This window comes from Allocoprococcus similis (genome assembly GCF_054660775.1).
On record NZ_BAAHSG010000007.1, the window covers coordinates 173014 to 230684 of the forward strand.

The following is a 57671-nucleotide window of genomic DNA, read 5'->3' on the forward strand; positions in this document are numbered from 1 at the left end:
GAGACAGAGACATTTAAAAATGCAGACAACCTTCTTGCGTATATTGATTTTCGTGGAGAGGTGGCAACCGGAACACTGATCGAGAAGGCATGGGAGCTTGGAAAAAAGGTCTATGTGCCACGGGTAGCGGGAAAAGAGATGGAGTTTTATCGGATACATTCTTTTGGGGATCTGGAAAAGGGGGCTTATGGCATCCTGGAGCCGAAAAAAGAATGTCCTGTTTATGAAGCCGGAGAAGGACAGACTACACTGGCAATCCTGCCGGGAAGTGTTTTTGATAAAAAAAAGAACCGGGTCGGTTATGGCGGTGGATTTTATGATCGTTATTTTGAAAAACGGAAAGATATCTGCCGGATCGCAGTTGCTTATGAAATGCAGATCGTAGAAGAAATTGAGACCGAAGAATTTGATCTTCCGGCAGATTATGTTGCAACGGAAGAGAGGTTCTGGTAGCAATTCCGAAATTCCGAAAGTGTATCATAGAGAGCTTGGTTGAAAACAGAAATGGGAGCAAACATACAGGAACATTTGAAGAAAATCAATGGATAGTATGTTCGGCTCCCATTTTCAGATTCATATAGTAAGGCTTATTCAGGATAAACCAGCTGTTTTTCTGTAATATTTTCCAGAACCTCAGTCAGATATCTTTTTGCCATATAATTTGCCATCGGAAGGTTCATGTCCAGATAGTTTCCGCAGTCTTTTGCAGCAGCTCCCGGTACGTCCCCATTGAAGTCTGCGATAAAAGCAAACATTTCTTTCATCAGAGGAACGATATCTTTTGATTCATAATCACCTACAAGAAGAAGGTAGAAGCCGGTACGGCATCCCATTGGTCCAAAGTAAAGTGTTTTTGATGCGTAGTCCCTGTGGTTACGAAGGAAGGTTGCACCAAGATGTTCGATGGTGTGAACCTCTGCAGTATTCATAACCGGTTCTTCATTCGGATTGGTCATGCGGATATCAAAGGTTGTGATGACCTGTTCGCCGGCAAAATCCTTACGTGAGACGTAAAGTCCAGGAACAAGCTTCAAATGGTCTATTGTGAAACTGGTAATTTTCTCCATAATCAAGTATCTCCTTTTTTGTACTATGTTTATTATGAAATACCAGGGTCAAAAGGTCAGAAAGCCGTTGCAAGCTTGCTTGCAAGAGGTTTTTTGACCTCTTGACCCGCCAAAAACATGAGTAAGTAGCCATTTTTCAAAGAAAAATGAGCGGATTACGAATGTTTTTGAGGATTGCGAGAGTGCAAAGCACGTAGCAATCTGGTATCAAAGGGGTCAAAATACCTTTTGACCCCAACATTATTATAACTGTCATAAAGTTTAATAACAAGCCTTTTGGTGGAAGAAAGGTGAAAAATGTGCTATAATCGTTACTGTTAACTCCCGTGTCAATCGCTATGCTGACTGGCACGGAGGATGCGTGTGTTTTTTATGATAGCAGGAGGAAGCTAAGAGATGAAAATATATATGATCCGTCATGGAGAGACGGACTGGAATAAAAAAAGAAAATTACAGGGACAGGTGGATATTCCGCTGAATGAATTTGGAAAACTACTTGCAAAAGAAACGGCTCCGGCACTCGCAGATGTACCGTTTGCGGTCTGCTACACAAGCCCGCTGAAAAGGGCAGCAGAGACGGCACGGCTCGTCCTGGGGGACAGAGAGGTTCCGATTGTTCCGGATAAGCGGATCCAGGAGATGAGCTTTGGAGAGTTTGAGGGTCTTTGCTGCAGAGAAGAGGGATGGAATATTCCGGATCCTGGATTTCGCAACTTTTTTAATGCACCGGAAGTGTATCAGCCGCCAAAAGGAGGGGAATCCTTCGAAGAAGTGCGGTCACGTCTGAATAATTTTCTGGAAGAGCTTTATCAGAAAGAAGAGCTTCAGGATAAAAATGTACTTTTATCCACACATGGTGCAGCACTTTGCGGGATTCTGAGCCTGATGAAAGGTCTGCCGATTTCCGGGTACTGGCAGCAGGGGGTACATAAGAACTGTGCGGTATCAATCGCGGAAGTGAAAGATGGAAAAATACAAATTTTGCAGGAAAATGTGACTTATTATAAAGAGTCAGTGCAGGACTGGTAGAAAGTTATTTGATGTCCTAAAGGCTTTCTGATGAATTGCTTAACTAAGAAAAACTCCCATCCGGAGANNTCTCCGGATGGGAGTTTTTGATGTCAGATAAAATTCATCGGTATATTTAGGCAGATAAGAATCTATTTTTTAATCGCTTTACACGAATTCCGGACAACCAGCTTACACGGCAGTTTGATCTTAAGTGCAGGTCCCGGATGCTCCCTCAGGAGATGCTGCAGAATAGAAGCACCGTACATTCCCATATGATAAGCCGGCGCACTGACCGTTGTCAGCGGTGGAGCAGAAAACTGTGCCATATTGATATCATCAAAGCCTACGATGGAAATATCCTCCGGAACACGAATCCCGTGTTCGGTAAAGGCTTTGATCGCACCAAAAGCGATCGGATCACTTGCTGCAAAGATCGCCGTCGGCAGTTTGCCGCCGTTGATCAGATTGCATGCCATCTCATAACCAGAAGAAATCTGGAAGACACCCTCCTGGATATAAGGCTCATAAATCAGATCGTGTGCATCACAGTAATCAATAAAGACTTTTTTCCGGTAATCCGGATAGAGATGATTTTCGCCGATATATTCTTTTCCGGTAAAGAAACCGATTTCCCGATGCCCAATCCCGGTCAGATAATCCAGAGCCTCTGTAACTGCCTCACCGAAATCCGGAATGATCGTGGAAATCCGGTCATCGTTTACCGGCATATCCAGGAACAGGATGCACGAATTCATCTCATACAGATAAGAAATTTCCTCCTGGCTGAATTTGCCGATACAGATCAGACAGTCTACATCCTTCAGAACGTTCATGTAATTGATGTCGCTTTTGTAGGTGCGTACAATCTGGATATTGTGTGAGAGGCAGTAATCTTCAATTCCCTGACGGATCAGAAGATAATAATTATCCTCCAGTTCCTGCTGGGAAGAGAACCATTGAACGATCCCAAGGGTAAAAAGTGATTTGACAGAAGGACGTCCGCGCTTTACATAATGCAGCTCTCTTGCAGTATCCAGTACTTTCTGTCGGGTTTCCGGTGAAACATTGAGTGTCTCGTCATTATTCAGTATACGTGAAACTGCTGCGGCAGAAACACCGGCAGCAGAAGCAATATCTTTGATTGTTGCCATAAGCGGCCCCCTTGTTAAAAAATTTCTGATTCTTCTATTATAACAGAGGAGTAAAAAAATGGAAAGTGAAAGAATTATGTAGAACTGTACAAAAATTCACTAGTAAATTTATCGAAATATTTAGTAAATATATATTGCAAATTTACTAAATATATTTTATAATACAATTATCAAAGCAGAATCGAAAATGTATTTGGAGGAAATGAAGATGAAACAGCTTACAAAACTTATGGAAGAAATGAAACAGGGCGTGTACCGTGATACATTAAAAGATATTTATATTGATGAAAGTGTGATTGCACATCAGGAAGAACGCTATGTAAAAGCGATGGCAGAGTATCAGAAATTGTATGGGGACAGAGAAGTAGAAGTATACAGCGCACCGGGACGAAGTGAAGTTGGTGGAAATCATACAGATCATCAGCACGGAATGGTGCTTGCAACTTCTATTAATCTGGATGCGATCGCAATTGTAAATAAAAATGAAGATATGACCGTCCGTGTGGTATCTGAAGGATATGATATGATCGTTATCGATGCAAATGATGTAGAAAAGGTTGACAAAGAAGAAGGGACATCGATCGGACTGATCCGTGGCGTACTTGCAGGACTGAAAGAACGCGGATACAAGATTGGTGGATTCAATGCTTATGTGACAAGTGATGTGCTGATCGGAGCAGGACTTTCCTCATCTGCAGCATTTGAAACAATCATCGGAACCATCGTTTCCGGACTTTACAACGATATGCAGATCAGCATGGTAGAGATTGCACAGATTGGTCAGTATTCTGAAAATGTTTACTTTGGAAAGCCAAGTGGTCTGATGGACCAGACAGCCTGCGCGGTTGGTGGACTGATCCACATTGATTTCAAAGATCCAAAGGCTCCGGTTGTAGAAAAAGTAGATGTAGATTTTGAAAATCATGCATGCAGTCTGTGCATCGTAGATACCAAAGGTTCTCATCAGGATCTGACACCGGATTATGCACAGATTCCGGCGGATATGAAAGCTATTGCAACATATTTTGGAAAAGAAGTTCTCCGCGACGTAGATGAAAAAGAATTTTTCGCAGCGATCCCGGCACTCCGTGAGAAGCTTGGAGACCGTCCGGTGCTTCGGGCTATGCATTTCTTCGGTGATAATGCGAGAGTTGCAGCACAGGTTGCATCCCTTCGCGAAGGAAGATTTGAAGATTTCCTTAATATGATCAAAGCATCCGGAGATTCCTCTTTCAAATATCTTCAGAATGTATATACCAACCGTGACGTGCAGAACCAGGCAGTATCCATTGCCCTTGCAGTCAGCGAAAATGTACTTGGAAACCATGGAGTATGCCGTGTGCATGGAGGCGGATTTGCCGGAACCATTCAGGCATTTGTGAAGAATGATTTTGTAGAAGAGTACAGAAAAGCATTGGATGCAGTATTTGGAGAAGGTTCCTGCCACGTATTAAAGGTTCGTAAATATGGTGGAATGAAAGTAATCGCGTAAACGAAAATATGCTAGCTGTCAAGGTTAGACATAAATACAGATTTTAGTTTGCTATCTGCATAAATAGAGGATGCGGTGCTGAAAAATGTGCTGCATTGAAAATGGATGGATATAAGACGAGCAGAAAGATTTGGAGGAAGAAAAATGATCGATCAGGCAATTACAGAACTGGTACAGTATGGATTAGATACGGGGCTTGTAGCACCGGAAGATAAAATATTTGTTACCAATCAGATTTTAGAGGCACTTGGGCTGGAGTCTTACGAGGAGACACCAGGAAGCAGGGGTGCAGAGGAGCTGGAACAGATTCTGAAGGAGATTACAGATTATGCGGTGGAAAAAGGATTGATTAGTGATTCGATTGTGTACCGGGATCTGTTTGATACAAAAATCATGGGAAAACTGGTCCCGCTGCCGAGCATGGTAAGCCATAAATTCTATGAACTGTATCAGGAAGGACCGAAAAAAGCGACCGATTATTTTTATAAACTCAGTCAGGACAGCGACTATATCCGCAGATACCGGATTAAAAAGGATCAGAAATGGATCACAGAGACACCATATGGGGAAATGGAGATCACCATCAATCTGTCCAAACCGGAAAAAGATCCGAAAGCGATCGCGGCAGCAAAAAATGCCGCGCAGAGCGGTTATCCGAAATGCCAGCTGTGTAAGGAAAATGAAGGCTACGCCGGTCGCGTCAATCATCCGGCAAGACAGAATCACCGGATCATTCCAGTCAGGATTGATGGAAAAGACTGGGGATTCCAGTATTCACCGTATGTGTATTACAATGAACACTGCATCGTTTTCAACGGAGAGCATGTGCCGATGAAAATTGAGCGTGCAACCTTTGCAAAGCTGTTGGATTTTGTCAGCCAGTTTCCACACTATTTTGTTGGCTCCAATGCAGATCTTCCGATCGTAGGCGGATCAATTTTAAGCCATGATCATTTCCAGGGCGGAAATCATGAATTTGCAATGGCAAAAGCTCCGGTTATTAAAGAATATGTGATTCCGGGGTATGAAGATGTGCGCGCCGGAATGGTAAAATGGCCAATGTCTGTTATCCGTCTGCAGTGCAAAGAAAAAGAACGTCTGATCAGCGCGGCTGACCATATTTTGACGTGCTGGAGATCTTATACAGACGAAGCAGCATTTATCTTTGCTGAGACGGACGGAGAACCGCACAACACGATCACTCCGATCGCCAGGATCAGGGATGGGTATTTTGAACTGGATCTTGTTCTCAGAAACAATATTACGACAGAAGAACATCCGCTTGGCGTTTACCATCCTCATGCAAAATTACATCACATCAAGAAAGAGAATATTGGTCTGATCGAGGTAATGGGACTTGCAGTGCTGCCGTCAAGACTGAAAAGTGAGATGGAACAGCTTGCAGATGCAATCCTTGAAGGAAAGGATATCCGCAGCAATGAAGTGCTTGAAAAGCATGCAGACTGGGTAGAAGAATTCCTTCCAAAATATACAGACATTACGAAAGAAAATATCATGGACATTCTCCATGAGGAAATCGGACAGGTATTTAACCAGGTGCTGGAAGATGCCGGTGTTTATAAGCAGACAGAAGAAGGCAGGGCAGCATTTGAACGGTTTATTGGAAGCCTGTAATATAGAGAAAAAAAGAATATACAAGGATAAAAAAAGGACTAAAACTCGGGTGTCGGGCCGAACTTCAATTGTTCGGGGGAACTACCTGAGTTTTAGTCCTGATTTATTATACATTAGTCTAAATGTAATACCAAGATAAATATTTAGTCATCTTGTTCTTCTGTATTCAGATCCAGAATTGCCTGTCTCTTTGCAGCAGTTGCGTCAGACGCAAGGTATTCATCGTAAGTTGTGATCTTGTCGATCATCTTTCCACCCGGAAGAATTTCCATAATACGGTTTGCTGTCGTTTCAACGATCTGGTGGTCTCTTGAAGAGAACAGAAGTACGCCAGGGAACTTCTTCATTCCATTGTTGAGTGCAGTGATGGATTCCATATCCAGGTGGTCAGTAGGCTCGTCGAGGATCAGTACGTTGGCACCGGAGATCATCATCTTGGATAACAGACAGCGTACCTTTTCCCCACCGGAAAGAACTTTAACCTTCTTCACACCGTCGTCACCGGCGAAAAGCATTCTTCCAAGGAAGCCACGTACATAGGTAACATCCTTTTCTTCCGAATACTGAGTCAGCCATTCTACGATGGTATCGTCATTGTCAAATTCTTTTCCACTGTCCTTCGGGAAATATGCCTGTGTAGTGGTGATTCCCCATTTATAAGTACCTTCATCCGGCTCCATTTCTCCGATCAGGATCTGGAAGAGAACAGTTTTGGCAAATTCATTTCCACCGACAAATGCAACTTTGTCATCCCGGTTCAGCGTGAAGGAAAGATTGTCCAGAATCTTTTCCCCATTGATGGTTTTGGATAAGCCTTCGACCATCAGGACTTCATTACCGATCTCGCGGTTCGGTTTGAAATCAATGTAAGGGTATTTACGGCTGGATGGGCGGATCTCATCAAGCTGGATCTTTTCCAGGGCGCGCTTACGGGAAGTTGCCTGACGGGACTTGGACGCATTGGCACTGAATCGTGAAATAAAGTCCTGTAACTCCTTGATCTTTTCTTCTTTCTTCTTGTTGGCTTCTTTCATCTGACGGATCAGCAGCTGGCTGGATTCGTACCAGAAGTCGTAGTTACCGGCGTAGAGCTGGATCTTGCCGTAATCGATATCGGCGATCTGTGTGCAGACCTTATTCAGGAAATAACGGTCATGGGAAACAACAATAACGGTATTATCGAAGTTGATCAGGAATTCTTCCAGCCATGCGATCGCATCCAGATCCAGGTGGTTGGTAGGCTCATCCAGAAGAAGAATATCCGGATTACCGAAAAGTGCCTGTGCAAGAAGGACTTTGACCTTCTGTGCACCGGTCAGCTCGCTCATCATATTGTAGTGAAGTTCTGTCTCAATTCCAAGTCCGTTCAAAAGAGAAGCGGCATCAGATTCTGCTTCCCATCCGTTCAGGGTTGCAAATTCTGCTTCCAGTTCACTTGCCTTGATCCCATCCTCGTCTGTGAAATCTTCCTTGGCGTAGATTACTTCTTTTTCTTTCATGATCTCGTAAAGACGGGCATTTCCCATGATTACGGTATCAAGAACCGGATACTGGTCGTATTTGAAGTGGTCCTGCTGTAAGAAGGAAAGACGTTCGCCTGGTGTGAGGATAACTTCTCCGCTGGTCGGCTCAAGCTGTCCGGAAAGTATCTTAAGAAATGTAGATTTTCCGGCTCCGTTTGCTCCGATCAGACCGTAGCAGTTGCCCTCTGTAAATTTAATATTTACATCTTCAAACAAGGCTTTCTTCCCTACGCGGAGGGTGATATTACTTGTACTAATCATAAAAATTCTCCTTATTCAAATAGAATCATCGTTTCAATTTTTGCATTACGTTCACTATGGTAACATGACTGCACAATTTTCGCAAGAGAATAAGCATTAACATAAGGAAGAATTTGTGGTATACTTATAAATCATACACGAAATATACAGCATGGCAGGACGAAAGGAGCGAGTGTTTTGACAGAAGCAGGACTGGTACTGGAAGGCGGCGCAACAAGAGGCGTATTCACTTCCGGCGCACTGGATTATTTGATGGAAAAGGATCTGTATTTTTCTTATGTGGTCGGCGTATCGGCAGGTTCCTGTAATGCGGTCGATTATGTTTCAAAGCAGATCGGCAGGACAAGGGACTGTATGATCCACAGAGGAAAGGAATACAGCTATTATTACGGACTTAAAGATTTTGTAAAAGAAAGAAGTCTTCTGGATATGGATATGGTATTCAATAAATATCCGAATGAACTCTTTCCGTTTGATTTTGATACTTATTTTTCAAATGATATGACCTGTGAGATCGTGACAACCAATTGTCTTACGGGAAATGCCGAATATATGACCGAAGAGAGCGACAGAGACCGGCTGATGAAGATCTGCCGCGCCAGCAGCAGTATGCCACTTGTATGTCCGATCGTAAATGTAGACGGGATTCCGTATCTGGATGGTGGACTTGCCGATTCCATTCCGGTAAAGCATGTGCAGGAAAAGGGAATAAAAAAAATAGTCCTTATTTTGACGAGACCGGAGGGCTACCGCAAAAAACCGACTTCCAAAGCGGTCGGTAAGTTATACCGGAAGATGTACAGTAAATATCCGGAACTTGTCCGTACCTGTATCCGTAGACCAGCGATGTATAACCGGACAGAAGAGTATATAGAAAAGCTGGAAAAAGAAGGGAAGATCTTCGTCCTTCGCCCGGAAATGAAGCCGGTATCCAGACTGGAGAAAGATTATGATAAGCTGATGGCTTTCTACGATCATGGATATGAACTGATGAAAAGAGAGCTTTCGAGACTTGAGGCTTATCTGGAAAAATAAGGAGGTGTGCATATGCATCTGTACGAACATCAGATTGCGACAAACGCATCACAGCAAATGACAAAGGTAACAGGAATGGTAAGGGAAGACATCGAAAAAAGCGGTGTAAGAGAAGGGATTGCTGTGATCTTCTCACCACATACGACAGCCGGATTTACGATCAATGAAAATGCGGATCCGGATGTGGTACATGATATGTTGTGTGGTTTTGAAAAAGTATTTCCGACAGAACAGTTCTTCTACCAGCATGCAGAAGGAAATTCGCATGCACATATGAAGACGACGATGGTCGGACCGTCACAGACGCTGATCATCCATGATGGAGAGATCGTCTTTGGTATCTGGCAGGATCTGTATTTCTGCGAGTTTGACGGACCAAGAAACCGTACCTTTTATGTGAAGATCATCGAAGGATAGATCAACGGAGCTGTACATCTGTCAGGGTGAATGCATGCGAAGGACAGGCGGGAGCTGCTGATTCTACACCAGCAAGAGTCAGCGTAGTTCCGTCTGTCTTTTTTTCTTTTCCTGCAGTGAGAATGCTGCCGGCAAGAAGCTGTGGCATATGCCTGAGAAAACTATTTGCAGTCAGCTGAATCTGTATCAGTTGGCCTTTGCGGTTAATTTTGATCGTTTCTACAGTGCGCACTGTACTTTTTTTAGTACGTCCGTTTGAAAATGCGGCAAAGTCATGCGTACCGGTAAGAAGCTGCGCTGCCTGCCGCATGGCTTCCAGGTCAAGAGACTCGGTTACAACACAGGTGTACGGACGGGAAAATAATGCTATGGCAGGATCTGTGGCGATCCGGCAGGTATAGGTGCAGCTTTTTGCCGCGAGAGAAGCCACAAAACGTTCATCTGCGATTTCCAGTGAAGTGACTGCGATATCTGCCGGAAGAGCTGCGTTTAATTTCATTTTTAACAGTTCTGTATTGCCTGAAAAAGATTCTTTTTCTAATTGAAAACTTACAATCTGATGTGCTGCGTGAACACCCGGTTCTGTCTTTACGGCAGCAAAAAGCTGTGTGGACTGTCCGGTTACATCCCTGATCGCCAGTGTAAGCTTTGATTCGATGCTGGCGCTTTTTTTCTTTGTGGAAAAGCCCGGATAGCGGGTTCCGTCGTATTCTATGGTAAGTTTGATCGTTGTCATAAGCTCCTCCTGAAGTGCATTTCTGCCGTTCATTATAGCATTGATTGACGGGCAAGGCAATTTTTATCGCCTTCCGGTACCCGGTGGCTGTTTTCCTGCCTGTATTGCCCGGATCATCTGCACCATCTGGTCAATCTGTGCCTGCTCCTCTTTACTTTTCCCTTCTTTGATCACTGAAAGAATCAGCGAAATTTCATCAGGGGTAAACCGGATTCCCCGTTTATTCGCGCCGGTGATCAGCGACATCATCACCGGTACCAGCGCTTTCCCGTTCTTGCCACCGGCTTTCATCGCCGCTTTCCGGATCAGCTCCTGTTTCAGCGGATCCAGATTCGCAAGATCCGGATGCTCCATCCATTCGTTCATTTTCATCCATCCTTTCTGTCTGAAATCCACTCATCATATCCGGCATATCCTGGGCTGCCTGAAATCCACTCATCATATCCGGCATATCCCGGGCTGCCTGAAATCCATTCATCATATCTGCCATATTTGCAGGATCTCCAAAGTCCATCTCTTTCATCATTTCCATCATCTGCCATATTCCGGAAAAGGAATCGAACATTTCTCTTTTTTCAGGAGAAAGATAGGGTACAACTGCTTCAAACATGCTGCCCGGATCTTTCTCCTGCTTTCGCAGCCGCCCTCTGCGGTTATGATAATAAGGAGGTTGGAAACAGTAAAAGGCATTCATAAGTTCCGCAAGTTTCACATAAATGCCAGCTATACGCTGAACGTGATCGGGCAGATAGGGAAGAATGATTTTGACAAGCTGAAGAAAATCATTCGTGAGAGACTCGTCAAATGGCGTCATGACAAGGGGCGGTTTCTTTTCCATATGTCCTCCACGGTTCAGCGTTATAAATATATATGTAAAGAAGACGGAAAATATGAGATCCACATATAATAAAGCAAAGGAAGAAATAATGGAAGGATTTTGGTAAATGAGCAGCCGGATTATCATTGATGGAAATGCAATCTATGAAGTGGATGAAGAATGTTTGCGAAAGAAAAAGGAAAAGGAGCAGGAAGAGGCGCGCGAAAAGCAACAGGAGAAGCACAAAAATAAAACATAAGAAAGGCGGGGATATAATTTGCCCCGCCTTTGGTCTGTCTGAACGAATGGAGTCTGAGTTTCGTAACTAGCAGCCGCATCCGCCGTTGCCACAGCCGTTTCCACATCCGCATCCATTACCGCATCCAGTTCCGAATCCGTTTCCGAATCCACCACAGCAGCAGAGAAGAAGGATGATCCACAGGCAGCTGTCATTTCCGCAGCCACAGCCGTCGCCATTGCGTCCCCATCCGCCACAGCAGCAGAGGAGAAGAATGATCCATACGCAGGAAGACATTCCGCAACCACATCCACAGTTATCCATAGAATTTCCACATCCGCAGTTTGTTGCACTTAATTCACTCATATTTGATAGCCTCCAGTAAGGTTTCTTTACACTTCATCATATGTAAGGAGGCATGTCAGTGTTTCAAAAAAGTTCCGAAGAAATTGGCATCTGGTTTCAGAAAGAATATTCTAATAGAAAAAGGATATTTTTAAATATGAAAGATTTAAAACGGAAAATCCACTATTGGTGTTCGGATACAATGCAAAACAAAATCACCGGAAAGGGTGTCGTTTGTGCCGTTCTGGATACAGGGATTACACAGCACCCGGATCTTGCCGGTCGCATCGTGGGATGGAAGGACTGTGTACAGGGAAAGAAAACCATATATGATGACAACGGACACGGAACCCATGTGGCAGGGATTCTTGCCGGAAATGGAAAAAGCGGAAGAGGCCTGTACAGCGGAATGGCACCGGAGGCGCAGATCTTTGCAGTCAAGGTGCTGAATCAGAGGGGTGGTGGAAAAATCCGGGATGTGATAAACGGGATCCGGTACGTGCTGTTAAAACAAAAGGAAATGAAGATCCGGATCGTCAATATTTCGATTGGAACTCTTCCTCATAAGAAAGATCCGGAAGATGAATTGCTCCTGTTCTGGGTAGAACGGCTCTGGGATGCCGGCCTGGTGGTTGTGACGGCGGCAGGAAACAAAGGACCGAAGGAAGGGAGCATCACGATCCCGGGAAACAGTCGGAAGGTGATCACAGTTGGGGCGGATGAAGAAATGGGAAAGAAGTATTCCGGCTGCGGGCCGACCGGAGATTGTATCAAAAAACCGGATCTTACCGTGCCGGGAAACCGGATTTATTCCTGCAATTACCTGTATCCGGTGAGGAGTCCTTACGCCTATATTCCGAAAAGCGGGACTTCTATGGCAACTCCGGCGGTGTCTGGGGCAGCGGCTCTGGTTTTGCAGAAATACCCGGATATGTGTAATCTGGAACTTAAATACAGACTGTGGAATTCCTGTGAAAAGGGAAGGTATTATGACCAGAGACAGGGACATGGGAACCTGCATGTAGAAAAACTTCTCGAATGTCAAGAAAAAATACTTGACACCAATGAAAATCTGTTATATGATAGCACAGGTGATAAGTGATGGACGAGATTTTAAAGCAGACATTATTATATGATTTTTATGGTGAGCTTCTGACAAAACATCAGAAAGAGATTTATGAACAGGCAGTACTTGAAGATTATTCGCTCAGCGAGATCGCAAGAGATGCGGGGATCAGCAGACAGGGTGTTCATGATATGATCCGGCGCTGCAACAAGAGTCTGGAGGATTATGAAGCGAAGCTGCATCTGGTGGAGAAGTTTATGTCTGTGAAAGAAAAAGTCCATGAGATCGATCTGCTCCTTGAGAATTATGAAGAGCAGGACGAAAAAGAACTGATAAAGAAAGTGAAAAAGCTTTCGGGAGAGATCATAGAGGAGTTATAACATGGCATTTGACAGTTTGACAGAAAAACTTCAGAACGTATTCAAGAATTTAAGAAGCAAGGGGCGACTTACAGAAGATGATGTAAAAGCGGCTCTGCGTGAAGTTAAGATGGCTCTTCTGGAGGCAGATGTTAACTTCAAAGTTGTCAAAAATTTTGTAAAAAGTGTGCAGGAGCGTGCAGTCGGACAGGATGTGATGAGCGGACTGAATCCGGGACAGATGGTGATCAAGATCGTGAATGACGAACTGGTGAATCTGATGGGCTCTGAGACAACGGAGATTAAATTCCATCCGGGAAGCCAGAAGACGGTCATTATGATGATGGGTCTTCAGGGAGCAGGTAAGACAACAACCACAGCAAAGCTTGCAGGAAAGTTCAAACTGAAAGGTAAGAAGCCTCTTCTGGTAGCATGTGATGTCTACAGACCTGCAGCTATTAAACAGTTGCAGATCAACGGAGAGAAGCAGGGTGTGGAAGTGTTCTCCATGGGAGATAACCAGAAGCCGGCGAATATCGCTAAAGCAGCACTGGAGCATGCTGGAAAAAATGGCAACAATGTGATTATTCTGGATACTGCAGGACGTCTCCATATTGATGAAGAAATGATGGAAGAACTGCAGGAGATCAAGAACACGGTCGAGGTTCATCAGAGTATTCTCGTTGTCGATGCAATGACCGGTCAGGACGCCGTGAATGTTGCAGAGAACTTTAATGAGAAGATTGGTATAGATGGAGTAATCGTCACAAAGCTTGACGGCGATACCAGAGGTGGTGCGGCACTTTCAATCAAGGCAGTCACCGGATGCCCGATCCTTTATGTAGGTATGGGCGAGAAGTTATCAGATCTGGAGCAGTTTTATCCGGACCGTATGGCTTCCAGAATCCTCGGTATGGGGGATGTACTCAGCCTGATCGAGAAAGCCGGCGAAGAGATCGACGAAGAACAGGCACGTAAGATGACAGAAAAGCTCAAAAAGTCGCAGTTTGATTTTGAGGACTATCTGGAAAGTATGAAACAGATGCGCAAGATGGGCGGTCTTGGAAGTATTATGAATATGCTCCCCGGACTTGGCGGTATGGGTGGTCTTGGCAAAGGCAAGATGCCGGATATCGATGCAGATGATGCGGAACAGAAGATGGCAAGAGTCGAAGCAATCATCTATTCCATGACGATCAAGGAACGTCAGAATCCGGACATCATCACTCCGCAGAGAAAGCGAAGAATCGCAGCAGGAGCCGGGGTTGACATTTCAGAGGTCAACAAGATGATGAAGCAGTTCGAGCAGATGCGCAAGATGATGAAGTCCTTCCCGGGAATGATGGGCGGGAAAGGAAAAAAAGGCAAGTTCAGGATGCCTTTCTAAAGAAGATATATTCCGCAGATCATGCGTGATATATAGATAAACTATTATAAATACAAATTGTTTTATGGAGGAAAGTAAAATGGCAGTAAAAATCAGATTAAGAAGAATGGGACAGAAGAAAGCTCCTTTCTATAGAATCGTTGTTTCTGATTCTAGATCACCAAGAGACGGAAAATTCATCGAAGAAATCGGAACATACGATCCAACTCAGGATCCTAGCGTATTCAAAGTAGATGAAGAAGCAGCTAAGAAATGGTTAAACAACGGTGCTCAGCCTACAGAAGTAGTTGGAAAAATCTTTAAGGCAGCAGGTATTGAAAAATAGGTTGCTTCGCGGAGGTGCGAGTGATGAAAAATTTAGTAGAAGTAATTACGAAAGCACTTGTGGACAATCCTGAAGGCGTCGTGGTTACGGAAAAACAGGAAGGCAAGACTACCGTGATCGAAGTACATGTCGCAGATAATGATATGGGAAAGGTGATCGGTAAGCAAGGCCGAATTGCGAAAGCAATCCGTTCCGTTGTAAAGGCAGCCGCGGCCAAAGAAGACAAAAAAGTCGTGGTTGAAATTATGCAATAGCATAAAAATAAAACGCAGGTAAATTTATTTTTATCTGCGTTTTTTATCATGCCTTAGTATGCAAGAGAAGCTGCCAATGACAGATTCACTGTATCTGGGGGATGGAGAAAAAGTCGCTTCAAAAGACTAAAAACAGACTTTTTCGGTGTAAAGTTTATCTTATGCTAAGAAAGGACAAAGTATGCAACAAAATGATTACCTGCAAGTTGGTGTGATCACATCTACCCACGGAATTAAAGGCGAAGTTAAAGTATTTCCGACAACCGATGATCCAAACCGTTTCCGTGATCTGAAAGATGTGGTTCTTGATACAGGAAAAGAACAGATTCCCCTTGAAATTGAAGGTGTAAAATTTTTTAAACAGTATGTGATTCTGAAGTTCAAAGGGATCGATAACATAAATGATATTGAAAAATACAGAAAGATGCCACTTCTTGTATCTCGTGAGGATGCCGTGGAACTGGAAGAGGATGAGTACTACATGGCAGATATTATCGGTATGGATGTCTATACTGAGGACGGTGAAAAATTCGGTGTCCTGGAAGATATTATGGAAACCGGTGCGAATGATGTCTATGTGGTATTGACAGAGGCGCACGGTGAGGTACTTCTTCCGGCAATCCATGACTGTATTCTGGATGTAGATACCGAGAATAGAAAAATGACTGTTCATCTGATGGACGGACTGATTTAAGTGACAGAATAGTAGGAGAACAATATGAGATTTGATATCATGACGCTCTTTCCGGAGATGGTGATGAACGGTCTGGAAACCAGTATTATAGGAAGAGCTGTGAAGAATGAAATTCTTGAGATTGAAGCCTGGAATATCAGGGACTACGCATTTAACAAGCATAGCAGTGTGGATGATTATCCGTATGGCGGTGGCGCAGGAATGTTGATGCAGGCAGAGCCGGTTTACCAGACTTATCTTGCCATTCGGGAAAAAGCAGCCCTCCCGGAAGGAAAGAGACCGCGTGTGATTTATCTTTCCCCTCAGGGGAAGCCGTTTAACCAGAAGATGGCAGAAAATTTTGCGAAAGAAGATGAACTGGTGCTTTTGTGCGGACATTACGAAGGAATCGATGAACGTGTGCTGGAGGAGATCGTAACGGATTATGTGTCAGCCGGCGATTATGTATTGACAGGCGGTGAACTTCCGGCAATGATGATCGTGGATGCGGTATCCCGCCTGATCCCGGGGGTTCTGCATAATGATGTATCTGCCGAATTTGAGAGTTTTCAGGACAATCTCCTGGAATATCCGCAGTATTCCAGACCGGAGATCTGGCACGACAGGCAGGTTCCGCCGATCCTTTTATCCGGCCATCATGCCAATGTAGAGAAATGGCGCAGAGAGCAGTCAGTGATCCGTACTGCAAAATGGCGTCCGGATCTTCTGGAAGGCGCAGAGCTTACCATGAAAGAAAGAGAACTTGCAGAAGAGATTATAGAAAATCGAGAAAAAGACTTGAAAAATGAAGAATAATGTGTTAATATATAGCACGTTGTGATGAAAACAGAGATGGTCCTCTGATACGATAGAAAAAGCGTATTAAGAACGTCAAAATATGAAGGAGGTTCACACATGAACGAAATTATTAAGAACATTGAAGCAGCTCAGTTAAAAGAAAATGCTCCGGAATTCCACGTTGGAGATACTGTAAAAGTTTACGGTAAGATCAAAGAAGGAAACCGTGAGAGAATTCAGGTATTTGAAGGTACTGTATTAAAGAGACAGGGCGGCGGAGCAAGAGAAACATTTACAGTAAGAAAAAGCTCTAACGGAATCGGCGTAGAGAAGACATGGCCGCTTCACTCACCAAACGTTGAAAAAGTAGAAGTTGTTCGTAAAGGTAAAGTAAGACGTGCAAAACTTAACTACTTAAGAGATCGTGTAGGTAAGAGAGCAAAAGTTAAAGAATTAGTAAAATAGTAAATGCTTAAAGAGGGACAAATACGACAGGTACTTGTCCCTTTTGCTAATATAGGATATGATAACAGATGAGACGTAGAAAAAGAAAAGAACTCAGATTTGACAGAAAGCATAGAAAACATATCAATTTGAAATGGATTCCCGAAGTATTTGGATGGGTATTCCAAATTGTGCTCGTCTGCCTGTGTGCATTTGTGTTTGTGTGGTATTTCGGGCATCAGATCAGTAATATCGGAGAGTCCATGAACCCGGTGATTCGGAATGGGGATGTGGTTTTAGTAAACCGGATCGTATATGATGCCAGTACACCGAAGCGCGGAGATATTATCGTGTTCAAACCAAAAGGGAATGAGAATCTTCATTCCTATATTAAAAGGATTATCGGACTTCCGGGCGAAAGCGTTGAGATCAGGGATGGAGAGATTTATGTCAACAACAGAAAGCTGGTTGAAAAGTATGAGACTACTGCAATTGCAGATGCAGGTATTGCCAGTGAGAAGATCGTTCTCGGTGGAGATGAGTATTTTGTCCTTGGTGACAACCGGGAGAGCAGTGAAGACAGCCGGATGGCTGATATTGGAAATGTAAAGCGTTCCGAGATTGAAGGGAAAGTATGGTTTATCCTTTCCCCGAAAGACCGTTTCGGACTGCTTGGTAAATAGAAGGAGGAAACTGGATGAATTTTCAATGGTATCCGGGGCATATGACAAAGGCCAAAAGGATGATGCAGGAGAATATCAAACTGATCGATCTTGTGATCGAACTGGTTGATGCAAGAGTTCCGATGAGCAGCCGGAATCCGGACATCGATGAACTTGGAAAGAATAAAGCAAGACTGATCCTGCTCAATAAGGCAGATCTTGCAGATGAGAAACAGACAGAAGAGTGGATCGGCTATTTCCGTGGAAAAGGATATTCGGCAGTTAAGGTTAATTCCCGTAAAGGCGGCGGGATCAAGTCTATTCAGGGAGTGATCCAGGAAGCGTGTAAAGAAAAGACAGAGCGTGACCGTAAGAGAGGGATTCTGAACCGTCCGGTCCGTGCGATGGTAGTCGGAATCCCGAACGTCGGAAAGTCTACTTTTATCAATGCACTTGCCGGAAAAGCCTGTGCAAAGACCGGTAACAAACCGGGTGTGACCAAAGGAAAGCAATGGATCCGTCTAAACAAGAACGTAGAGCTTCTCGATACACCGGGAATTCTCTGGCCGAAGTTTGAGGATCAGCAAGTGGGACTGCGCCTTGCATTTATCGGGTCGATCAAGGATGAGATCATGAATCTGGAAGAGCTTGCGGCGGAGCTGATCAGCTATATGCAGGATGCTTATCCGGGTGTTCTTGCTGAGAAATATACGATCAACGAAAAGCAGAACAGCTACAGTGTATTGGAAGCAATTGCTGAGAGCCGCCATTGTCTGGTACGCGGAAATGAATTAGATACCGCAAAAGCAGCTGGTATGCTGCTGGATGATTTCCGAAATGGAAGACTCGGAAGGATCACACTTGAATTTGTAAAGGAGTATACAAATGAATAAGGAAGACAACAAGGAAGAAGCTCCGGAGCAGGAGCAGAGCATATGGAGATCACTGGGAGGAACACTTCTGTATCTTCTGGTCATTGTTCTGCTGACATGGGTGATCGTCACCTTTGTCGGACAGCGCACTAAAGTAGACGGTCATTCAATGGAACCGACACTTTCAGACGGAGACAACCTGATCGTGGATAAGCTCAGCTACCGTTTCCGCGAGCCGGAAAGATATGATATTATTGTATTCCCTTACCAGCATGCAGAGAATACCTATTATATCAAACGTATCATCGGACTGCCCGGTGATACTGTGCAGGTGATCGATGGGTATGTGTATATTAATGGCAAAAAGCTGGATGAACATTATGGTGCAGAGGTGATGGAAGATCCGGGAATTGCAGCAGAGCCGATCAAACTGGGAGATGATGAATATTTTGTCCTGGGAGATAACCGGAATCACAGCTCGGACAGCCGTGTGGCAAGTGTGGGTGTACTTACCCGTGATATGCTGATCGGGCGTGCCTGGGTAAGAATTTATCCGTTCAACAAAATCGGAGTGATAAAGCATGAGTAAAGAAAGTATCAAAGAGATCGACAGCCGTTTAAAAGCGGCAGAGGATGCCGAAAGGGAGCAGCTGATGAAGGTCTATGCGCCGGATGACAGAGCCGGTGTGCAAAAGCTTCTGGAAAAGTACAGAAAGCAGAAGGAAAAGCTGCTTGCCGAAAAAGATCGCCTTGCGAAAATGCGTCAGTACGAAGAAAAATATGCTGACCATGCGTTTATCTGTGGAATTGACGAGGTGGGAAGGGGACCACTTGCAGGTCCGGTAGTTGCAGGGGCTGTGATCCTGCCAAAAGAGTGCGAGATCCTTTATATAAATGATTCCAAGAAGCTTTCCGCAGCAAAAAGAGATGAGCTTTATGATGAGATCATGGACAAAGCAGTTGCAGTAGGTCTCGGGATGGCTTCCCCTGCAAGGATTGACGAGATCAATATTTTGCAGGCAACCTACGAAGCCATGCGTCAGGCGATTGGCAATTTGAAAGTCTCGCCGGATCTGCTTTTAAATGATGCAGTTACCATTCCGGAGGTTGTGATTCCACAGGTTCCGATCATCAAGGGAGATGCAAAAAGCGTGTCCATCGCTGCAGCAAGTATTGTGGCAAAGGTAACAAGAGACCGTCTGATGGAAGAGTATGATAAGCTACTTCCGGGATATGGATTTGCATCTAACAAAGGTTATGGATCAGCAGAACATATCAAAGCGCTTCAGACGCTTGGACCGACACCGATCCACAGAAGAAGTTTTATCGGACACTTCGTATAAAAATCCGTCAGAACAGGTAGAAGATCAGATCCAAAAGGCAATTGGAGAATGAAAAAAACCGGCGAAGGACCGGTACAAAATATGAAAAAATAGCAGGTGAATTTCTGGAAAAGCAAGGATATCAGATACTGGAGTATAATTTCCGCTGCCGTTATGCGGAGATTGACATTGTTGCAAAAGACGGAGAATATCTGGTCTTTTGTGAGGTGAAATTTCGCAAAACAGGAGGGCTTTCGGCTGCTCTGGAGGCGGTATCTGTGTCCAAACAGATGCGCCTGTCCGGAGCGGCCGTTTATTATCTGATGAAGAACGGCTGCACAGAGATACCATGCCGTTTCGATGTAGTAGGAATCGCGGGAAATAAAATTTCTTTGCGGAAAAATGCATTTGAGTACTGCGGAGACTTTGGAATTGTATGATTTATTATACCAGGGAAAAAGCCAGATGGCTGTCTGCAGATATCACAATACGGGAGAGTACAGATGAAAATAGGATTAAAATATAAAAATGAGGAGCATATCTTTGACGAATGCATAAGTGCCGGCGTACCATTTCTCAAGTATCCGATCCTTGAAAAGGAAGGACTTGTAGAACATGGAATTTCGACCAGGCTTGGAGGAGTGAGTGAAGGTTTCCTGGGAAGCATGAACCTGAGCTATACCAGAGGGGATGATCCCACGCATGTGGACGAGAACTACAGAAGAATGGCAGCTGCAATCGGCGTGAAGCCGGAACATATGGTCTGCACGCATCAGACCCATACGACGAACGTACGGATCGTGACAAGAGAAGATGCCGGCAAAGGTGTTACAAGAGAAAAGGATTACACAGATGTAGACGGATTGATCACAAATGTACCGGGGATCTGTCTGGTGACATTTTACGCGGACTGTGTACCGCTTCTGTTTCTGGATCCGGTGAAAAAGGTGGTAGCATCCAGCCATTCCGGCTGGCGAGGCACCGTGAACCGGATGGGACAGGTGACGGTTGAAAAGATGCAGAAAGAATTCGGCTGTGATCCAAAGAATATCATTGCCTGTGTGGGACCGTCCATCTGTCAGGACTGCTATGAAGTCAGTGAAGATGTGATCGACATGTTCCGTGCAAATTTCAGAGAGTCTGAATATGACCGTCTGTTCTATGCCAAGGAGAATGGAAAGTTCCAGCTGGATCTCTGGAAGGCAAATGAACTGGTTCTCACAGATGCAGGGATCAGACCGGAACACCTGGCAGTTACTAATGTGTGTACCTGTTGTAACCCGAAACTTTTATTTTCCCATCGTGCATCCAAAGGAAAGAGGGGAAATCTTGCAGCATTCATTGCACTGAAGGAGGGATAAAACATGCTTTTGACACAGAAAGCCGCAGGAAATGAGGTAGAGGCGACCGTACAGGACACGGTGGATACAATCACCGGATTTAATAAATTCATTCAGGAAAAAGGTCCTGACCTGATTTCGTTTGGAATCCGGATCCTGATGGCACTGCTCGTATTCATCATCTGCCATAAGATGATCAACTGGATCCGCAAGATTACGAGGGCATCCATGGAACGCGCCAATTCGGATACCGGTGCGAGACAGTTTGTGGATTCTCTGTTGAAATACGGACTTCATATACTGCTGTTTCTGGCAATTATCAATTCGCTCGGTGTAGAATCTGCATCGATTGCAGCAGCGGTTGCATCAGCAGGTGTGGCGGTTGGTCTTGCTCTGCAGGGAAGTCTTTCCAACCTTGCCGGTGGGATGCTGATCTTATTTTTGAAGCCTTTTGTTGTCGGGGATTATATTATAGAAGACAGCCATGGCAATGAAGGAACGGTCAAAGAGATCCAGATCTTCTACACCAAGCTTGCCACCATTGACAACAAGACGATCGTTGTGCCGAATGGAACACTTGCCAACACAAGCCTTACCAATGTGACGGACAAAGATTACCGCCAGCTGGATCTGAAGGTGGATATTGCATATGAAGCGGATCTGCGCCTTGCCAAGAAACTGTTGCAGGAACTTGTAAAAAATGATCCGTCCGTCATCCAGACTATGGAACATAATGTTTTTGTCCATGAGCTTGGGAGCAGTTCGGTTGTGATAGGTGTCCGTGCCTGGGTAAAAAGTGAAGAGTATTGGCCGACAAGATGGCGGATGCTGGAAAACATCAAGTTGACACTGGATGAAAATCATATTGATATTCCATATCAGCAGATCACTGTCCATCAGGTACAGATGGAGTCGGAAAAGTAGAGCTTTGTATCTGAAAAAAGACAGATAAAAAAAATGTATCTGGTAAAATACAAGCGGGAAAATTGACAAAATAATCACAAATAAGTATAATATGTTGTCAGGGTTAAAAGACAAAACACCCTATGTTTTGGAATGATGGAGTAGTTTCTGACATCATAGATCAGGAGAACGATAAGATGAGAGTCATAGCAGGGAAAGCCAGAAGAATACCACTTGTGACGGTAAAAGGAATGGAGACACGTCCGACAACCGACAGAACCAAAGAAACCTTATTCAATATGATCGCACATGGACTTTGCGACTGTACATTTCTGGATCTTTTTTCAGGAAGCGGGGCAATCGGGATTGAGGCGATCAGCCGAGGTGTAAAAAAGGCGGTTTTTGTGGAAAACAATCCGGATGCGATCCAGTGCATTATGGAGAATCTGAAAAAGACACAGCTTGCAGACCAGGCGGAAGTAATCCGGGAGGATGTGTTTTCGGCACTTCGCAGACTGGATGGAAGAGAAAAATTCGATTATGTGTTTATGGATCCACCGTACAACCATATGCTGGAAAAAGAGGTGCTTACTTATCTTGCAAAATCAGACTTGCTGGAAAAGGATGCACTGATCATCGTGGAAGCATCTTTGGCAACTGATTTTTCTTATCTGGAGGAACTTGGTTTTTCAATGATCAAACAAAAGAAATACAAGACCAATATGCATGTATTTATATCTGTGGAGGAGTAGACTCATGATAAGAGCGATTTATCCGGGAAGCTTTGACCCGGTAACTTTCGGACATCTGGATATTATTACCCGGAGCAGCAAAATTGTAGACGAACTTATAATCGGAGTATTGATGAATAAAGCAAAAACCCCGTTGTTTTCTGTAGAAGAACGTGTTAAAATGTTAGAGGAAGTGACAAAAGATCTCGGCAACGTGAAAGTAGTACCTTTCGACGGGCTGCTTGTGGAATTCGCAAGACAGCAGAAGGCGCGTCTAGTGATTCGCGGACTGCGTGCGATCACAGATTTTGAGTATGAGATCCAGATGTCACAGACGAATCATAAGCTTGAGCCGGAAGTAGAAACCATGTTCCTTACAACCAATCTCAAGTATTCTTACCTTAGCTCTACAATCGTAAGAGAAGTCGCAGCTTTCGGAGGGGATATTTCCCAGTTCGTGCCGGAGACTGTCGCCAAAAGTATAAAAGAAAAGATGTCACAGCAGGTCTGTGACAAGAAGGAGAGTGTAAAATTATGAGCAGCCGTATTGAGCAGATTATTGAAGAAATTGAAGAGTATATTGACAGCTGTAAGTTTCAGCCATTATCAACTACAAAGATTATCGTGAATAAAGACCAGATCGACGAACTTCTCCGTGAACTTCGTATGAAGACTCCGGATGAGATCAAGCGTTATCAGAAGATCATCGCGAACAAGGATGCAATCCTTGCAGATGCACAGCAGAAAGCAGAGAGCATGATTGAAGAAGCACATGCACAGACAAGCGAACTGGTAAGCGAGCATGAGATCATGCAGCAGGCATACGCACAGGCAAACGAGATCGTTATGGCAGCAACAGATCAGGCACAGCAGATCCTGGATAATGCAACCAATGATGCCAACGATATCCGTATCGGGGCAGTGCAGTATACAGATGACCTTCTTGCCAATGCCGAAAGCATCATCGGCCATACACTGAACAGTTACACAAGCAAGTATGACAGTCTGGTAACATCCCTTCAGGAATGTTATGATGTTGTCCGTAACAACCGTGCAGAACTGGAAGTTCCGGATAAGTCATCACGCGGACTGGAAGCAGAATTCGGCGGAGAAGCCGGACAGACAGAACAGGGACAGATGGAATAAGTTCTTTATCCGAACAATTTCAGATAGCAAAAAGCGAACAGGCTGGTTACCATTGCGGTAATCAGCTTTTCTGTTATATAGCGAGAAAAAGACCAGTTCTGGGACCGGATCATGCATTTGGTCTGGAAAAGCGCGCAGACTCCTCCGAAAGAACAGTGCGCCATGACGAGAAGAAACCGCAGTTCAGAAGTAAGGTCCAGTTGACAGAGCATGCGGATTCCTCCGGTCAGTTCCACTCCGGGAAGAAGCAACAACTTCCAGAAGAAATTTTGAAAGGAAAGTTTTGCCATAAAAGAAAGGAGCACTGAGAAAACGATCATATATCCGCCGATTTTCGTGATGGAATCACATGCTGACAGAATACTTTCGTCAAGAGCCCTGGAAAAAGGAAGAGATTGCCTGGAATCAGCCTGTTCTCCTGCAGTCGCAAAAGGTTTCTGCGGCAGATACCATCTGCGGAACAAAAAGGAACAGCACAGTGCGGAAAGGATAGGAAAAAGCAGACAGATCTGCGTCATTTCAGGCTGCTTGAGACTTTTTACTGCCACATACCCGGTCAGAAACGCAGGACTGACATTGTTACAGAAAGAGAGAAGATATTCTCCTTCAGCAGAAGAAATTTCTCCCTTATCAGTCAGGTCAGAGCAGGATTTTGCCCCTACCGGAAAGCCACAGAGAAATCCACAGACTACCGAAAAAGAAGCATTTTCGGAAATGCCAAGAAAAGGCTTCAGAATCGGAGAAAGGATCTGATTGATCAGGGAAATGCTACCTGTGCGGATCATAAGACCGGTTATAAGAAGAAAAGGAAAGAGCACCGGAAGCACCTGCCGGTACCAGAGCAGCAGTCCGTTTGCGGCACCTGTGGCAACGGTTTCCGGGGAAAAAAGCATCAGAAGGAAAAGTCCGATCAGAAAAAACACCGACAGCTTTTTGGTTTTCATCGTGTATACCTGCCGTATTCTTTTGCAACAGTTTATGAAAAAACACAGACAGATATACCGGGGCACATGTGCATAGAAGAGATTCAGTGCGAATAGAATAAAAGAAAAATGGAGAAATCTTGAAAAAAAGACTGGAACGCAGATTGCTTCTGCTCCTTTTTTTATTGCTGATTTTTTGTGTGGCAGCAAGCATACAGCTTAACGAGAAAGCTAAAAAAAGCCGATTGAACCTGAAAACAGGAAGTACAGAAGAATTCAGAAAGCTTGGGATGGAGGAGGCGTTTTTCCAGGTTCTTGCGAAGACATATCATGAAAAAAGAGGAAGACTTTATGCCATTTATTTTCTGGAAAATAGCCTGTTTTCACAGGATAACGAAAAAGAGTTGTTTGAAAAATGGTCGGAAAAAGAAGAGTGGAAAACTTTTGAAAAGATCTGTACAGCTCTTTGGAATGATATCCGCTATTTTCCTGTTCCGGAATCACCGAAACATCCACAGTATCAGGTATCTTTTGTGGACAGCTGGATGGGAGAGCGCACCTACGGAGGAAAAAGGGGACATGAAGGCTGTGATCTGATGGCATCGAAAGATATCCCCGGGCTCTATCCGGTTGTGAGTATGACGGATGGGGTAGTATCGGCAAAAGGCTGGCTGGAAAAGGGAGGATACCGGATCGGGATTACCGCACCGTCCGGTGCATATTTCTATTATGCACATCTGGACTCATATGGAAGTTATCAGGAAGGGGACGAGGTGAAGGCAGGGGATATCATTGGATTTATGGGAAATACCGGATATGGTCCGGAGGGGACGAAAGGGATGTTTGCCACGCATCTGCATCTGGGGATTTATCTGTATCCGGATGGCGAAGAAACCAGCTACAATCCCTATTGGATTTTAAGACTTGCCGGGGAGAAAAAACTTTCCTGTTCTTTCTAACTATGCTATACTTAAATGATATGGAGGACGAAAGAATGATAAATTTACCAAATGAATTTGAAGAGAAGATGAAGGCACTCCTCGGAGATGAATTTGAGGATTATATAAAATGTTATGATGAGCCGAGATATTACGGACTTCGTGTGAATACAGAGAAGATTTCTGTGGAGGATTTTGTGAAGATCTGTCCGTTTGAGATCACACCGATCCCGTGGATCGACAACGGTTTTTACTATGACGGAGAAAAGATATCTCCTGCGAAGCATCCGTATTATTTTGCAGGACTTTACTACCTGCAGGAGCCGAGTGCGATGACACCGGCGAACCGTCTTCCGGTAGAACCGGGGGACCGGGTACTGGATGTTTGTGCCGCACCTGGGGGAAAGGCAACCGAGCTTGGGGCGAAGCTTCAGAACGAAGGTGTTCTGGTAGCAAATGATATCAGCAGCTCCAGAGCAAGAGGACTCTTAAAGAATCTGGAAGTTTTCGGGATCGGCAATATGCTGGTCATGAGTGAAGAACCCGGACGACTGGAACGCTATTTCAGCGGTTATTTTGACAAGATCCTGATCGATGCGCCGTGTTCGGGGGAAGGGATGTTCCGTAAGGATAAGAAGATGGTACGTGCCTGGGAAGAACATGGACCTGAATTTTTCTCGAAGCTGCAGAGAAGCATTATCACCCAGGCGGCGAGAATGTTAAAGCCGGGTGGCATGATGCTGTATTCAACCTGTACGTTTGATCCACTGGAGAATGAGGGAACGATCGAATATCTGCTCGGTGAATATCCGGAATTCGAGATTCAGGAAATTGCAGGATATGAAGGATTTGCACCGGGCATGCCGGAAGTAACCAAGTCAAAGGATCCGGATTTTGCTAAGACTGTCCGTATTTTTCCACATCATATGAAAGGGGAGGGACATTACCTCGCACTGCTGAAAAAGAGTGCGGATGCAATCTGCCTATCTTCCCCGGTCGCAGAGCAGAAAGCAAAGAAGATCCCGGCAGAGCTGGAAGAATTCTTCCGTGATGTCAAGTGGGAGCTGAAATTGTGGAGACTGGATATCCATGGAGAGCGTGTGTACTATATGCCGGAGAATCTTCCGGAACTGAAAGGCGCAAGATTTTTAAGAAGCGGACTGCTCCTTGGCGAACTGAAGAAAAAGCGTTTTGAGCCGAGCCAGGCACTGGCGATGAACCTGAAAATGGAAGAGTACGCGCATACATTGAACCTGTCTTCTGATGATGACCGACTGATGCGTTATCTGAAAGGTGAGACAATCGATGTGGAGGATCTGGTTCCGGCTAAGGCAAAAGGCTGGCATCTGGTCTGTACAGACGGTTTCCCGCTTGGATGGGGAAAAGTCACGAACGGAACTTTGAAGAACAAATATCTGCCTGGATGGAGGAATCAGTCCGCATGATGCGCATAGACAAATATCTTGCCGAGATGGGGCAGGGAACCAGAAGTGAAATCAAAAAGCTGATCCGCAGCGGACGTGTCATGGTTGATGGAGAGGCGGTGAAAAAACCGGAACTTAAAATCGATGAGACCACACAGAAAGTAAGTCTTGACGGAAAACAGATTGGATACGCTAAAAAAGAGTATTATATGCTCCATAAACCGGCAGGTGTCATTTCCGCAACAAAAGATGACCGTGACAAGACAGTTCTGGATCTGATTGCAGATAAAAAAAGAAATGATCTGTTCCCGGTAGGACGTCTGGATAAGGACACGGAAGGACTTCTTCTGATCACCAATGACGGAGAACTGGCACACCGCCTGCTTTCTCCGAAAAAGCATGTGGATAAGATATATTATGCGAAAATACAGGGAAAGGTAGACGAATCTGATGTGAAAGCATTTGCAGACGGAGTGGATATCGGAGACGATACGCCGGCTAAAAGCGCGGATCTCCGGATCCTGAAAAGTGGGGAAGAGTCGGAAATCGAGCTTACGATCACGGAAGGACGTTTCCATCAGGTGAAGCGGATGTTTCACGCAGTCGGAAAAGAGGTAGTCTATCTGAAGCGGCTTTCTATGGGAAGTCTTATACTGGATAAGACACTTGCAAAAGGAGAATACCGGTCACTGACCGAAGAGGAGATAAGAAAATTATGTTAGAGGATACCAAAGCTGTCATTTTTGATCTGGATGGGACCCTGGTAGATTCCATGTGGGTGTGGACAGCGATAGATGAAGATTATATCAGAAAATATCATCTGAATCCACCGGAAGATTTTCATGAGGCAATGGAAGGGATGAGCTATACCGAGACAGCGCAGTACTTTTTGAAGATTTTTCCGGAGCTTCCGCATACGGTGGAGGAGATCAAAAAAGAATGGTATGATATGTCTGTGGATAAATATACAAAAGAGGTCACGCTGAAACCAGGGGTAAAGGCATTTCTGGAGATGCTGAAAGAGAAAGGCATCCGGACAGGAATCGCAACCAGCAATGACCGGAAGCTGGTGGAAGAATTTTTAAAGGCAAGGCAGATCACCAATCTTTTCAGTACAATCTGTACAAGCTGCGAAGTGAATAAAGGAAAACCGGCACCGGATGTTTATCTGAAGGCAGCCGAGCAGCTCGGTGCAGAGCCTTCCGCCTGTCTGGTATTTGAAGATGTTCCGATGGGAATCCTTGCCGGGAAAAATGCAGGAATGCGTGTGTGCGCGGTAGACGACTGGTTTTCACGCCCACAGGATGCGAAAAAGCGGGAGTTTGCCGATTATTTTATTCACAGCTATGAAGACATTACCAATCAGACATACGAGGTATTATAATGAATCATGGATTTTTACCGATCAGCAGGAAAGAGATGGAAGAGCGGGGGTGGGACCATGTAGACTTTGTCTATGTAAGCGGAGATGCCTATGTAGACCACCCGTCTTTTGGACATGCGATCATCACCCGCCTTTTAGAGGCACATGGCTTCCGCGTGGGGATCATTGCACAGCCTGACTGGAAGGATAAAGAAAGTATTACAGAATTTGGAGAGCCGCGGCTTGGATTTATGGTGTCGGCGGGAAATATGGATTCCATGGTCAACCATTATTCTGTATCAAAGAAAAGACGGCAGCAGGACTCTTATACACCGGGCGGAGTGATGGGAAAGAGACCGGATTATGCAGCAGTTGTGTACGGCAATCTGATCCGTCAGACATATAAGAAGACACCAATCATTCTGGGTGGTATCGAGGCGAGTCTTAGAAGACTTGCACATTACGATTACTGGTCCAACCAGCTTAAGCGTTCCATTCTTCTGGATTCGGGTGCAGACCTGGTTTCTTATGGAATGGGCGAACGCTCGATCATTGAGATTGCAGAGGCATTGGATGCCGGACTGGATATCAAGGACATTACCTATATCGACGGAACGGTATGCAAGGTCAAGAATCTGGACAGTGTGTATGATGCAGAGATTCTGGAACCGTATGAAGAGATGAAAAAAGATAAGCTTCTGTACGCCAAAAGCTTTTACAGACAGTACTGCAACACAGATCCATTTTCCGGAAAGAGGCTGGTTGAGCCCTATTCGGATCATCTGTATGTGGTACAGAACCCTCCGGCAAAACCGCTGACCCAGCAGGAGATGGATGATGTCTACGCACTTCCTTACATGCGGACCTACCATCCATCTTATGAGGCGACAGGTGGAGTGCCGGCGATTCGGGAGATCAAATTCAGTCTTATCAGCAATAGGGGATGTTTTGGAGGCTGCAGTTTTTGTGCACTGACATTCCATCAGGGAAGGATCATTCAGACACGAAGTAAGGAATCACTGATCGCTGAAGCAAAGACATTTCCGGAGGATCCGGAATTCAAAGGATATATTCATGATGTGGGCGGACCGACCGCGAACTTCCGTGCACCGGCATGTAAGAAACAGTTAAAATACGGGGCATGTACGAACAAACAGTGCCTTTTTCCAAAGCCGTGTAAAAATATGATCGCAGATCATAAAGAATACTTAAGCATTCTCCGGGATCTCAGAAAGATACCGGGAGTCAAAAAAGTATTCATCCGTTCCGGTATCCGTTTTGACTATCTGCTGGCGGATCCGGATGACACGTTTTTCAAAGAATTGTGTCAGTATCATGTCAGCGGTCAGTTGAAAGTTGCACCGGAGCATGTAGCAGATCCGGTTCTGCAGATGATGGGCAAGCCGGAAAATGCAGTTTATGAACGTTTTACCCACAAATACGAAGAGATCAATAAAAGGTTAGGACTTAAACAGTATCTGGTTCCGTATCTGATGTCGTCCCATCCGGGTTCTACTATGAAAGAAGCGGTAAAGCTTGCCGAATACTTGCGGGATCTTGGTTATATGCCGGAGCAGGTACAGGATTTCTACCCGACACCGTCTACGATTTCCACTTGTATGTATTATACCGGTGTAGATCCGCGGACGATGAAGCCGGTGTATGTGCCGAAGAATCCGCATGAAAAAGCGATGCAGAGAGCACTGATCCAGTACCGGAATCCGAAGAATTATGATCTGGTCATGGAGGCACTGCGAATCGCAGACCGTATGGATCTGGTAGGATTCGATGAAAAATGTCTGATCCGTCCGAGAAAGCTGCATTCGGAAAAAATGCAGGAGAAGAATGGATACAGCGGAAGAAACCATGGCGGAACAGGAAATGGCAGAGGTGAGTCCTCGTCAAGACCGCAGAAAAAGAAATCCATCCGTAATGTACACAAACGGAAGTAGTCACAGGAGAAAGGAGAACCGCTTATGAAGATTGCGATTGTTACCGGGGCATCCTCCGGCATGGGAAAAGAATTTGTCAGACAGATTGAACGTTTTTACAGGGAACTGGATGAAATCTGGGTGATCGCCCGCAGTGAAAAGAAGCTGGAAGAGATCAAGAAAAGCCACAAGACCTATATCCGGATCTTTGCAGGCGACATGGAAGAGGATCTGGTATACAAGCAGGTGAAAAACCGGCTGGAGAATCAGAATCCTGATATCCGTATGCTGGTCAATGCGGCAGGATTCGGAAAGACCGGGACAGTAGAGGAGATTGCAAAGGAAGATAAGAAGCTTCAGCTCCGCATGATCGACCTGAACTGCCGGGGACTGACCGAGATGACCTGTACCTGTCTGCCCTGGATGCATAAAGGGACCAGGATCATCAACCTGGCAAGCGCAGCAGCTTTTTGCCCGCAGGCAAAATTTGCAGTTTATGCAGCGACAAAGTCGTATGTACTGAGCTTTTCAAGGAGTCTTGCAGCTGAACTGAAGGAAAAAGGAATCTTCGTCACAGCGGTCTGCCCGGGACCTGTGGATACTCCGTTTTTTGAAGTGTCAGGGAAGCTGCCCGGTGGCATGAAAGAGGCTGTGATGGCAGATCCGGTACAGGTTGTAAAGCAGGCGCTCATTGATGCCAAATACAAAAAAGAAGTTTCTGTATATGGCACGGCAATGAAAGGAGCAGAAGCTGCTGCCAAAGTACTTCCGCACGGAATGATCTTAAAAGCCATGTCAGTGATGGAGAAAATAACGAAGGAGTAAGCGAAAGACAAGATGAAGATACAAAAAGGAGATGCAGGTTATCTGCGCAGAAGAAAACGATTATTGATACTGGAAGCTGTTGTCTCTTTTGGACTGGTTGCCGCACTGGTGATCGCCGGTTATGTGACAACAAAGACAAAGCTCAATCTGCTCACTGTGGTAGCGGTACTCGGATGTCTTCCGGCAAGCCGGATCCTGGTCAATCTGATCATGGTCATGCCGCATGATTCCATCGATGAGGCAACTGAGCTTGAAATCTCGGCTGTCACCGAAGAACTTACCGTTGCATACGATCTTGTGATCACCAGTGAGAAAAAGGCAATGCCGGTAGCAGCTGTTGCAATTTACAACAATACGATCTGTGGCTATGTGCCGGTGAAAAAAGTGGATGTGGACTATGCCGCAAAGCATATCAAATCCATTATGAAGCAGAACCAGTTCGACAAGGTGGTGGTCAAGCTTTTCCATGATTACAAAGCATTTCTGACTCGCGCCGAGGGAATGAACAACATTGCTTCTGTAGAGCAGCAGGATACCAGAAAACACGAAGAGATGATCAAAGGACTCCTTCTGGACATTTCACTGTAAAAGGCAGGAGGAATTAAAAGCATGCAGAAAATAACCGTTTCGGCAAATGAAGCAGGACAGCGTCTGGACAAGCTTCTTGGGAAATATTTAAGTAAAGCGCCGATGAGCTTTGTTTACAAGATGCTGCGGAAAAAGAACATCAAGTTAAACGGGAAAAAAGCGCAGGGAAATGAAAAACTGATAAAAGGAGATCAGGTTGAAGTATTTCTCTCAGATGATACCTGGCAGAAATTCGCAGGGGCACCGGGAGCAGAAAAGAAGCTTCCGGCAGATCTTGCACGGGCAATGGGAAGCAGCATCCGGCTGTCGGTAATCTATGAGGATTCGGATATTCTGATCCTGAACAAACCATCAGGCATGCTTTCCCAGAAAGCAGCACCGTCTGACCTTTCCCTGAATGAATATATGATCGCTTATCTGCTGGAAAAAGACGATCTGAAACCAGCTGAGCTTGCTACTTTCCGTCCATCGGTCTGTAACCGCCTGGACCGGAATACCAGTGGTCTGGTTACCGCAGGAAAAAGCCTTGCGGGATTGCAGCAGCTCAGCGAGATTTTAAGAGACAGGACCGTGAAAAAATATTATCTCACGATCGTGGATGGTGTAATAAAAGACCGTCAGAAGATTGAAGGATATCTTCTGAAAAATGAGACGACAAATCAGGTGAAAATTCTGAAAGAAGCAAAAGGCGAGGCAAAGCCGATCGCCACAGAATATATTCCGCTTGCGGATAATGGTCAGCAGACGATTCTGAAGGTGCATCTGATCACGGGACGGACCCATCAGATCCGTGCACATCTGTCTTCGACCGGTCATCCGATCATCGGGGATACCAAGTATGGTAATCCAAAGGTCAATTCTATTTTCCGGAAAAAATATGCGTTAAAGTATCAGCTTTTACATGCGTGGAAAATGCAGTTTCCGAAAAGAGAGGATGCGCTTGCAAAGGTATCGGAAAAGGAGCTTACCGCACCTCTTCCGGAAGGATTTACAACCATCATAAAAGGAGAAGGATTAGAATGGGAACCTGGAATTCAAGAGGGCTAAGAGGTTCAACCCTGGAGGATTTTATTAACCGGACGAATGAACGCTATCAGCGGCAGGGACTGGCACTCATTCAGAAAATCCCGACACCGATCACTCCGGTGCGAATGGACAAAGATCACCGTCAGATCACGCTGGCTTATTTTGACCAGCGCAGTACGGTCGATTATATTGGAGCAGTACAGGGAATTCCCGTATGTTTTGACGCAAAAGAGTGCAGTATGGATACCTTTCCACTGCACAATATCCATGAACACCAGATGAATTTTATGCGGGATTTTGAAAAACAGGATGGAATTTCCTTTTTTCTTATCTATTACAGTACAAAAAACCTGCTTTATTACATGCGTTTTGAAGAAATAGAAGTGTTCTGGGATCGGATGAAGCAGGGCGGACGGAAAAGCGTACGCTTTGAAGAATTGGATAAGGAATATTTTATGCAGCTAAGGCAGGGCGTGTTCGTTCCGTATCTGGAGTTGCTCCAGAAGGATCTGGAGCAGCGGGAAGAGAGATAAGAAGCAGGGAAAGAGATTAACAGGATAGAACTTCTGAGTATGCAGGCTTGACAAGCCGCGCCAAAGTTCGTATAATACAACAAGGTCACGTTTTAATATGGTAGCATACTAAAGTGGCAAATAAACAAAAAGAGGAGTTACAATCTATGGAGCAGTTATTACATACACCCGAAGGGGTCCGAGACATTTATCATGAAGAATGCGCCAAAAAGCTGGCACTTCAGAACCGACTTCATAAGACTCTGCATTTGTATGGATATCATGATATCCAGACTCCTATGTATGAATATTTTGATGTATTCAGAAAAGAGATCGGAACCATTCCTTCAAGGGAATTATATAAATTTTTCGACAGAGACGGCAACACACTGGTGTTAAGACCGGATATCACTCCGCAGATCGCGCGTGCGTCGGCAACTTTATTTAAGGATGATGAGTTCCCGGCAAGGCTTTGCTATGTGGGGAACACATTTATCAATCATTCCAGTTATCAGGGACGATTAAAGGAAAGTACCCAGATGGGTGCGGAGATGATCGGACTGGATGCGGCAGACGCTGATGCGGAGATGCTGGCACTTGTCATTGACTGTCTGAAGAATGCCGGACTGGAAGAATTTCAGATCAGCGTAGGAAATGTAGACTTTTTCCAGAGCCTGATCGAGGAATCCGAGATTGATGATGAGACAGAAGAACGTCTGCGTGAGCTGATCAATAACCGGAACTTTTTCGGCGCAGACGAACTATTAGAAGAGGCCGATGCAAAACCGGTGTCAAGAAAAGCATTTTCCGCACTTTCCGAGATGGTCGGCGGTGTGGAGATCTTGGAAGAGGCGAAAAAGGTAGCGCCAAGCAAAAAAGCGCTGAAAGCAATCCGTCGTCTCGAAAAAATCTACGCGATCTTATCTGTCTACAAAATGGAGCAGTACATTACGTTTGATCTGAGCATGAGCGGAATTTACGGATATTATACCGGTATTATCTTCCGGGGATATACTTTTGGAACCGGGGATGCCATTGTAAAAGGCGGACGTTATGACCATCTGGTTGAAAAGTTTGGAAAAGCAGAGCCGGCGATCGGTTTTGCAATCGTAGTAGATGAACTGATGAGCGCGCTTTCCCGCCAGAGGATCCAGATCTCAAGTGGCGAGAAGAGTACCCTGATCTTATATGATAAAGAACGGTTGAAGGATGCGATCCAGCTTGCCATGGAATTCAGAGGGAAGGACAAGAATACCCAGATCCTTCAGAAAGCATCGGATAAGTCGCTGGAATTCTATGTGGATTATGGAAAACGCAGTCTTGCAGGAAGCATGCTGTATCTTCGCAGCAAAGGAGATGTGCAGATGGTGAACCTGATGACCGGCGAAGAGAAAATAGTAGAGTAGGGGTGAGACGATGAAAGACACAAGATATTTGACATTTGCGCTCTGTAAGGGGCGGCTCGCAAAACAGACACTGGAGCTTCTGGAAGAACTGGGGATCACCTGTGAGGAAATGAAAGATAAAGATTCCAGAAAGCTGATTTTTGTAAATGAAGAATTAAAACTCAAATTTTTCTTATCGAAGGGACCGGATGTACCGACCTATGTAGAATATGGTGCGGCTGACATCGGCGTGGTCGGAAAAGATACGATCCTGGAAGCTGGAAAGAAGGTACATGAGGTACTGGATCTTGGTTTTGGTAAATGCAGGATGTGCGTATGCGGACCGGCAGATGCGAAAAAATATCTGGAGAATCACGAACTTATCCGCGTGGCGACAAAATATCCGAATATTGCAAAGGATTATTTTTATAATACCAGACACCAGACGGTAGAGATTATCAAATTGAACGGTTCGATTGAACTTGCACCGATCATTGGTCTTTCAGAGGTGATCGTGGATATCGTGGAAACCGGATCCACCTTGAAGGAGAACGGACTTGTAGTTCTCGATGAGGTTTGCCCGTTATCAGCGCGTATGATCGTAAACCCGGTCAGCATGCGTCTGGAAAATGACCGGATCAAGGAACTTCTTTATAAACTCAGAAGTATATTAAAAAGGGAGGCTTAATGCACATGAGAATACAAAAGCTGAACAGCGATACAAAGAAAAATCTGCTGGAAGATCTGCTGAAAAGAAGTCCGAACAATTACGGACAGTATGAGGCAAGCGTAAAAGAAATCTTAGATAAAGTAAAAGAAGAAAAAGATGCGGCAGTTTTTGCATACACTGCCAAATTTGACGGGGCAGAGCTTACTGCCGATACGATAGAAGTCACAGAAGCAGAAATTGAAGAAGCATATGCGCAGGTTGATGATACACTTCTTACAGTCATCCGCAAAGCAAAAGACAATATCGAAAGTTATCATGCAAAACAGCGTCAGAACAGCTGGTTTGACAGTAAACCGGACGGAACCATTCTTGGGCAGAAGATCACTCCGCTTCACAGAGTCGGTGTGTATGTGCCGGGTGGAAAGGCAGTTTATCCGTCTTCGGTACTGATGAATGTGATGCCGGCAAAGGTTGCCGGTGTGGATGAGATCATTATGGTAACGCCTCCTGGAAAAAATGGAAAAGTAAGTCCGAACACACTGGTTGCAGCCAAAGAAGCCGGTGTGGATAAGATCTATAAGGTCGGTGGTGCACAGGCAATTGCAGCTCTTGCTTACGGAACAGAGAGTATCCCAAAAGTCGATAAGATCGTAGGACCTGGAAATATCTATGTAGCACTTGCGAAGAAAGCAGTTTACGGTCATGTCAGCATTGATTCCATTGCAGGGCCAAGTGAAATCCTGGTTGTGGCAGATGAGACAGCCAATCCGAGATATGTTGCGGCAGACCTGCTTTCCCAGGCAGAGCATGATGAGCTTGCTTCCGCAATTCTTGTTACGACAAGTGAAAAGCTGGCACATGAGGTATCCGATCAGGTAGATGGTTTCTTAAAAGAACTTTCAAGAGCAGATATCATTTCCAAATCTCTGGATAATTACGGATATATCCTGCTTGCAGATACTATGGAAGATGTGATCGACGTGGCAAATGAGATCGCATCCGAGCATCTGGAGATCCAGACAAAGAATCCGTTTGAAGTGATGACAAAGATTCGCAATGCAGGTGCCATCTTTATCGGAGAATATGCAAGCGAGCCGCTGGGCGATTATTTCGCCGGACCAAACCATATCCTTCCGACCAACGGAACCGCTAAATTCTTCTCACCACTTTCTGTAGACGATTTCATCAAAAAATCCAGCATCATCTCTTATTCAAGAGAAGCACTGCAGAAGGTACATAAGGATATCGAAAGCTTTGCAAAAGCGGAACAGCTGACCGCACATGCCAATTCGATCCATGTACGTTTTGAAGAGGAGGACTAAAAGATGGAGAGCAGAGTTGCATCCTGCAGTCGTGTTACAAAAGAGACACAGATCGAGATGACACTGAATCTGGACGGAACGGGAAAGACCGACATTTCTACCGGCATCGGTTTCTTTGACCATATGCTTTCCGGTTTTGCAAGACATGGACTTTTTGATCTGACTGTCAAAGTTACCGGAGATCTGGAGGTAGACAGCCACCACACGATCGAGGATACCGGAATCGTGCTGGGGCAGACCATTGCAAAAGCACTGGGAGATAAAAAAGGAATCAAGCGGTATGGACATTTTATGCTTCCAATGGATGAGGTGCTGGTGCTTTCGGCAATCGACCTTTCCGGAAGACCATATCTGAATTTTGACGCTACATTTACCTGTGACAAATTAGGAGAACTGGATACGGAGATGGTAAAAGAATTTTTCTATGCTGTTTCCTATAGCGGTGCGATGAACCTGCACCTGAAAGTCTTGGATGGCGGCAACAATCATCATATGGCAGAAGCGTTATTTAAAGCATTTGGAAAAGCGCTTGATATGGCTGTATCCGAAGAACCACGGATGAAAGAAGTGTGGTCTACAAAAGGCAGTCTGTAAAAAGATAAAAGGAGTTTCTCGTATGAGTTATAAAAGATTGATTCCCTGCATTTTTATCCTTGGAGGGAAGGCGGTAAAATGGTTTGATGACCCGACAGTTGTATCTGAAGATGTGATCGCGCTGGCAAAAGAGTACAGCGATAACGGGGCGGATGAACTTCTGGTATTTGACCTGTCAAGCACGGATCAGGATCATGAAGAGTCCATTGAACTGATGAAAAAGATCAATCGCGTGATCCGGATCCCGATGGTTGCCGGAGGAAATGTAAAGCGGCAGGAGGATGTGAAGAAAATCCTCTACACCGGTGCAAAGCGTGCCATGCTGAATTTTTCAAAACCGGATTCACAGAAACTGATCGAAGAGGTGGCAAAGCGGTTTGGAAAAGAGAAAATCGCGGTGTCACTGAATGACTTTGATGCATTATTTAAGCAGCAGCATCTGATCCAGACTTACAGCAGCCAGATCGTATTTATGCACCGTCTGGATCTGAATTCCGTTGTAAATATTACGGATATTCCATGTGTGGTTGTGACGGATACTCTGGAAAAGGAAGAGCTTTTTAAAATCCTGGAATGCCCGGGCGTGAAAGGTCTTTCCGGAATGTATGTGAGTCAGAGAGAAATCAATTGTGCTGATTTCAAAGAAGAGTGCAGCCAGAAAGGGATCCGTATGACTTCCTTTGAGAGTCTGATGGATTTTTCCGAATTTAAATTGAATTCCGACGGACTGCTTCCGGTTGTCACACAGCATTATAAGACGTCCGAAGTGCTGATGGTGGCATACATGAATCAGGAAGCATTTGAAAAAACGGTGAAAACCGGACGGATGACTTATTTCAGCCGGAGCAGACAGAGTCTCTGGACAAAAGGCGAGACATCCGGACATTTTCAGTATGTCAAATCCCTGACCATCGACTGTGACAAAGATACCCTGCTTGCAAAAGTCGATCAGGTAGGAGCGGCATGTCATACCGGCAATCCGACTTGCTTCTTCCAGCCAATCGTAGGGGATCAATATGAAGAAATCAATACGCAGCAAGTGTTTGAGAGCGTGTATCATACGATCATGGACCGCAAAGAGCATCCAAAGGAAGGCTCTTACACGAACTATCTGTTTGAAAAAGGTATTGACAAAATTCTGAAGAAGGTTGGAGAAGAGGCTGCCGAGATCATCATTGCGGCGAAGAATCCGAACCAGGAAGAAGTCAAATATGAAATGTGTGATTTCCTGTATCATATGATGGTGCTGATGGCAGAACGCGGGATCACCTGGGATGACATCATGGAAGAGATGGCAAAACGGTAAAAATAGCATATGTGAAAAGATGTGGGACATATACTGAGGTAGAGGTATATGTCCTTTTTGTTTGTCAGAAATTGGGAAAGAACTTTCTGGTAAATGAAAGGAACTACCTGCCAAAGATGCGCACTCGCGCAAAGAAGAAGAATGTCGCAAGCGACTGCGTTCGGCGTAGAATGTGTCGAGGCATATTTATTGTAATTGGACGTTCTATCATAGAAGGGAGAGATTGGAATGAACGAATCACAGGAACGCCGCGAGGAGTTGCTTAGGATGTCACGTCAAAAGTGGGGAAAAGGCAGCATCCCGGCGGTGCATCCAAGATATCAGCATGTATACAGGGGATTATATGGAGAACATTCTTCAGAAGGAAATGGCGGAAGCAGTTTCTTTGCGCGGATGTTTATCAGTTTTCTAATCTTTGGGATGTTTGTGGCGGCAGATTATACAGGGGAGAAGATCTGGAAATATACGCCCTCGCAGATCGTGTCACAGATTGAGTATCAGCCGGATATTATGGGTGGGAACTGGTAAGAGGAGATAGGAAAACAAGAATAAATGACTTGACGAAGAAATTCCCCAAAAAACGAGATCCTTCGAGATTGTTTTCAAACAAATCAGAACTTATACTTATATACTAAACACAGAAAAACGAAGGAGGAAAAAAGGTATGTCAGTAAGAAATGTAGCAAAAGCGGATGCGGTTCTGAAAAATTTCTGGAAAGACAACGCCCGTTTTGCGGATTTGTTCAATGCGGTTTTGTTTGACGGGGAACAAAAACTGCACCCAGAAGATCTGAAAGAAGCAGATGTAGATCTGTCATCAGTTCTGAAATTCAATGGGCATGTAGAAACACTTCAAAGATTAAGAGATGTAGTGAAGAAGACAGCATATGGTGTAGATTTTGTAATCTGGGGGATTGAGAACCAGCAAAGGATCCACTATGCAATGCCACTAAGACACATGGTGGAGGATGCACTTTCGTACCTAAAAGAGTATAATGAAATTGCAAAGAAAAATGCGGAAGAAAAAGTTGCAACAACAAAAGATGAATTCCTGTCTAAGTTCAAAAAGACGGATCGTCTGCATCCTGTAATCACATTATGCGTCTATTATGGAGAAAAAGAATGGGATGGGGCAGGCAGCCTGAAAGAAATGCTGAAGATACCAGATTATCTGGAAAATCTTGTGTCAGATTATAAAATGAATCTAATCCAGGTGCGAAAAAGTGAGGGATTGCACTTCAAAAATAAAGATGTCCAGACAATATTTGAGCTAAGCCGGTTGATTTATCAGAAAGAATATGGCAAAATTACAAGTATCTACAAGAACCAGGAGATAACAAGTGAGCTGGGAATCGTGATCGGAGCGATCACAGAATCGCAGCAACTGATAAATTACGCAGCAGAAATGGAAACAGGAGGAGGTCAGTTTAATATGTGTAGAGCATTGGAAGAATTGGTAGAATCTGGGATTGAAAAAGGAAAGATCGCTGGCAGAATTGCTGGAATTGAAGAAGGCAGATTAAAAACACTTACCGAGCAAATAGAAAAGAAATTAGCCAAAAACAAAACCCCAGACGTGATAGCAGATGAGTTAGAGACAGAAATTCCAGTCGTTGAAGAAATCATTGAAAACATCAAAAAGAATGCTAGCCATTAAATGCAGGAATCTATAGTCCGAAAGGCTCCCGTGGGAGCCTTTCGTTATTTATACAGATGTAAAGGTAAGTTTGAAACAGAGCTTATCTTTTTTTATGCCGTGTGTCCAGCAAAGCTAGAAGCAGGGCTTCTGGGACTTCAGATGCAGAAAAATGGAAAGCAGTTCTAAGGCGAAGACAGACTCATAGAAAAAGGTTTAGAAAATACAATCCGCAATATCGGAGAGCATGCAAAGAAGGGAATGCGTGAAACGGATAAGACGATCATCCAGATCATGACAAGTTAACATATTGACAAAGTAATATGAACAGGAACCATAAATGTAGAAATTGTATATTTCTGGTAAAAAATTCACCACATATGGTTAAATTTGTGATATAATTAAAAATAATTAGATCAAAAACATATGAAACATAGAAATTTAATGTTTATTGTGTTTTATTAATGTAATTGTTAATGCAATGAAGACTTTTTGTAACTTCAAAAATTAACTTACAACTTATAGTCTATTTACGAGAGGAGGATCAATTATTGAAGTTTAGGAACAAATTTGTAGCAAAAAGGATCGGGACAAAGACACTGGCAAGTCTTCTGGCATTTGGAATGGCTCTTGGTTCGCCAATGGCGGTATTTGCCGATGATGGAGAAACGGCCGTTGTAGCAGAGAATACAGTGCAGGCAAAAAAGACAGATGGATCGGAAGTATTTGTGAGTGTATCTGATTATGTACGGGGAATGATGGAAAGCGGAGCAGTCAGGCTGAATGATGAAACCGGCTATCTGGAAGATACCTCGACTGGTCAGAAAGTGGATCCGGAGACAGGCGAACGCCTGGCAGAGACACCGGATGTTCCGGAGACACCAGCCATGCCGGACAACCCTGGAAATGAAGAAAATCCAGAGACACCGGGAACCCCGGAAAATCCAGACACTCCAGAGGCTCCAGAAAAACCGGATACTCCGGAAAATCCAGAGACACCAGAAAAACCAGACACTCCGGAAAATCCAGGGACTCCAGAAAAACCAGATACTCCGGAAAATCCAGAGACACCGGATGTACCGGGAGATACAGACAAACCGGAAAGTCCGGATAGCCCGGATTCCGGCAAATCCGATTCCACTGATCCGGTTCAGACACCGGATACCGATAAGGCAGATACTTCCGATGACAGGAAAGATACGAAGACCGATCCGATTCCGGGAAGTGAGATCGACCATACACAGGAGATCAGCAAAGCAGAAGAAGCAGCCGGTCAGACCGAATCAAAAACTGCAGTCAGTAATTCAGAACTAATCAGCCGTCAGCAGATCGTGAAGCAGCCGGAGATGGTAGAGGATTTCCGTTTCTGGACTGTGGCAAGAAAATATGCATTTGCCAGAACAGCGATCAATATACGGGAGGAAATTCCGGAAGATGCAGATGGCAGGGCAGATACTTCCGAAGAAGCCAAAGAAGCAGAGCTTGAAGCGGCAAAAAAAGATGCAAAAGAGCTGAAAGCCGGATTCGATATAGAGAATCAAAAATACAACACGAAAAAAGTGAAACGTACAAAAACGGCAAAAAGCATAAAGAAATCTACGCAGATCAAACTGAACGGACTCAACATTTTTTCATCAGCGAAATTAAAGACAGAGGCACCGAATCAGACCAATCTGAAAGCTGGAAAAAGAGCCGAAGCAGCAAGACAGGCTGAGAAGGATCTGCAGAAGCAGAAAGAAGAACAGGCTGCAAAAGTGACTGCTGATCTGGCAGCACAGCAGATGGAAGAAAAGGTCCGCTCGGTCGGAACGATTTCGCAGGACGGGCTTCTTTATATTTTGAAAGAAGAGGACAATGGCTGGCTGTATGTGGAATCCGGTAATGTCAGAGGATTTGTAAAGGCGTCTGAAGTTTATATGGAAGATGCGGCGCAGGAACTTCTGGATGTCTATCAGACACAGGCAAGGTTTAAAGCATCCAAAGAGAACAAAGACTATACCGGAATCGAAGGAACCGCAAAGACGGCACAGGCACTGGTAGATGCAAAAGATAATCAGGCATATACCTATCTCCGTGCGACGGTGAACCAGACGGTTGCAGATAAAGAACCGGCACTGGTAAGCGATCAGGTAGATACCGATAAAAGAGGGATCCTGGATATTCAGGAAGAGAAGAATGCGGATTCCAGAGTTGTCGGAACAATGACAGCAGGAGAACTCTGCTACATTCTTGCAGATGAAGATTCAGACTGGGTTTATGTAGAATCCGGAGATGTCAGAGGTTTTGCGGAAAAGAAGTATTTGAAATCAGATGCTGAAACCAAAGCACAGGTGAAAACAAGAGGAGCTGATGCCTATTCGGTAGCAGATGAAAACATGGATCCGGAAGATAATCAGGCTCTTTATTATACGCTGACTTCTGCAAAAGAAGGAACGCCGAGTGGTGAGATTCGCCAGTCAATGATTGAATATGCATCCCAGTTTGTCGGTAATCCTTATGTGTGGGGCGGAACCAGTCTGACAAACGGGGCAGACTGTTCCGGATTTGTACAGCAGATCTACAAGGCTTACGGATATGATCTTCCGCGTGTTGCCGAGGATCAGAGCCAGTATGGAACCAAGATTCCAGTAGAAGACGCACAGCCGGGAGACCTGATCTTCTATGCAAAGAACGGTTATGTATATCATGTTGTGATGTATGCCGGAGATGGAAAGACGATCGAAGCTGCAAATGAAGATGCAGGAATCATTTACGGAACTGTTTATAACAAAGATGCAGTATGGGCAACCCGGATTCTGGACGATCATTATACTGTCGCAGGTGGCGGAATCGGAACAGTCAATGCGACAGAAGAGATGTACGGCGCAGATCTTGGCAATTTTACGATTACCTATTACTGTGCATGTGAAATCTGCTGTAACAAAGCAGACGGGATCACAGCAACCGGAACTCCGGTCATTGAAGGACAGACCATTGCGGTGGATCCGAGTGTGATCCCTTACGGAACAAAAGTCATCATCGGCGGACATGTATTTACTGCTGAAGACTGTGGTGGTGCGATCAAGAAAAACCACATTGATGTCTATGTAAACAGCCATGAAGAAGCACTTGCTCTTGGCGTGACGAATGCAGAAGTTTATCTGGTTAAATAAAAATTAAGCGAAGGATAATTTGTTCTTCCGGAGTTTATCTAAAGCCATAAAAACAGGGAAATGTCCTGACGTAAAATATGTCAGGGCATTTTCTTTTTGTTTCATAGGAAATTTCGAAGGAACTTCCTATGAAATAAAAGGCACTGCGTGCCGGAGATGCGCACTCGCACGAAGATGAAGAATGTCGCAAGCGGTCTACGCTCCGCTTCGGTCGTTGCTTAACGAGCGCCACTGGCGCTCAGCAACGCGCTCGGCGCGAGAATGTGCCGAGGCACATTCTTTCTTACCCAGAACATTTTTCGAAAGAAATTACTCTCTGAGTTTGAAAAATTTTATCAGAAATATTTTTAATGAAATATGGACGGTTTTGTCAAAGAGTAGTAGAATAAAAATGTCGCGTTTCGACTAAAAGAACTGCATTTTACAGAATTTGCAGGAAGGAGCAACAGGCTTTGAAATTTAGAAATATAAAAGTGGCAAAAATGACAGGAACAAAAATTCTAGCAGGATTACTTGTTTTCGGACTTACTTTCAGTGCTCCGGCAACAGCTTGGGCGGCAGAGGGTGGTCTTACAGAGAGCACTTCTAATGGAACAGAAAATGGAGAAAAATTACAGGCAAAATCCATTGATGGGCGTGATACACTTACAGAAGTATCGGATCTTGTCCTGGAGATGATTCAGAATGAAGAAATCAGATACAATGAAGAGACAGGATATCTGGAAGATACCGGCCTGCGTGATGCAGCGAAAACAGGATGGAAGGTTGATCCGATAACGGGGGATGAAGTAGAAGTAATCCCGGCTAACCCGGATGTGCCGGTTACGCCGGAGCAACCGACAGAACCGGCTAATCCGGATACACCACAGCAGCCTTCAGATGGCAATGTGAACAATGAACAGCAGCCTTCGGAAGACCAGACAGATGGCTCAGAAGAAAACAAAGCGCAGGAGCAGGAAAAAAATGCGCAGGATAGCGAACACAAGATGACCAATGAAGAACTGGTCAAGAGACAGCAGATCGTCAGGCTTCCGGAATACGAAGAAGATTTCCGCTTCTGGACAGTTGCGAGAAAATATGCATTTGCAAAGACAAAGATCAGCATACGGGAGGCAATTCCGGAAGATATCAGTGGAGCCGTTGATACTGATCGGACAGAAAATGATATTCAGGAAGCGACAGCCGATGCTAAAAAACTGTTTCAAAAGGAAACTTCTGTAAAGGCGAAGAAATCAAAGACGAAATCTTCTGCGAAAAAGACGAAAACGGAAAAGAAAGTACAGCTTAATACATTTTCTGCCGGGACATTAAAAAACACAGCAGACACTTCGGGAAAGAAGTCATCCTTAAACTCGGACGCTGCCGCAGCATTGCAGGATGATACTTTAAATGCATCCTTTGCATCTCAGCAGTTGACTGAAAAGGTACGTTCTGTCGGAGAAATTTCACAGGATGGACTTCTCTACATTCTGAAAGAAGAAAAGAATGGATGGCTGTATGTAGAATCCGGAAAGGTCAGAGGATTTGTAAAAGAATCCGAGCTTTATACCGGAGATGCCGCAGAGATACTGCTGAGTGGATACCAGAAGCAGGCAAAAAAAGCTGCAAAAAAAGCCAAGACTGCATACACTGGGATCGAAGGAACAGCATCCCTTGCAAAAGAAACGGTTCCGGCAAATGAAAATCAGGCATTTACCCATGTACGTGCAACCGTAAATCAGACACTGGCTACGAAAAAATACGCACTGGCAGATGCATCAAAGTCGGATGGAACTGTAGCGATCCAGGAAGAGGCAAATGGACAGTCACGTGTGATCGGAACCATGTTCCAGGGTAATCTGTGTTATATCCTAGCGGATGCAGGGAAAGACTGGATCTATGTGGAATCCGGGGATGTCCGAGGGTTTGTCCCTAAAGAGGCTGTTCAGACTGGGGATGAAGTAAAAGCGCAGGTAGAAGCAACAGGCGAAGGTGCTTACCAGACAGCTACAGAACTGATCGTACCGGAAGATAATCAGGCACTTTATTATAGCTATGCTTCTGTAAAGCCGGGAACACCGGGGAATGCGATCCGCCAGGCAATGTTGGATTTCGCCGCACAGTTCATTGGCAATCCTTATGTATGGGGCGGTACAAGCCTGACAGACGGGGCAGACTGTTCCGGATTTGTACAGCAGATTTATAAGAATTTTGGCTATAATCTGCCAAGAGTAGCCGAAGATCAGAGCCAGTATGGAACCAAGATTCCGGTTGAAGACGCACAACCGGGGGATCTGATTTTCTATGCAAAAGACGGTTATGTCCATCATGTTGTGATGTATGCAGGAGACGGAAAGACCATCGAAGCTGCAAATGAAGACCAGGGAATCATTTCTGGAACGGTATACATTCCGGAAGCTGTCTGGGCAACCAGAATCCTGGAAGATAATTATAATCTGGAAGGCACGGATGTGAACGAACAGAACGCTACAGCCGAACAGTATGGAGACAGTATCGGAGAGTATACCATTGATTATTATTGTTCCTGCGAGACTTGCCGTGCGAAGGCAAGCAAAGTCAAAGCAACCGGAACTCCGATTGTTGAAGGGCAGACCATTGCGGTTGACCCGGATGAGATTCCGTATGGAACAAAGGTGATCATTGACGGACATGTATTTACTGCTGAAGATTATGATACTTCCGGTAAAGAAAAGCATATCAGTATCTATGTCAATGATCATGAGACTGCACAGAAGCTGAATGAGAAGAAGGCAGAAGTGCATCTGGTGAAATAAAGACAATCAAAAAATGAAATATTTAATCCAAAAAACTTCGGATCACTGGCGAAAATCCAGAATATCCGAAGTTTTTTGTATACCGGGAAATGTTGGAATATTGTATGTCATCATTATTCAGGCAAGTCATTCTCCCGGCTAATGTTTGATCTTTTTCAGTTTTTCATTCTCTGCCTGACATTCGGTCGGAGAAATATGATACATTTTCTTAAAAGCACGAAAAAATGAAGAATAGTCTCCAAAACCGGACTGGACAGCAACTGTTTTAAGCGGAACATCCTGCCGGATCAGCGAGACCGCAAGTGCCAGCCGTTTCTTTAAAATATACTGATGACAGGTCGTATTCAGTTGTTTCTGAAAAAATTTGTTCAGACTGCTCTTGCTCATGTGGAAAGTACGCGCCAGATCTTCCACGCCGATTTCTTTCAGAAAATGCTGATCCAGATAGCGGACGATCTGATTGGTCTGATCGGATTCAATCTCAATAAATTCATTGGAATATTTCAGGGCATAATTGATGATTTTTACCAGAAGACAGGTGGATGCACCACAGGCATAAGTTTCGGAAAGCTCCCCATAAGAAGCATATTCCCTGTAAAAGGTTTCAAATTCTTCCTCAAAATTACATAGCTTATTGGTAGTATGCAGAAGATGAGGTGTGTCAATATTGAAAACAGATTCCCCAAGGGCCGGAAGCTGGCTTTTCAGATTGGAAATATATGATTTTTCCAGCCATACAGTGATAAAATCATAATAGTTTACAACGAGATCACTGGAGGTGAAGTAGTGTGGAATATCCGGTGGAATAACCAGAATATCGCCATTTGTAATAAAATGCCGTTTCTGACCGATGCGGAACAGAAAATCTCCGCTTTTGCAAAAGCTGATTTCATAAAATCCGCTTTTGATCATGGAAAGATCTTCCATCAGATATCCTTTGTGGTGCGTGCATTTTACATGGCGCGGCTGGCGTTTGCCGGACAGATGCATTTCAGGGTTTTGCTCATATAATTTTTTCATTTATAAACCTTTCATGATGAATAATAATTTAACAAATCTTTTGTAATCATTATACAATACACATTGCAAAAAAGGTAAAAGAAATTGTAAAAAAGTTATGTTTTTTGCTATAGATAAAAACAATAAATTGTTAAAAGTTACAAAAATAACGAAAAATCAACGTTTTCTGGAATTATTGATAAATAATAGCAATAAGCATAAAAATTGATAGAAAAAAGCTATTTGCAAAGAAAAAAACATTTTGGTAGTATTTTTGAAGAGTTGTTAACGGGGGGATATACAGACAGAACAACTCAAGGAAAATACAATGGAGGAAAAAGGAAAATGAAAAGAAGAGCACTCGCATTACTGTGTGCAGGAATTTTAGCAGTCGGTATGCTTGCCGGATGTGGTGGAAGTTCTGACAGCAAAGACAGCAGCGCGAAAACAGAAGAAAGCAAAACAGAGACAACAAAGAAGAGCGGTGATTCAACATTTACAGTAGCAATGGGATACATGCCAAATTCACTTCAGCCAAGTGCACAGAGCAGTGATGACCTGGTAAGTGCAATCCGCCCAATCTATGAACCTTTATTCGCTGAGACAAAAGACGGTCTGGAATATTATCTGGCTGATAAGCTTGACATTTCAGAAGATGGTCTTACCTACACACTTCATATTAATGACAAAGCAACATGGAGTGATGGGGAACCGGTTACAGTAAAAGATATTAAATTTACCATTGATTATGGTGTATTGGCTTATGGCGGACCTACATCATTTACCAAGGTAAATGGAGGAGATGTGCAGATCAACGAAATTGATGATAAGACAATGGAATTTGTACTTCCATCAGTATTTGATAACTATGTCAGAACGTTATCTCAGTTCTATCCAATGCCGGCACATGCATTTGATAATGATCCGTCAAAGATTGATGACAGTACATACTTCAAAACACCGGGTATGGCTACATCTGGAGCATATGTAGTAAGCGAAATTAACGAAGATAGTTTTGTTTATACAGCAAGAGATGACTACTACAGAGGAACTCCTTCTGTTAAGAAAGTCGTTATGAAAACAATCGGCAGCGGAAGCACAAAACAGATCGAATTTGAAAATGGCGGAATTGATTACATGCGTGTTACAAGCGCAGAAGATCTGAAGAAATACAAAGAGGAGTCTGATAAATACAATATGTACAGTATATCAGAAGCTCGTCTTAATTACCTTCAGTTAAACCCACACGGACCGGTAATGTCTACATTATCTCAGGATGCAAGAAAAGCAATCTTCCTTGCACTTGACAAAGATGCGATCGTTGATTTTGCATGGGGATCAGATGAACTTGCAAAGCCGGCGAACAGCCTCATCACACCGGATCAGTCTATTTACAATAAAGACTGTAAAGGATATAACGTCAATCTGGAAGAAGCAAAAAAACTTGCAAAATCATCTGGATTGGAAGGAAAAGAACTTACTTATATTTACAATTCAGACCGTGCAAATATGGAAGCTGTAGCAACTGTCGTACAGCAGCAGTTAGCTGAAATCGGTGTAAAAGTAAATATTGAAAGCTGCGATACTTCTACATTCTTCCCACGTTTCTTTGCAAGCAAAGATAAAGAACAGGCTACAACATGGGATCTTGGTACAAACGGATGGGATTCACAGCGTGGTTCAAACTGTGGACAGGCAATCAGCTACTTTACAAATCGTCTCTGTGATTGTGGATACAGTGATGAAGTTTCAGGGCTTGCTCAGAAAGCCATGGGAACTGCAGATGCGAAAGAAAAACAGGAACTTTGGAATACAATTCAGGACAAAGCTCTGGAAGAATGCTGGGAATACCCACTTACATATACAAACTTTGTTATGGTTTCACAGAAAAATGTTACTGGTTTAGATGGTTCGTCAGTAGTTCCAGAATTCATTGATTACTTATCTATTCATGTGGATTAAAAATTTACATTAGCTGAAAAGCATACGGAATGTGGCATGCCTTTAAAGTAAAGACAAGCCACATTCTTTCATATATTCGGTTTTACAGAGAGGAATACTTATGTGGAAATATTGTTTAAAAAAGACGGCTCAGGTAGTAATCGTAATGATATTGATTTCCTTTTTTTCATTTGCAATTGTCTATTTTGCACCAGGTGACATATCGGATATGTATGTAAATCCGGAAATGACAGAAGAACAGAAAGCTAATGTGATTGCGCAATTGGGGTTGGATAAGAGCATGACAGAGCAGTATTTTGCCTGGGCTAAACGTGCGGTACACGGAGATTTAGGTGTATCCTTATCTAATAAGTCGGCTGTATGGCCACAGTTTATGCAGCGCCTTCCGGCAACGATCATACTTATGGGAAGTTCTATGATCTTGTCGCTTTTGCTTGCAATCCCGCTTGGCTTATGGTCGGGTTATAAGAAGAACTCATGGCTTGATAACTTGATCAGTTCGTTAGCGTATATGGGAATGTCCATACCGTCTTTCTGGTTTGGCATGCTGCTTATTATTGTATTTGCTGCGGTATTAAAGGTATTGCCTTCTTCCGGTATGCATACCGTTGGAAATGTATCTGCATTTGATACGTTTCAGCATATGATTCTTCCATGTATTACGCTCAGTATCGGTCATGTCGCGGTTTATATCCGTTATATCCGTGCAAATACCATCGGACAGTTAAGCGAAGAGTATGTACTTACTGCCGAAGCAAAGGGAGATTCTCAGACGAAAATTTTATTCCGACATGTATTGAAGAACACGCTGTTGCCTATCATTACATTGATGGGAATGAATCTGGCATCTTTGGTATGTGGATCCTTTATTGTAGAAAGTGTCTTTGGATGGCCGGGAATTGGAACCTTTGCGATGTCTGCGATTGGTTCAAGGGATTATCCGGTAATCATGGCGTATGTTATGCTTTCTGGTTTTCTTTTGGTAGTCGGTAATTTTATTGCAGATTTATTGTATGCCTTTGTTGATCCAAGAATTAAACGGGGAGGTGCATCCGGTGGAAAATAATATAGTAATAACCAACGATTCGTTTGCAAAACTGGAAAAAAAGAAAACAGTAGAAGTTTCTGTGGAGAGACAGAGTGTATGGAAAGATATCTGGAAAGAACTAAGGAAAAACAAAGTTGCTATGGTAAGTGTCGTACTTCTTGCCATTCTCATCATTGCTGTTCTTTTGGCACCTCTTAGTCCTTACGATCCTTATAAGTTAGATGCCTCTCAAAAGCTGCAGGGTATTTCATCCAGTCACTGGTTTGGCACAGATGAGTACGGAAGAGATTATTTTACCAGAACCTTATATGGTGGAAGAGTTTCTTTGCTGGTGGGATTCATGTCTATGATCATGACGGTTGTAATCGGAACATCATTAGGTGTATTCTCCGGTTATGTCGGAGGAAAAGTGGATATGTTTTTGATGAGCTTCACAGATATTTTTCTTGCTCTTCCGAGTATGCTGTTAATGGTTATTTTAAATACCTTTTTAAAGCCTGGTTTACCGACTCTGATTGTTGTATTGAGTCTGTTTTCCTGGGCATCCGTCGCAAGAATTACGAGAGCGGAGACAATGTCATTAAAGGAACGAGATTTTGTGGTGGCTACACAGAATCTGGGAGCATCAAACTTCCGCGTGATCGTTAAACATATTATCCCTAATATTTTAGGACCGGTTATTGTTGCTGCAAGCTTGAGTGTGGCAAATGCAATTCTGATGGAATCTTCTTTGAGCTTCCTGGGATTAGGTGTGCAGATTCCACGTGCATCCTGGGGAAGTATGCTTCAGGGGGCACAGGCGCATATTTTGGATTACCCTTTATTGGCGGTATATCCGGGCGTAATGATCCTAATTACAGTTTTGAGCTTTAATTTACTGGGAGATATTCTGAGAAACGCATTAGAACCTAAAATTGTAGAATAGCAAAATATGCAGTAACCACCTTAGTGAAAGGGATAGAAAAAATGAATAATTTATTAGAAATGAAACATGTGGCTGTGAATTTTGCTGCATATGGAGGCACTGTGCAGGCGGTGCGTGATATATCGTTTTCTATTGAAGAAGGACAGACGGTTGCACTGGTAGGTGAATCGGGCTGTGGAAAATCGATTACAGCGAAAACTATTATGGGGCTTGTAAAAAAGCCGGGAAAAGTAATGGAAGGAAGCCAGATCATATTTGAAGGTACAGATATCGCAAGATATTCTTCTAAGGAGTGGAGAAAATTCCGTGGCAAAGAATGTTCTATGATTTTTCAGGATGCACTTGTTTCTTTAAATCCAACCATGAAAATCGGAAAGCAGATCATGGAAAGTCTTGACAATCATGCCGTAACGACTTCTAAAGAAGAAAAAAAGAAAAAAGTAATCGATATGCTGAAGTTAACAGGCATTGCAGATGCTGAAAAATGTCTTGAAAAGTATCCCCATGAGTTATCTGGTGGAATGCGGCAGAGGATTATGATCGCAATTGCATTGATTTCTCATCCGAAATTGTTGATTGCTGATGAGCCAACCACATCTTTGGATGTAACGATCCAGGCGCAGATTCTGGCTGAAATGAAAGCCCTGCAGAAAAAACTGAATATGGCAATTCTGCTGATTACGCATGATTTGGGAATTGTGGCGGATGTGGCTGATAAAATTGTAGTTATGTATGCCGGGAAAATTGTAGAAGAGGGCACGGTCAGAGAGATTTTCTATCATCCGGTTCATCCATATACAAAAGCCCTTTTAAATTCCGTTCCACGATTGGACAGAGACGGAAAAGAAATGCTTTGTACCATAGAAGGAAACATTCCGGATATGACAAATCCGCCGAAGGGATGTGCATTTTGTGAAAGATGCCCGCATGCAATGAATATTTGTGCACAGTATATGCCGGAGGAAAAAACGGTATCTTCCAGTCACAGGGCATCTTGCTGGATGATGGATGAACGTGCCGCAAAGGGAGGTGTTGCACATGCCTAGCCAAAAGAAAATCTTAGAAGTTAAAAATTTGAAAAAATATTTTCCGGCTGCTCAAAAACAACAGTTAAAGGCTGTTGATAATGTGTCATTTGATATTTACGAAGGTGAGACTCTGGGAATTGTTGGTGAATCCGGATGCGGAAAAACAACCTGTGGAAAAACCTGTCTTGGAATGTATCCGGTAACAGATGGAGAGGTTCTGTTTCACGGAAAAAACATTCATACCATGTCAAAGAAAGAACGGTTTGCATTTACAAAACGTGTGCAAATGATTTTCCAGGATCCGTATGCTTCTCTTGACCCACACCAGAAGGTTTATGATATAATAGCAGAAGGAATCCAGATTCATGGGATGGCGAAGAACAAAACGGAAGAAAAGAAGATGGTAGCGGAACTACTTGAGATGGTTGGATTGAATGCAGAGCATGCAGCGAGAAATGTCCACGAGTTTTCAGGTGGGCAGCGTCAGAGGATTGGAATTGCCAGAGCACTTTCCGTTAATCCGGAATTCTTGTTTTGTGATGAGCCTATTTCAGCATTGGATGTTTCAATACAGGCACAGATTATAAATCTGCTTATGAAATTACAGAAAGAAAAAAATCTGACCATGTTGTTTATTGCACATGACCTGTCTATTGTAAAACATATATCAGATCGTATAGGGGTAATGTACTTGGGGAAAATGGTAGAACTTACAGAATCCTCTAAGTTATATGTTGATCCAAAACATCCTTATACGAGAGCTCTTTTATCAGCGGTTCCGATTGCGGATCCTGAGGCATCAGCACAAAAAGAGCGTATTATGTTAAAAGGCGATGTCCCAAGTCCGGTGAATCCACCAGTTGGATGCAGATTTGCAGGACGCTGTGAAAACTGTATGGAGATCTGCCGTAAGGAAGAACCTCAGATGATAGAGATTGTTCCGGGACATTATGTAGCATGTCACCTGTATAATGACTAAAAGAAAAAAGTGTATGTAACAGAGGAGAAAGAAAAAATGAAGTACGATTTTACAAGTATTATTGACCGTAAAGGAAAAGATGCCCTTGCAGTGGATATCCTTCCAAATATGCTTGGACCAGGGAACAAAGTAGAAGTAAGAGAAGGAATGGATTATATTCCGATGTGGGTTGCGGACATGAATTTTCCGGCACTCCCGAAGATCACCGAAGCGATCATCGAAAGAGCCAAACATCCGACCTATGGATATTTTATTACCAGAGATGAGTATTACAACAGCATCATCAAGTGGCATGAAGAACGGAATCATGTGACCGGACTGAAAAAAGAACATATCGGTTATGAGAATGGAGTTTTAGGTGGCGTGGCAAGTGCACTTCACGCAGTCTGCTCACAGGGTGACAATGTCCTTGTCCATGCACCGACTTACATAGGATTTACCGGTACGCTGAACAACAATGGCTACCATATCATCCACAGCCCGCTGAAAAAGGATGAAGAAGGCATCTGGCGGATGGACTTTGAGGATATGGAAGAGAAGATCGTGAAAAACAAGATCCATGCAGCCGTTTTCTGTTCACCGCACAATCCGACCGGCCGTGTATGGGAGCGTTGGGAAATCGAGAAAGCAATGGAAATCTATAAAAAATACGATGTGACCGTTATTTCCGATGAAATCTGGTCCGACATTATTTTATATGAAAACGAGCATATCCCAACCCAGTCGGTCTCTGAAGATGCAAGAAACAGAACGGTTGCTTTATACGCACCGTCAAAGACCTTCAACCTTGCCGGACTGATCGGAAGCTATCATATTATATACAACAAACGCCTGAAAGACAGAGTGTTAAAAGAGTCCTCACTCTGCCATTACAATTCAATGAATGTGTTGTCAATGCATGCACTGATGGGTGCGTATACACCGGAAGGACAGGAATGGGTAGGCGAGCTTTGTGAAGTGATCGGGGAAAATGTCGCTTATGCATGTGATTATATCGACAAACATTTTGAAGGTGTTTCCGTAACCAGACCGCAGGGAACCTATATGCTGTTTGTTAACTGTGAAGAATGGTGCAAGGCACATGATAAGAGCCTGGAAGACGTTCTGAAGATGGGATATGAAGCAGGTGTGTTCTGGCAGAACGGAAAGCCATTCCATGGTGAATGGTATATCCGTATGAACCTTGCACTGCCAACATCCAGAGTGAAAGAAGCATTTGACCGTCTCGATAAATATGTATTCAATGCTTAAAATGCATACAATAAAGGAGGAAAATAAAAATGGAATTAGTAAAAGAGCTGCCGGAGATTTTTGAAGAATTTGCAGAGCAGAGACAGAGATCTTTCCTGGTAATGAAAGAAGTAAAGGACAAAGGAATTCCGGTTGTAGGTGCGTACTGTACCTACTTCCCACAGGAAATCGCAATGGCTATGGGAGCAGTTACCGTAGGACTCTGCTCTACATCCGATGAAACGATCCCAATCGCAGAAAAGGATCTGCCGAAGAATCTGTGCCCGATGGTAAAGGCAAGTTACGGTTTTGCCGTATCTGACAAATGTCCATTCTTCTATTTCTCAGACGTGGTAGTCGGAGAGACAACCTGTGATGGAAAGAAAAAGATGTACGAACTGATGAAAGAATTCAAAAATGTCTATATCATGGAACTTCCAAACTCACAGAGAGAAGATTCCCTGGAACTGTGGACAAAAGAGATCATCCGTTTCAAAGAATATCTGGAAAAGACATTTAATGTAGAGATCACAGAAGAAAAAGTGCGCCATGCCGTTCATGTATCCAACCAGGGACGCATTGCACTGAAGAAATTCTACGAAGTTATGAAAAATGATCCGGCTCCGATGAACGGTTCCCAGCTGTTCGGCGTTCTCTATGGAAGCCAGTTCAAATTCGACAAAGAAAAGATGCCGGCAGAAATTGATGCCCTTCGTGAAAAGCTGATGAAAGAATACGAAGAAGGTGAAAAACCAGAGAGAAAAAAACGTATCCTTTTAACCGGATGTCCAAGCAGCGGTGCGCCGATGAAGGTTGTAAAAGCCATCGAAGAACACGGTGGAAATGTTGTAGTCTATGAAAACTGTGGAGGTGCAAAATCTGTTGACCGTCTCATCGATGAAGATGCAGAGGACATCTACAAAGCAATTGCAGAGAGATATCTTGCAATCGGATGTTCCGTTATGACACCAGATAACAACCGTATCGAACTGATGGGAAGACTCCTTGAAGAGTATAATATCGAGGGTGTAGTAGAAATGACACTTCAGGCATGTCATACTTACAATATTGAGGCAAAGAGCATTGAGAAATTTGTAAAATCCAAAGGACTTCCGTATATCCATGTAGAGACTGATTATTCTCAGGCAGATATCGGACAGCTGGATACACGAATTGCTGCATTTTTGGAGATGATCTAGGATTCAGAATGTATCAAATTTAAAAGAATGTGTCCCGGTATTCTGAAAAAGTGGATGGGATTCTAACAGATTTATGTTACAATAGGAATTAACAGGCAGGGAACAGGCATCAGTCTGTTCCCTGTATATGTTTACAGGTATATGGAGAATATACCGGAATTTTTTTCAGAGAGCAGCTAAGACTGAGGCGAAGCCTTTGAAAAAATTTTGTCAGATTGAAAAAATAAGAGAGGTAGATGAATATGACAATCGAAGAACGCGCAGCAAAAGCTGCAGATTTAAAAGCTGCCGGAGCATGCAACTGTTCCCAGGCAGTGGTAAAAGTATTTGAAGATAAGCTTCCATTGGACGATGAGACACTGATGAAATTAACCGCAGGCTATGCAGCAGGAATGGGATGTCTGGAAGCAACCTGTGGGGCACTCATTGGAGCTGTGATGACCGCCGGAATCCTGACAGACGGAGCCGGAACGCCTCGTTATTCCAAAGAAATCCTTGCGAAGTTTCAGCAAAAATGCGGGGCAACAATCTGCAGGGAGTTGAAGGGCGTCGGCACAGGCAAAGTACTCTGTGAATGTCCGGAATGCGTAAGAAATGCGGTGCTTGCACTAGGAGAAGTAATAGGTATTGAATAGATGAAACGATACGAATATGGAACACATCCCCATTTGTGCTATACTTAAGCTAACAAAGCGTTCAGAACATGGTTTTAAAAAGAGGAGGAAGACTATGGTAAATTTCTATGTGTATTCTTTTAGTATAGCAGCAATTCCATTACTTTTGGGTGTTTTACTGATCTGGTTTGGAAAAAAGCTGTGGAAGAAAGCAAATGCTGAAAATGCCAAATATCAGCAGCGCTATACAGGACGCACCACACTGCGTGTGATCGGTGTGGAGAAGCATGAACGGGAGGAAAGGGATTCTAATGAACCAGGTGAAATCATATATGTTACCAGCTATACCCCGATTTATGAGTATATTGTAAATGGTCAGAGATATGAATATCACACACGCCTGGGAAGCTCGATCGATCAGTATCCTGTCGGAAAGGAATATCCGGGATATTATGATCCGGAGAATCCGAAAGATGTGACGGAAACTTTAAAAGACATAACAGGTGGAGGAAGTCATTTTCTGAGTCTGATCTGTTTTGTAATTGGGGGAGTGGCGATTTTGCTTGGACTGGTGAGAGTATGGTCGGTTATAACATTACTGTGAAAAAGTTCTGGATGTGAAGCGCAGTTTTACCGTCATTTCCAAATGCTTCCAGAAAGTAACGGTTTTAAAACACGGGATTAAATATGGACAGAATTTATTATGATAAAGGTAAGAAATTTGATTTTGATGGAAAAAGAATCGGATTTATGGAAGTTGGAAGTACTTTGGATTAGAGGAAAAAGAGATTCCTTAGTGGGAAATGTCAATTAGTTAAGACGTTGTCCAGATGATTATCGCTGACCTGGGTTTGACTTTGCGAGAGCCTGATCGACCAGGTCTAACTGGTAAAAGATTTTTCTGTATCCGTTTGGTGGATCACCGTATGTAGAGTGATAATTTCACAATAATTGTAGAGAATCTGATTTAGGTGTAAGATAAACAATATTTTAATATTAGTAGGGTGCTAATTTGGTTTTTTGCTGGATTAGCACCTTTTAATATTTTAAAATTACAGAGCGAAAAATCAAATTAAACATTGACAAACCTGACCTTCATCCCTATAATGCCTACATCAAAATAGTAGGGCTGGTAGAAGCCGAAGATATACCGGTTGAAAGATATTCAAAAGGAATGAAACAGCGGCTACAGATTGCAAGAGGACTGATTAACGATCCTGAATATATTTTTCTGGATGAACCAACCCTTGGACTGGATATTGTGATTGCCAAAGAGATACGGGCTATGATAAAAAAGTTGGCTCAGGA

At 43.9% G+C, this 57671-nt stretch carries 63 protein-coding genes (2 of these 63 only partly in view); 54 read left to right on the forward strand and 9 right to left on the reverse strand.

Annotated elements, in window-relative coordinates; all coding sequences use genetic code 11:
- On the forward strand, positions 1–453 hold the 3' portion of the coding sequence (locus tag ACYQ5K_RS04605; RefSeq protein ID WP_173688146.1) for a 5-formyltetrahydrofolate cyclo-ligase. Its footprint begins 105 nt before the window's first position; only the last 453 of its 558 coding nucleotides appear in the window; its start codon lies off the left edge, out of view; the stop codon is at positions 451–453.
- A 134-nt stretch (positions 454–587) separates the two neighbouring features.
- Here the strand turns inward: ACYQ5K_RS04605 and ACYQ5K_RS04610 are convergent, their stop codons facing one another.
- Positions 588–1067 (reverse strand): S-ribosylhomocysteine lyase, encoded by a 480-nt coding sequence (locus ACYQ5K_RS04610; protein WP_008370792.1) that lies wholly within the window; start codon positions 1065–1067, stop codon positions 588–590.
- A gap of 396 nt (positions 1068–1463) precedes the next feature.
- Between ACYQ5K_RS04610 and ACYQ5K_RS04615 the strand changes: the two genes are divergently transcribed.
- On the forward strand, positions 1464–2096 hold the full coding sequence (locus tag ACYQ5K_RS04615; protein WP_173688147.1) for a histidine phosphatase family protein: 633 nt from the start codon (positions 1464–1466) through the stop codon (positions 2094–2096).
- A 131-nt stretch (positions 2097–2227) separates the two neighbouring features.
- On the opposite strand, the gene ACYQ5K_RS04620 is transcribed toward ACYQ5K_RS04615, so the two are convergent.
- Entirely contained in the window at positions 2228–3229 is a 1002-nt protein-coding gene (locus tag ACYQ5K_RS04620; protein ID WP_173688148.1) for a LacI family DNA-binding transcriptional regulator, read from the reverse strand.
- 208 nt (positions 3230–3437) lie between these two features.
- Here ACYQ5K_RS04620 and ACYQ5K_RS04625 point away from each other — a divergent pair, with 208 nt between their 5' ends.
- Positions 3438–4721 carry a galactokinase gene (locus ACYQ5K_RS04625; protein WP_022220631.1) on the forward strand — a complete coding sequence of 428 codons (1284 nt, stop codon included), beginning with the start codon at positions 3438–3440 and terminating at the stop codon, positions 4719–4721.
- A gap of 144 nt (positions 4722–4865) precedes the next feature.
- Positions 4866–6356 carry a UDP-glucose--hexose-1-phosphate uridylyltransferase gene (galT, locus tag ACYQ5K_RS04630; RefSeq protein WP_173688149.1) on the forward strand — a complete coding sequence of 497 codons (1491 nt, stop codon included), beginning with the start codon at positions 4866–4868 and terminating at the stop codon, positions 6354–6356.
- Between the two features lie 143 nt (positions 6357–6499).
- On the opposite strand, the gene ACYQ5K_RS04635 is transcribed toward galT, so the two are convergent.
- Complete coding sequence (locus ACYQ5K_RS04635; protein ID WP_022220629.1) at positions 6500–8140, reverse strand: ABC-F family ATP-binding cassette domain-containing protein; 1641 nt, start codon at positions 8138–8140, stop codon at positions 6500–6502.
- Positions 8141–8317: 177 nt separating this feature from the next.
- Here ACYQ5K_RS04635 and ACYQ5K_RS04640 point away from each other — a divergent pair, with 177 nt between their 5' ends.
- Together ACYQ5K_RS04640 and ACYQ5K_RS04645 are read left to right on the forward strand one after the other, a co-directional pair.
- Positions 8318–9175: a patatin-like phospholipase family protein gene (locus ACYQ5K_RS04640; RefSeq protein WP_173688150.1), complete on the forward strand. Its 858-nt coding sequence runs from the start codon at positions 8318–8320 to the stop codon at positions 9173–9175.
- A gap of 12 nt (positions 9176–9187) precedes the next feature.
- Positions 9188–9592: a secondary thiamine-phosphate synthase enzyme YjbQ gene (locus ACYQ5K_RS04645; protein ID WP_173688151.1), complete on the forward strand. Its 405-nt coding sequence runs from the start codon at positions 9188–9190 to the stop codon at positions 9590–9592.
- Position 9593: 1 nt separating this feature from the next.
- On the opposite strand, the gene ACYQ5K_RS04650 is transcribed toward ACYQ5K_RS04645, so the two are convergent.
- The 3 genes from ACYQ5K_RS04650 to ACYQ5K_RS04660 form a co-directional block, all read right to left on the reverse strand.
- Positions 9594–10328 carry a tRNA pseudouridine synthase A gene (locus tag ACYQ5K_RS04650; protein WP_195230369.1) on the reverse strand — a complete coding sequence of 245 codons (735 nt, stop codon included), beginning with the start codon at positions 10326–10328 and terminating at the stop codon, positions 9594–9596.
- Positions 10329–10391: 63 nt separating this feature from the next.
- Positions 10392–10694, reverse strand: coding sequence for a hypothetical protein (locus ACYQ5K_RS04655; RefSeq protein ID WP_459777299.1), 303 nt, complete (start codon positions 10692–10694; stop codon positions 10392–10394).
- A 2-nt stretch (positions 10695–10696) separates the two neighbouring features.
- Positions 10697–10870, reverse strand: a complete 174-nt coding sequence (locus ACYQ5K_RS04660) for a hypothetical protein (RefSeq protein ID WP_459777300.1) — start codon at positions 10868–10870, stop codon at positions 10697–10699.
- 128 nt (positions 10871–10998) lie between these two features.
- Here ACYQ5K_RS04660 and ACYQ5K_RS04665 point away from each other — a divergent pair, with 128 nt between their 5' ends.
- Both ACYQ5K_RS04665 and ACYQ5K_RS04670 read left to right on the forward strand, forming a co-directional pair.
- Positions 10999–11235 (forward strand): hypothetical protein, encoded by a 237-nt coding sequence (locus tag ACYQ5K_RS04665; protein ID WP_173688155.1) that lies wholly within the window; start codon positions 10999–11001, stop codon positions 11233–11235.
- Positions 11236–11272: 37 nt separating this feature from the next.
- On the forward strand, positions 11273–11404 hold the full coding sequence (locus ACYQ5K_RS04670) for a hypothetical protein (protein ID WP_459777301.1): 132 nt from the start codon (positions 11273–11275) through the stop codon (positions 11402–11404).
- A gap of 66 nt (positions 11405–11470) precedes the next feature.
- On the opposite strand, the gene ACYQ5K_RS04675 is transcribed toward ACYQ5K_RS04670, so the two are convergent.
- Complete coding sequence (locus tag ACYQ5K_RS04675) at positions 11471–11749, reverse strand: chorion class high-cysteine HCB protein 13 (protein ID WP_195230373.1); 279 nt, start codon at positions 11747–11749, stop codon at positions 11471–11473.
- 136 nt (positions 11750–11885) lie between these two features.
- On the opposite strand from ACYQ5K_RS04675, the gene ACYQ5K_RS04680 reads away from it, so the two are divergent.
- The 18 genes from ACYQ5K_RS04680 to ACYQ5K_RS04765 all read left to right on the forward strand — a co-directional run bounded on the left by ACYQ5K_RS04680 (position 11886) and on the right by ACYQ5K_RS04765 (position 24010).
- Positions 11886–12830: a S8 family peptidase gene (locus ACYQ5K_RS04680; protein ID WP_173688157.1), complete on the forward strand. Its 945-nt coding sequence runs from the start codon at positions 11886–11888 to the stop codon at positions 12828–12830.
- Positions 12830–13174, forward strand: a complete 345-nt coding sequence (gene ylxM, locus ACYQ5K_RS04685; RefSeq protein WP_173688158.1) for a YlxM family DNA-binding protein — start codon at positions 12830–12832, stop codon at positions 13172–13174. The genes ACYQ5K_RS04680 and ylxM overlap by 1 nt, the downstream gene beginning before the upstream one ends.
- Before the next feature lies 1 nt (position 13175).
- Complete coding sequence (ffh, locus tag ACYQ5K_RS04690) at positions 13176–14540, forward strand: signal recognition particle protein (RefSeq protein ID WP_459777302.1); 1365 nt, start codon at positions 13176–13178, stop codon at positions 14538–14540.
- 79 nt (positions 14541–14619) lie between these two features.
- Positions 14620–14865 (forward strand): 30S ribosomal protein S16, encoded by a 246-nt coding sequence (gene rpsP, locus ACYQ5K_RS04695; RefSeq protein ID WP_022220623.1) that lies wholly within the window; start codon positions 14620–14622, stop codon positions 14863–14865.
- A gap of 23 nt (positions 14866–14888) precedes the next feature.
- Positions 14889–15119 (forward strand): KH domain-containing protein, encoded by a 231-nt coding sequence (locus ACYQ5K_RS04700; RefSeq protein ID WP_008370600.1) that lies wholly within the window; start codon positions 14889–14891, stop codon positions 15117–15119.
- 181 nt (positions 15120–15300) lie between these two features.
- Positions 15301–15813: a ribosome maturation factor RimM gene (rimM, locus tag ACYQ5K_RS04705; RefSeq protein WP_459777303.1), complete on the forward strand. Its 513-nt coding sequence runs from the start codon at positions 15301–15303 to the stop codon at positions 15811–15813.
- A 24-nt stretch (positions 15814–15837) separates the two neighbouring features.
- Positions 15838–16608 (forward strand): tRNA (guanosine(37)-N1)-methyltransferase TrmD, encoded by a 771-nt coding sequence (trmD, locus tag ACYQ5K_RS04710; RefSeq protein WP_195230379.1) that lies wholly within the window; start codon positions 15838–15840, stop codon positions 16606–16608.
- Between the two features lie 99 nt (positions 16609–16707).
- Positions 16708–17055: a 50S ribosomal protein L19 gene (gene rplS / locus ACYQ5K_RS04715; RefSeq protein WP_008370594.1), complete on the forward strand. Its 348-nt coding sequence runs from the start codon at positions 16708–16710 to the stop codon at positions 17053–17055.
- Positions 17056–17123: 68 nt separating this feature from the next.
- Positions 17124–17717: a signal peptidase I gene (gene lepB / locus ACYQ5K_RS04720; protein ID WP_173688162.1), complete on the forward strand. Its 594-nt coding sequence runs from the start codon at positions 17124–17126 to the stop codon at positions 17715–17717.
- A 14-nt stretch (positions 17718–17731) separates the two neighbouring features.
- A complete protein-coding gene (gene ylqF / locus ACYQ5K_RS04725) occupies positions 17732–18589 on the forward strand; it encodes a ribosome biogenesis GTPase YlqF (protein ID WP_173688163.1) in 858 nt (285 codons plus the stop codon).
- Positions 18582–19157: a signal peptidase I gene (gene lepB, locus ACYQ5K_RS04730; protein WP_173688164.1), complete on the forward strand. Its 576-nt coding sequence runs from the start codon at positions 18582–18584 to the stop codon at positions 19155–19157. The genes ylqF and lepB (ACYQ5K_RS04730) overlap by 8 nt, the downstream gene beginning before the upstream one ends.
- Entirely contained in the window at positions 19150–19911 is a 762-nt protein-coding gene (locus tag ACYQ5K_RS04735) for a ribonuclease HII (RefSeq protein WP_173688165.1), read from the forward strand. The genes lepB (ACYQ5K_RS04730) and ACYQ5K_RS04735 overlap by 8 nt, the downstream gene beginning before the upstream one ends.
- Positions 19912–19952: 41 nt before the next feature.
- Entirely contained in the window at positions 19953–20330 is a 378-nt protein-coding gene (locus tag ACYQ5K_RS04740) for a YraN family protein (protein ID WP_173688166.1), read from the forward strand.
- A 63-nt stretch (positions 20331–20393) separates the two neighbouring features.
- A complete protein-coding gene (pgeF, locus tag ACYQ5K_RS04745) occupies positions 20394–21251 on the forward strand; it encodes a peptidoglycan editing factor PgeF (protein WP_173688167.1) in 858 nt (285 codons plus the stop codon).
- 3 nt (positions 21252–21254) lie between these two features.
- Positions 21255–22154: a mechanosensitive ion channel family protein gene (locus ACYQ5K_RS04750; protein ID WP_173688168.1), complete on the forward strand. Its 900-nt coding sequence runs from the start codon at positions 21255–21257 to the stop codon at positions 22152–22154.
- Between the two features lie 122 nt (positions 22155–22276).
- Positions 22277–22885 (forward strand): 16S rRNA (guanine(966)-N(2))-methyltransferase RsmD, encoded by a 609-nt coding sequence (gene rsmD / locus ACYQ5K_RS04755; RefSeq protein ID WP_173688169.1) that lies wholly within the window; start codon positions 22277–22279, stop codon positions 22883–22885.
- 4 nt (positions 22886–22889) lie between these two features.
- A complete protein-coding gene (gene coaD / locus ACYQ5K_RS04760) occupies positions 22890–23402 on the forward strand; it encodes a pantetheine-phosphate adenylyltransferase (RefSeq protein WP_173688170.1) in 513 nt (170 codons plus the stop codon).
- A complete protein-coding gene (locus ACYQ5K_RS04765; protein WP_173688171.1) occupies positions 23399–24010 on the forward strand; it encodes an ATP synthase subunit B family protein in 612 nt (203 codons plus the stop codon). Before coaD ends, ACYQ5K_RS04765 begins: the two co-directional genes overlap by 4 nt.
- Positions 24011–24015: 5 nt before the next feature.
- On the opposite strand, the gene ACYQ5K_RS04770 is transcribed toward ACYQ5K_RS04765, so the two are convergent.
- Positions 24016–24954, reverse strand: coding sequence for a nucleoside recognition domain-containing protein (locus tag ACYQ5K_RS04770; RefSeq protein WP_173688172.1), 939 nt, complete (start codon positions 24952–24954; stop codon positions 24016–24018).
- Between the two features lie 119 nt (positions 24955–25073).
- Here ACYQ5K_RS04770 and ACYQ5K_RS04775 point away from each other — a divergent pair, with 119 nt between their 5' ends.
- From ACYQ5K_RS04775 to ACYQ5K_RS04860, 18 genes are all read left to right on the forward strand, one after another.
- Positions 25074–25892: a M23 family metallopeptidase gene (locus ACYQ5K_RS04775; RefSeq protein ID WP_179963112.1), complete on the forward strand. Its 819-nt coding sequence runs from the start codon at positions 25074–25076 to the stop codon at positions 25890–25892.
- 38 nt (positions 25893–25930) lie between these two features.
- Positions 25931–27316 (forward strand): RsmF rRNA methyltransferase first C-terminal domain-containing protein, encoded by a 1386-nt coding sequence (locus ACYQ5K_RS04780; RefSeq protein WP_459777307.1) that lies wholly within the window; start codon positions 25931–25933, stop codon positions 27314–27316.
- Positions 27313–28017, forward strand: coding sequence for a pseudouridine synthase (locus tag ACYQ5K_RS04785; protein ID WP_173688173.1), 705 nt, complete (start codon positions 27313–27315; stop codon positions 28015–28017). The genes ACYQ5K_RS04780 and ACYQ5K_RS04785 overlap by 4 nt, the downstream gene beginning before the upstream one ends.
- On the forward strand, positions 28011–28679 hold the full coding sequence (locus tag ACYQ5K_RS04790; RefSeq protein WP_173688174.1) for an HAD family hydrolase: 669 nt from the start codon (positions 28011–28013) through the stop codon (positions 28677–28679). Before ACYQ5K_RS04785 ends, ACYQ5K_RS04790 begins: the two co-directional genes overlap by 7 nt.
- A complete protein-coding gene (locus ACYQ5K_RS04795; protein WP_173688175.1) occupies positions 28679–30610 on the forward strand; it encodes a YgiQ family radical SAM protein in 1932 nt (643 codons plus the stop codon). Before ACYQ5K_RS04790 ends, ACYQ5K_RS04795 begins: the two co-directional genes overlap by 1 nt.
- A gap of 24 nt (positions 30611–30634) precedes the next feature.
- Entirely contained in the window at positions 30635–31414 is a 780-nt protein-coding gene (locus ACYQ5K_RS04800) for an SDR family NAD(P)-dependent oxidoreductase (protein WP_173688176.1), read from the forward strand.
- Between the two features lie 12 nt (positions 31415–31426).
- Positions 31427–32002, forward strand: a complete 576-nt coding sequence (locus tag ACYQ5K_RS04805; protein ID WP_008370567.1) for a hypothetical protein — start codon at positions 31427–31429, stop codon at positions 32000–32002.
- Between the two features lie 21 nt (positions 32003–32023).
- Positions 32024–33049 (forward strand): RluA family pseudouridine synthase, encoded by a 1026-nt coding sequence (locus ACYQ5K_RS04810; protein ID WP_173688177.1) that lies wholly within the window; start codon positions 32024–32026, stop codon positions 33047–33049.
- Positions 33022–33561, forward strand: coding sequence for a Holliday junction resolvase RecU (locus ACYQ5K_RS04815; protein ID WP_173688178.1), 540 nt, complete (start codon positions 33022–33024; stop codon positions 33559–33561). The genes ACYQ5K_RS04810 and ACYQ5K_RS04815 overlap by 28 nt, the downstream gene beginning before the upstream one ends.
- A gap of 146 nt (positions 33562–33707) precedes the next feature.
- The gene (gene hisZ, locus ACYQ5K_RS04820) at positions 33708–34946 is read left to right on the forward strand and encodes an ATP phosphoribosyltransferase regulatory subunit (RefSeq protein ID WP_173688179.1); all 1239 of its coding nucleotides are present in this window, start codon (positions 33708–33710) and stop codon (positions 34944–34946) included.
- A 10-nt stretch (positions 34947–34956) separates the two neighbouring features.
- Positions 34957–35613 (forward strand): ATP phosphoribosyltransferase, encoded by a 657-nt coding sequence (hisG, locus tag ACYQ5K_RS04825; protein WP_173688180.1) that lies wholly within the window; start codon positions 34957–34959, stop codon positions 35611–35613.
- Positions 35614–35618: 5 nt separating this feature from the next.
- Positions 35619–36917, forward strand: a complete 1299-nt coding sequence (gene hisD / locus ACYQ5K_RS04830) for a histidinol dehydrogenase (RefSeq protein WP_178025779.1) — start codon at positions 35619–35621, stop codon at positions 36915–36917.
- A 3-nt stretch (positions 36918–36920) separates the two neighbouring features.
- Positions 36921–37511, forward strand: coding sequence for an imidazoleglycerol-phosphate dehydratase HisB (hisB, locus tag ACYQ5K_RS04835; RefSeq protein WP_022220612.1), 591 nt, complete (start codon positions 36921–36923; stop codon positions 37509–37511).
- 22 nt (positions 37512–37533) lie between these two features.
- Positions 37534–38817, forward strand: a complete 1284-nt coding sequence (gene hisIE, locus ACYQ5K_RS04840; protein ID WP_178025780.1) for a bifunctional phosphoribosyl-AMP cyclohydrolase/phosphoribosyl-ATP diphosphatase HisIE — start codon at positions 37534–37536, stop codon at positions 38815–38817.
- A gap of 228 nt (positions 38818–39045) precedes the next feature.
- Positions 39046–39345 (forward strand): hypothetical protein, encoded by a 300-nt coding sequence (locus ACYQ5K_RS04845; protein ID WP_173688183.1) that lies wholly within the window; start codon positions 39046–39048, stop codon positions 39343–39345.
- 136 nt (positions 39346–39481) lie between these two features.
- Entirely contained in the window at positions 39482–40474 is a 993-nt protein-coding gene (locus ACYQ5K_RS04850; protein WP_459777304.1) for an RpnC/YadD family protein, read from the forward strand.
- Between the two features lie 530 nt (positions 40475–41004).
- Positions 41005–43605: a C40 family peptidase gene (locus ACYQ5K_RS04855; protein WP_243259108.1), complete on the forward strand. Its 2601-nt coding sequence runs from the start codon at positions 41005–41007 to the stop codon at positions 43603–43605.
- 452 nt (positions 43606–44057) lie between these two features.
- Positions 44058–46379, forward strand: a complete 2322-nt coding sequence (locus ACYQ5K_RS04860) for a C40 family peptidase (protein WP_173688185.1) — start codon at positions 44058–44060, stop codon at positions 46377–46379.
- A gap of 138 nt (positions 46380–46517) precedes the next feature.
- Here the strand turns inward: ACYQ5K_RS04860 and ACYQ5K_RS04865 are convergent, their stop codons facing one another.
- Entirely contained in the window at positions 46518–47399 is an 882-nt protein-coding gene (locus ACYQ5K_RS04865; RefSeq protein WP_173688186.1) for an AraC family transcriptional regulator, read from the reverse strand.
- Between the two features lie 324 nt (positions 47400–47723).
- Between ACYQ5K_RS04865 and ACYQ5K_RS04870 the strand changes: the two genes are divergently transcribed.
- The 10 genes from ACYQ5K_RS04870 to ACYQ5K_RS04915 all read left to right on the forward strand — a co-directional run.
- Complete coding sequence (locus tag ACYQ5K_RS04870; protein WP_173688187.1) at positions 47724–49340, forward strand: ABC transporter substrate-binding protein; 1617 nt, start codon at positions 47724–47726, stop codon at positions 49338–49340.
- 100 nt (positions 49341–49440) lie between these two features.
- On the forward strand, positions 49441–50406 hold the full coding sequence (locus tag ACYQ5K_RS04875) for an ABC transporter permease (RefSeq protein WP_022220605.1): 966 nt from the start codon (positions 49441–49443) through the stop codon (positions 50404–50406).
- A 31-nt stretch (positions 50407–50437) separates the two neighbouring features.
- Entirely contained in the window at positions 50438–51313 is an 876-nt protein-coding gene (locus ACYQ5K_RS04880) for an ABC transporter permease (RefSeq protein WP_279325150.1), read from the forward strand.
- A gap of 41 nt (positions 51314–51354) precedes the next feature.
- On the forward strand, positions 51355–52359 hold the full coding sequence (locus ACYQ5K_RS04885) for an ABC transporter ATP-binding protein (RefSeq protein ID WP_173688189.1): 1005 nt from the start codon (positions 51355–51357) through the stop codon (positions 52357–52359).
- Positions 52352–53320: an ABC transporter ATP-binding protein gene (locus ACYQ5K_RS04890; RefSeq protein WP_173688190.1), complete on the forward strand. Its 969-nt coding sequence runs from the start codon at positions 52352–52354 to the stop codon at positions 53318–53320. Before ACYQ5K_RS04885 ends, ACYQ5K_RS04890 begins: the two co-directional genes overlap by 8 nt.
- 36 nt (positions 53321–53356) lie before the next feature.
- A complete protein-coding gene (locus ACYQ5K_RS04895) occupies positions 53357–54571 on the forward strand; it encodes a MalY/PatB family protein (RefSeq protein WP_173688191.1) in 1215 nt (404 codons plus the stop codon).
- Positions 54572–54600: 29 nt separating this feature from the next.
- The gene (locus tag ACYQ5K_RS04900) at positions 54601–55749 is read left to right on the forward strand and encodes a double-cubane-cluster-containing anaerobic reductase (protein ID WP_055260543.1); all 1149 of its coding nucleotides are present in this window, start codon (positions 54601–54603) and stop codon (positions 55747–55749) included.
- 242 nt (positions 55750–55991) lie between these two features.
- A complete protein-coding gene (locus ACYQ5K_RS04905) occupies positions 55992–56384 on the forward strand; it encodes a C-GCAxxG-C-C family protein (RefSeq protein WP_173688192.1) in 393 nt (130 codons plus the stop codon).
- Between the two features lie 94 nt (positions 56385–56478).
- On the forward strand, positions 56479–56967 hold the full coding sequence (locus tag ACYQ5K_RS04910) for a DUF3592 domain-containing protein (RefSeq protein WP_173688193.1): 489 nt from the start codon (positions 56479–56481) through the stop codon (positions 56965–56967).
- 516 nt (positions 56968–57483) lie between these two features.
- Positions 57484–57671, forward strand: the 5' end (the start) of a protein-coding gene (locus ACYQ5K_RS04915) for an ABC transporter ATP-binding protein (RefSeq protein WP_330585997.1). Its footprint extends 253 nt past the window's final position; 188 of the gene's 441 nt are visible here — the first part of the coding sequence; its start codon is at positions 57484–57486; its stop codon lies off the right edge, out of view.

Bases quoted from the DNA above. Each gene is read 5' to 3' on its own strand.
- ACYQ5K_RS04610 (WP_008370792.1), bottom strand. From the start codon at position 1,067: ATGGAGAAAATTACCAGTTTCACAATAGACCATTTGAAGCTTGTTCCT.
- ACYQ5K_RS04615 (WP_173688147.1), top strand. From the start codon at position 1,464: ATGAAAATATATATGATCCGTCATGGAGAGACGGACTGGAATAAAAAA.
- ACYQ5K_RS04620 (WP_173688148.1), bottom strand. From the start codon at position 3,229: ATGGCAACAATCAAAGATATTGCTTCTGCTGCCGGTGTTTCTGCCGCA.
- ACYQ5K_RS04625 (WP_022220631.1), top strand. From the start codon at position 3,438: ATGAAACAGCTTACAAAACTTATGGAAGAAATGAAACAGGGCGTGTAC.
- galT (WP_173688149.1), top strand. From the start codon at position 4,866: ATGATCGATCAGGCAATTACAGAACTGGTACAGTATGGATTAGATACG.
- ACYQ5K_RS04635 (WP_022220629.1), bottom strand. From the start codon at position 8,140: ATGATTAGTACAAGTAATATCACCCTCCGCGTAGGGAAGAAAGCCTTG.
- ACYQ5K_RS04645 (WP_173688151.1), top strand. From the start codon at position 9,188: ATGCATCTGTACGAACATCAGATTGCGACAAACGCATCACAGCAAATG.
- ACYQ5K_RS04650 (WP_195230369.1), bottom strand. From the start codon at position 10,328: ATGACAACGATCAAACTTACCATAGAATACGACGGAACCCGCTATCCG.
- ACYQ5K_RS04655 (WP_459777299.1), bottom strand. From the start codon at position 10,694: ATGAACGAATGGATGGAGCATCCGGATCTTGCGAATCTGGATCCGCTG.
- ACYQ5K_RS04660 (WP_459777300.1), bottom strand. From the start codon at position 10,870: ATGGCAGATGATGGAAATGATGAAAGAGATGGACTTTGGAGATCCTGC.
- ACYQ5K_RS04670 (WP_459777301.1), top strand. From the start codon at position 11,273: ATGAGCAGCCGGATTATCATTGATGGAAATGCAATCTATGAAGTGGAT.
- ACYQ5K_RS04675 (WP_195230373.1), bottom strand. From the start codon at position 11,749: ATGAGTGAATTAAGTGCAACAAACTGCGGATGTGGAAATTCTATGGAT.
- ACYQ5K_RS04680 (WP_173688157.1), top strand. From the start codon at position 11,886: ATGAAAGATTTAAAACGGAAAATCCACTATTGGTGTTCGGATACAATG.
- ylxM (WP_173688158.1), top strand. From the start codon at position 12,830: ATGGACGAGATTTTAAAGCAGACATTATTATATGATTTTTATGGTGAG.
- ffh (WP_459777302.1), top strand. From the start codon at position 13,176: ATGGCATTTGACAGTTTGACAGAAAAACTTCAGAACGTATTCAAGAAT.
- rpsP (WP_022220623.1), top strand. From the start codon at position 14,620: ATGGCAGTAAAAATCAGATTAAGAAGAATGGGACAGAAGAAAGCTCCT.
- ACYQ5K_RS04700 (WP_008370600.1), top strand. From the start codon at position 14,889: ATGAAAAATTTAGTAGAAGTAATTACGAAAGCACTTGTGGACAATCCT.
- rimM (WP_459777303.1), top strand. From the start codon at position 15,301: ATGCAACAAAATGATTACCTGCAAGTTGGTGTGATCACATCTACCCAC.
- trmD (WP_195230379.1), top strand. From the start codon at position 15,838: ATGAGATTTGATATCATGACGCTCTTTCCGGAGATGGTGATGAACGGT.
- rplS (WP_008370594.1), top strand. From the start codon at position 16,708: ATGAACGAAATTATTAAGAACATTGAAGCAGCTCAGTTAAAAGAAAAT.
- lepB (WP_173688162.1), top strand. From the start codon at position 17,124: ATGAGACGTAGAAAAAGAAAAGAACTCAGATTTGACAGAAAGCATAGA.
- ylqF (WP_173688163.1), top strand. From the start codon at position 17,732: ATGAATTTTCAATGGTATCCGGGGCATATGACAAAGGCCAAAAGGATG.
- lepB (WP_173688164.1), top strand. From the start codon at position 18,582: ATGAATAAGGAAGACAACAAGGAAGAAGCTCCGGAGCAGGAGCAGAGC.
- ACYQ5K_RS04735 (WP_173688165.1), top strand. From the start codon at position 19,150: ATGAGTAAAGAAAGTATCAAAGAGATCGACAGCCGTTTAAAAGCGGCA.
- pgeF (WP_173688167.1), top strand. From the start codon at position 20,394: ATGAAAATAGGATTAAAATATAAAAATGAGGAGCATATCTTTGACGAA.
- ACYQ5K_RS04750 (WP_173688168.1), top strand. From the start codon at position 21,255: ATGCTTTTGACACAGAAAGCCGCAGGAAATGAGGTAGAGGCGACCGTA.
- rsmD (WP_173688169.1), top strand. From the start codon at position 22,277: ATGTTTTGGAATGATGGAGTAGTTTCTGACATCATAGATCAGGAGAAC.
- coaD (WP_173688170.1), top strand. From the start codon at position 22,890: ATGATAAGAGCGATTTATCCGGGAAGCTTTGACCCGGTAACTTTCGGA.
- ACYQ5K_RS04765 (WP_173688171.1), top strand. From the start codon at position 23,399: ATGAGCAGCCGTATTGAGCAGATTATTGAAGAAATTGAAGAGTATATT.
- ACYQ5K_RS04770 (WP_173688172.1), bottom strand. From the start codon at position 24,954: ATGAAAACCAAAAAGCTGTCGGTGTTTTTTCTGATCGGACTTTTCCTT.
- ACYQ5K_RS04785 (WP_173688173.1), top strand. From the start codon at position 27,313: ATGATGCGCATAGACAAATATCTTGCCGAGATGGGGCAGGGAACCAGA.
- ACYQ5K_RS04790 (WP_173688174.1), top strand. From the start codon at position 28,011: ATGTTAGAGGATACCAAAGCTGTCATTTTTGATCTGGATGGGACCCTG.
- ACYQ5K_RS04795 (WP_173688175.1), top strand. From the start codon at position 28,679: ATGAATCATGGATTTTTACCGATCAGCAGGAAAGAGATGGAAGAGCGG.
- ACYQ5K_RS04800 (WP_173688176.1), top strand. From the start codon at position 30,635: ATGAAGATTGCGATTGTTACCGGGGCATCCTCCGGCATGGGAAAAGAA.
- ACYQ5K_RS04805 (WP_008370567.1), top strand. From the start codon at position 31,427: ATGAAGATACAAAAAGGAGATGCAGGTTATCTGCGCAGAAGAAAACGA.
- ACYQ5K_RS04810 (WP_173688177.1), top strand. From the start codon at position 32,024: ATGCAGAAAATAACCGTTTCGGCAAATGAAGCAGGACAGCGTCTGGAC.
- ACYQ5K_RS04815 (WP_173688178.1), top strand. From the start codon at position 33,022: ATGGGAACCTGGAATTCAAGAGGGCTAAGAGGTTCAACCCTGGAGGAT.
- hisZ (WP_173688179.1), top strand. From the start codon at position 33,708: ATGGAGCAGTTATTACATACACCCGAAGGGGTCCGAGACATTTATCAT.
- hisG (WP_173688180.1), top strand. From the start codon at position 34,957: ATGAAAGACACAAGATATTTGACATTTGCGCTCTGTAAGGGGCGGCTC.
- hisD (WP_178025779.1), top strand. From the start codon at position 35,619: ATGAGAATACAAAAGCTGAACAGCGATACAAAGAAAAATCTGCTGGAA.
- hisB (WP_022220612.1), top strand. From the start codon at position 36,921: ATGGAGAGCAGAGTTGCATCCTGCAGTCGTGTTACAAAAGAGACACAG.
- hisIE (WP_178025780.1), top strand. From the start codon at position 37,534: ATGAGTTATAAAAGATTGATTCCCTGCATTTTTATCCTTGGAGGGAAG.
- ACYQ5K_RS04845 (WP_173688183.1), top strand. From the start codon at position 39,046: ATGAACGAATCACAGGAACGCCGCGAGGAGTTGCTTAGGATGTCACGT.
- ACYQ5K_RS04850 (WP_459777304.1), top strand. From the start codon at position 39,482: ATGTCAGTAAGAAATGTAGCAAAAGCGGATGCGGTTCTGAAAAATTTC.
- ACYQ5K_RS04865 (WP_173688186.1), bottom strand. From the start codon at position 47,399: ATGAAAAAATTATATGAGCAAAACCCTGAAATGCATCTGTCCGGCAAA.
- ACYQ5K_RS04870 (WP_173688187.1), top strand. From the start codon at position 47,724: ATGAAAAGAAGAGCACTCGCATTACTGTGTGCAGGAATTTTAGCAGTC.
- ACYQ5K_RS04875 (WP_022220605.1), top strand. From the start codon at position 49,441: ATGTGGAAATATTGTTTAAAAAAGACGGCTCAGGTAGTAATCGTAATG.
- ACYQ5K_RS04885 (WP_173688189.1), top strand. From the start codon at position 51,355: ATGAATAATTTATTAGAAATGAAACATGTGGCTGTGAATTTTGCTGCA.
- ACYQ5K_RS04890 (WP_173688190.1), top strand. From the start codon at position 52,352: ATGCCTAGCCAAAAGAAAATCTTAGAAGTTAAAAATTTGAAAAAATAT.
- ACYQ5K_RS04895 (WP_173688191.1), top strand. From the start codon at position 53,357: ATGAAGTACGATTTTACAAGTATTATTGACCGTAAAGGAAAAGATGCC.
- ACYQ5K_RS04900 (WP_055260543.1), top strand. From the start codon at position 54,601: ATGGAATTAGTAAAAGAGCTGCCGGAGATTTTTGAAGAATTTGCAGAG.
- ACYQ5K_RS04905 (WP_173688192.1), top strand. From the start codon at position 55,992: ATGACAATCGAAGAACGCGCAGCAAAAGCTGCAGATTTAAAAGCTGCC.
- ACYQ5K_RS04910 (WP_173688193.1), top strand. From the start codon at position 56,479: ATGGTAAATTTCTATGTGTATTCTTTTAGTATAGCAGCAATTCCATTA.